This window comes from Streptomyces sp. NPDC005752, assembly GCF_040630715.1.
Classification (GTDB): domain Bacteria; phylum Actinomycetota; class Actinomycetes; order Streptomycetales; family Streptomycetaceae; genus Streptomyces.
On sequence record NZ_JBEXYB010000001.1, the window covers coordinates 1 to 55829 of the forward strand.

Sequence of the window (55829 nt, forward strand, 5' to 3'; positions counted from 1 at the left end):
GACATCCAGTTCACACCGGCCTGGCCGTACATGGCGCTGAGGCCGTGCTGCGCGACGGGGAGGACGAACTTGGGGCGTGCGGCCAGGGCCCCTCGTCACACACCTGGGCGGGCCGGGCGCCGGTCCGTTCCCGACGCGGACCGGGCAGCGGGAGTCAGGCGCCGAGTGCCTGCTTCACCTGCGCCAGGCTGGGGTTCGTCATGACGACATCGGAGCCGCCCTGGGCGGGAACCACCAGAACCGTCGGGACTGTCTGATTACCGCCGTTCGCCTTCTCGACGAAAGCTGCCGATTCCGGGTCGTGCTCGATGTTGACCTCGGTGTACGCGATGCCTTCGCGGTCCATCTGGCCCTTGAGCCGGCGGCAGTAGCCGCACCACGTGGTGCTGTACATCGTCACAGTGCCCGGCATGTCCTCGGTGCTCCCTTGTCTCGTCCGTCTCGCTGGATGCGGGGCCGCGCGTACGCTCCCGCATGGAGGGAACGCACGGGACGCGACCACCATTCCCCTCGCACCGGGCTGTACGGCGAACGTCACCGGCCGCGCGCCGCACCAGTACGACGAACGACATCCCCTGTGGACAACCGCCGCGGCCGCCCCTCACGACCTGGCAGCATGGCAGGGTGACAGCAGCAACGCATTCCACCCTCTTCCCACAGGTCCCCGACTCCGCGGACGCCGTGCTCGACGGGCTCGACCCGGAGCAGCGCGAGGTCGCGCTCGCCCTCAACGGACCGGTGTGCGTGCTGGCCGGAGCCGGTACGGGCAAGACGCGGGCGCTCACGCACCGTATCGCCTACGGGGTGCGTGCCGGGATCCTCCAGCCGACCACGGTGCTCGCCGTCACCTTCACCAACCGGGCTGCCGGGGAGATGCGGGGCCGGCTTCGCCAGCTCGGAGCGACTGGTGTCCAGGCCCGGACCTTCCACTCCGCGGCTCTGCGTCAGCTCCAGTACTTCTGGCCGAAAGCGGTCGGTGGTGAGCTTCCGCGGCTTGTGGAGCGCAAGGTCCAGCTGGTCGCCGAGGCCGCGGCCCGCTGCGGGATCCGGCTCGACCGCAACGAGCTGCGTGACGCCACCAGTGAGATCGAGTGGGCCAAGGTCACCCAGACCGTGCCCGCGGACTATCCCGCCGCGGTCGCCAAGACCCAGCGGGACGCCCCGCGCGACCCGGCCGAGCTCTCGCAGGTCTACGCGATGTACGAGCAGCTCAAGCGCGACCGGTCGGTGATCGACTTCGAGGACGTACTGCTGCTCACCGTCGGCATCCTCCAGGACCGGCACGACATCGCCGATCATGTGCGCCGTCAGTACCAGCACTTCGTCGTCGACGAGTACCAGGACGTGAGCCCGCTCCAGCAGCGGCTCCTCGACCTCTGGCTCGGTGACCGTGACGATCTCTGCGTCGTCGGCGACGCCGGCCAGACGATCTACTCCTTCACCGGTGCCACCCCCGACCATCTGCTGAACTTCCGCACGCGCCATCCGGACGCGACGCTGGTCAAGCTGGTGCGGGACTACCGCTCCACGCCCCAGGTCGTCCACCTGGCCAACGGTCTGCTGAGTCAGGCCAGCGGCAAGGCGGCCGAACACCGGCTGGAGCTGGTCTCGCAGCGGGCCAAGGGCCCCGAACCCGTCTACACGGAGTACGCCGACGAGCCCGCGGAGGCGGAGGGCACCGCACGCCGCATCCGTGACCTGATCGCAGCCGGGGTCCCGGCCGGTGAGATCGCCGTGCTGTACCGGGTCAACTCCCAGTCCGAGGTCTACGAGCAGGCTCTCGCCGACGCGGGTGTGCCTTACCAGCTGCGCGGCGCCGAGCGTTTCTTCGACCGCCCCGAGGTGCGCGAGGCCGGCGTCGCCCTGCGGGGCGCCGCCCGCGCGGGAGGCAACGACTCGCTGCTCGACGGCGCTGACGACCTTCCCGCCGAGGTGCGGGCGGTCCTGTCCACGAAGGGCTGGACCTCCAAGCCACCGGCCGGATCAGGAGCCGTGCGGGACCGCTGGGAGTCCCTCGCCGCGCTGGTGCGCCTGGCGGAGGACTTCGAACAGGCCCGGCCGGGAGCCACGCTCTCCGATCTCGTGGCCGAGCTGGACGAGCGCGCCGCGGCCCAGCACGCACCCACGGTGCAGGGCGTGACCCTGGCGTCGCTGCACTCGGCGAAGGGCCTGGAGTGGGACGCCGCGTTCCTCGTCGGGCTCACCGAGGGCATGATGCCGATCGCCTACGCCAAGACGGACGAACAGGTCGAGGAGGAACGCCGCCTGCTGTACGTCGGAGTCACCCGGGCCCGTTTCCACCTCTCGCTGTCCTGGGCGCTGTCCCGGTCGCCGGGGGGCCGCGGGAACCGCCGGGCGACCCGCTTCCTCAACGGGCTGCGGCCCGGCTCGGCCGCGCTCGGCGCGCGGGGCGGGGCCGGAGGAGGCGGCGGCATCGACCGCGGCTCACGCGCGGGTACGGGCGGCACCGGCACGCAGACCCCGGCGAGGGCGGGCAGAAGGGGTCTGGCGCGCTGCCGGGTCTGCGGCAAGTCACTCACCGAGGCCGGTGAGATGAAACTGATGCGCTGCGAGGACTGCCCCTCGGACATGGACGAGGGGCTGTACGAGCGGCTGCGCGAGTGGCGCGCGGACCGGGCGAAGGAGATCAGCCAGCCCGCTTACTGCGTCTTCACCGACAAGACGCTGATGGCGATCGCGGAGGCCGCGCCGGACAGCGAGGGCGAGCTCGTCGTCATCGCCGGCGTCGGCAACCGGAAGCTGACGAGGTTCGGGGCCGACGTGCTGGCCATCTGCGCAGGCCGGACGGTGGGTCAGGAGCTGGGGGAGGACGACGGCGAGGTGTGAGGAAAACTCGTCGAAAAAATAGTTTGCGCCCACAGCAGCAATCACCATAGGTTCTTAACCACGGGAACAGCGACTTCTCTGAAGCCCTGACTCCGTGCTGTACTTATCCGAATACCGCAGGACCGGCCCCGGCCGGTCCCCTGAGACGCCGAGAGGAGGCGATTGTCGTGATCAGCATCATCAACACCATCGAACTGACCGATCCGTCGGTCGTCTCCACCTGCTCGCTCGGCCTCACCCGCTCTTCGGCGCTCTCGCTTCGTGGCATCGGTGTGTCCGGCGTCTCCGCCGTCAGCCCGCTGTCCAACACCGGTCTGCCCGTGCGGGAGCGCAATGAGCGACCGACCGAGGCACCGGAAGCAGTCGTAGTGAAGGGACAGGCCTCGGCCTATGCCTTTGCGGCAGCCGCAGCCGGTGCCGGAGCCAAGAAGCAGACGCAGCACCACACGATGTGGGCCTTCCGTGGGCCTGAACCCTGGAGTGATCCAGCCTGAGTCGAATCAGGCCGGCGCCTTCAGGGCCGCGGAACCCCACTCGGGATCCGCGGCCCTTTTGTTTTGTCCGAACGGATGAGACGAGACGAAGGAGCCTCGGGGACAGCAAGACCTGGTACCAGCCGCCAACCGGCCCACAGGCCGGCACGACCAGACGAGGACAACGCCACCGTGCAACTCGAGACGCACGCCCCGTCCGTACCGCCTTCCGACACGATCTCCCCGCCCGGCCTCACGGAGGACTCCACCTTGATTCCGCTCACCGCGCTCACCGCGCTCGACGACGCCATCGAGAACCTCGGCGTACCCGTCCCCTGCCGCTCCTACGACCCTGAGGTCTTCTTCGCCGAGTCGCCGGCGGACGTCGAGTACGCCAAGTCCCTCTGCCGGACCTGCCCGCTGATGGCGGCCTGCCTCGCAGGCGCCAAGGAGCGTCGCGAGCCGTGGGGTGTCTGGGGTGGCGAGCTCTTCGTCCAGGGCGTGGTCGTCGCCCGCAAGCGTCCGCGTGGCCGTCCGCGCAAGAACCCGGTCGCGGCGTGACCGCCGGCCTGGGGGTCATGACCCCCACACGGATGAAGCGCGTCGGAACCATCGACCGTCCCCAGACCCATGACCCGCGAAATCAGGCACCAATGATCACCGCCACGAGTGAGCCCGTCGGCTCCGCGACCCCGGACGTCACCATCATCGGCGCGAACGACTCGCGCCAGAACAGGACCCGCGAAATGCAACTCATCCCAGAAGCCCTGGCCCGTGCGCATATGCACGAGCGTCTGAGGGAAGCCGAGGACGGACGTCGGGGTGCGCGCCTGATGTCCGCCCGGCGGATGCAGCGCCGGGCGGAGCGCGCGTCGATGCGCGCCCGGCGCGCGCTCGCCATGGCCGTCATGCACTGACAGTTCAACCAGCAGTACGGCACACCACGGCTGCCGGGCCACCGCTCGGCCCTCAGGCAGCCACCCTCCCCTTTCAGCGGGGCCGGCCGAACAGAGGCCGGCCCCGCAGTGCGTTGCGGCGCGCGCCGCCCGGCCCATGGCGTTATCGTCGGCAGGTGGACGAGGAGACTCATCACCCCGCGGAGACGTTCACCGACCATGTGGTGTGTGCCCGCTGCGGCACCACCGCGAAATCGGACGTCCCGCCTCCGACGTGGCTCTGCTCCGTGGAGAACGGCAGGCGCCAGTACTTCTGCGACGACTGCGCCCGCGCCCATATCCGTGCCGTCGAGAGCCGTCTCGACTCCGCCTGGTGGTGACCCGACGCGCAGGGCCGGAGGCCTGGGGAGTGTGCGCGTGACCGGACGAGGTGGGTGAGCATCACACCTCGACCGCCGTGCCCTCCTCGGCGCTGTCCTCCTCGTCCGGTTCGCAGTCCGGGAGGAATCCCGGCAGCCAGGACTCCAGTTCGTCCCGCAACCGGACCGTCGCGCCCAGCTGGCACAGCACCCCGATCGTGCTCAGCGTCACCCGATGTATCAGCAGGTACGACGGGGGCAGATTCAGCTGCTTGCCCAACTGGTGTGCGGGAGAGCGAGGATCGGCGATCCGCGCTGCCTGGCTGCGCAGCCAGGAGCGGGTGAAGGTGAACTCGTCCGCCTGTGCCGGCTCGATGATGGGGAGCAGATACTCGAGGACGGCGTCCGGTTCGAGATCGATCGACTCCTTGACGAAACCGTCCTCCCGCAGCATGGCGTAGACGCCGTCCGCGTCCCCGTCCAGCGTCATCCGCAGGGCGTCGCCGATGGTCTGGGGCAGACCGCCCGGCAGGCGGTCCACCGTGCCGAAGTCCATCACCCCCAGACGCCACCGGCCCAGATCGTGGTCCAGTCCGTCCACGTCCCCGGCGGTCGCATCCGGCGGAGGGAGCAGCCGGAAGTTCCCCGGATGGGGGTCCGCGTGCAGCAGGCCGGTGCGCGCGGGGCCCGAGAAGAGGAAGCGCGACAGGAGCTGGCCGGCCCGGTCCCGCTGTTCCGTGGTGCCGTCGGCGATCACCTCCGACAGCGGAACTCCCTCCATCCACTCCGTCACCAGCACCTGATCGGACTGATGCACCACTGCCGGGATCACGACATCCGGATCGTCGGCGAACTCCACCGCGTGCTCCTGCTGGGCCCGGGCCTCGAGCTCGTAGTCCAGCTCCTCGGACACCCGGTCGCGCAGTTCCGTGATGAGCGGCTTGATGTCCATTCCGGGAACCAGCGGCCCGAGCAGCCGTGCGAAGCGGCTGAGTTGAGTGAGATCCGACAGCAAGGCCTCACCTGCGCCCGGGTACTGCACCTTCACGGCGACGTGCCGTCCGTCGTGCCACACGGCGCGGTGGACCTGTCCGATCGAGGCCGCGGCAGAGGGCTGGTCCTCGAACTCGGCGAACAGGTCCCGCCAGTCCTCGCCGAGCCGCTCCGCGAGCACCCCGTGAACCGTGCGGGTCGGCATGGGCGGTGCCGCCTCCTGCAGTTTCGTCAGCGCCGCCCGATAGGGGCCCGCGACATCCTCGGGCAACGCGGATTCGAAAACGGACAGAGCCTGTCCGAGCTTCATGGCGCCGCCCTTCAGCTCACCGAGCACCTTGAAGAGCTGATCCGCCGTGCGCTGCTGGACCTCGCGTGCCACTATCTCGGCGGACTTCCCGCCGATCCGCTTGCCGAGACCCCATGTGGCACGCCCGGCGAACCCGAGCGGCAGAGCGGCCAGCTTCGCGGTACGGGTGACCGCCTTCCGGGGAAGATCAGACATGTGCCCCTCCAGTTCGCAGACTGCCGTGCCGCGTGAGTATTCGGCTCCGCTCCGTCGGCGGCGGTCACCCGGCCATTGTGTCCTGCGCGGCGCCGGCCGCGGGCGTGAGCTCCACCTCAGTGTGCCCGGCGGCACCGCACACGCAGTCGAGATGTGGCTCCAGCCTCTGCGACCGCCAGTCAAGGAGGGGCATGGCGGCCTCCCACCGCGCCCCGGTGCTGCCCGGGAGCTCTCCGTCGAGGAAGGACAGGGCGTGGGCCGCGGCGAGGCCGGCCACCGCGCCGGCCAGGCCCAGGTCGCAGGCCTGCACGCAGGTGCGCCGTCCTGACCTCCACTGAGCGAGCATCCTCGGCCACTGGGGGTCGGCCTCCGCACGGTGCAGTGCGAGGCAGCCCGCGCAGCCGGTGCCACCGGGCAGCACCAGCGGCCCGACGACTCCGGTGGCCTCGATCACCCCGGCGTAGAGATGGGGGGTGCCAGAACCGATCCACGGCGCGGCCGTGTCCGGATCGGGTGCGTAGACGGAGAGACCGTCCCTGGGTGCCACCACGATCAGGGACAGCGCGGGTTCACCGCACACCGGAGCCGCCCCTGTCCTGTCTGTCCCGCCCGACGGTGGAGGCCCGCCGACCGCCGACCGGCGCACCAGCTGCCGGGCGGCGGTGTCGCGGCGCTCTCCGACCGAGGAGACCGGCAGCCCGCCCGGCGAGACGTCCCAGGGCTCGGTGCGGCCCCCGTCGAGCACGTCGACATGACCCACCCCCGACCCGGACAGCACTGCGGCGATGGCCGCTCCGACCCTGCCCGCGCCGCGGACCTGCACCCGCATCGCGCGCCGGGCCGCGAGTCTGCGCAGCCCGCCGCCGGGCGCCGGATGGACCACGGAGAGGGCCGCAGCGTCGGGACGCTGGCGCTCCAGGGTCTCGGCCCGTCGGCGTAAGGCGTCGGCCTCGGGGCCACCCGCGTCCGGATCATCCAGCAGACCGGCCTCCGTAAGACGGGATACGAGAATGTCCACGTGACGGTCCGACAGATCCAGGGCCCTGGCCTCTTCGCGGAGCAGTGGAAGTCCGCGTGTTCCGTCGAGCAGTTCCAGAAAGCTTCCGGTGGCGATATCCATCGGCCCCAGCGTTACCGCGTGCGCGGGTGTCACACCGAATTGCACGGTGTTCCGTCCACGCCAGGCCCGGCGCAGTGCGGGCTTCAGCATCGGGTGCATGACTTCTCCCAGCTCGGTGTCGGCATCCGTTGCCAGAATGCAACGTGAGGGGCGAGGCGTGCCGAAAGTTATCCACAGGCTGGGGTGTTAGTCGTTCAAATGGTGGGGGACGGGAAGTGGATCAACGTCGAACCGTCGGGGAGGCGGGACTTCCCGCACCGTCGGCAGGTAACGTCGTGCCGTGCCCGCCGACTCCTCTCCCGGTCTCGCCGGAGAGACCCACGCGCGCAGCGCCGGCCGTCGGCAGCGCAGCGCAGCCACCCCCCAGCCCCGCGCCTCGGTGTCGAGCGCCGTGGAGGTCCGCAGGAGCACCCGGCGCAGCAGAACGGTCTCCGCCTACCGGGAGGGCGACCGCACCGTCGTGCTCATCCCGGCGCGGATGTCGGAGGCCGAGGAGCAGCGCTGGGTCGGCGTGATGCTCGACAAGCTCGCCGCACAGGAGAGCAAGCGCGTCATCGGTGACAGCGAGCTCACCGGCCGCGCCGAACGGCTGTCCGGCCAGTATCTCGGGGGGCGGGCACGCCCTGTCTCCGTGCGATGGGTGACCAACCAGAACACCCGCTGGGGCTCCTGCACGCCTGCCGAGGGCAGCATCCGGCTCTCGCACCGGCTGCAGGGCATGCCGGAGTACGTCGTCGACTACGTGCTCCTCCACGAGCTGGCACACCTGCTGGTTCCGGGCCACGGGCCGCGCTTCTGGCGGCTCCTGGAGGCGTACCCCCGGACCGAGCGTGCGCGAGGCTATCTCGAAGGTGTCGTGGCGGCCGACCGGCTCCCGCACCTGCCTGCCGCCCGCGAGGAGTGACGTCGCCGATTCTGTACCGGGTCTGTACCGACTTGGCTCATTGTCGCGGTTTGCGGTTAGCCTGACGCGACGCATTCACCTTCGGGATGGGGGACGGTCGTTACGCATGGCCAGGGAATTTCAACGCGGCCACAAGGCCAAGATCAGTGATCTCACGTCAGGGACGGATCTGTACGTAGGCGTGCAGATCGCGGGCTCCGGCCTGACGTTCGACATCAGCTGCTTCGGTCTCGATGCCAACGAGCAGCTCTCCGACGACCGGTATTTCATCTTCTTCAATCAGCCGAAATCGCCTGAGGAGTCCATTCAGCTTCTCGGCGCCCAGGCCGGCGACACCGAGTCGTTCCGCGTCACACTCGACCGCATTCCGGCGAACATCCACAAGCTGTCGTTCACAGCGACTCTCGACGGCGCCGGTCAGATGTCGCAGGTCGGCCCGGGATACATCCGCATCGTCGCGGGCGGCGAGGAAGTGGTGAAGTACGCCTTCACCGGTTCGGAGTTCACCACCGAGCGCGCGGTCATGCTCGGCGACTTCTATCTGAAGGACGTCTGGCGGTTCGCCGCGGTCGGCCAGGGCTTCGACGGCGGCCTCGACGCGCTGCTGAAGAACTTCGGCGGGGAGGTAGCGGAGGAGGAAGCTCCCGCCGCGCCGCCCCAGGGCGCCGCTCCCTCGTTCGCGCCCCCCGCCCAGTCCTCGGCGCCTCCTGCCTTCGGTGCTCCCGCCGCCCCCCAGGCGCCGCAGCCCGCACCGGCATTCGGCGCTCCGGGGGCGCCGGCCCCCGCGCCGCAGCAGCAGCCGATGCATGCCGCGCCGACCATCTCGGCACCGGTGGTCCCACCGGCACCCGCTCCGTACGGGCAGCCCCAGCAGCCCCAGCAGCCGCAGTTCGGGCAGGTGCCCGGGCAGGGCGCGCCTCCCGCCGCACAGCCCTACGGCCAGCAGCCCCCGGCCGCGCCGCCGTTCGGACAGCACGCCCAGGCGCCGTTCGGACAGCAGCCCCCGGGGATGCAGCCGGGGATGCCGCACGGGGTGCCCCAGGGTGTTCCCGCGGGTGGCGCGGGCCTGCAGGCAGCCCTGCAGCCCTACAAGGAAGCGGCCACCGGGCAGCGCTGGACCTCGCAGAACCAGCAGCTCATTCGTGTCGACCTCACGATGGGCGGAACACCGGTGCTGGCCCGGCAGGGCAGCATGGTCATGTACCAGGGCAAGGTGGACTTCGGATACAAGGGTGCAGGTTTCGCGGGCCGCATGGTCGGTAACGCCACGGGCCAGGAGATGCAGCTGATGCGCTGTACCGGCCGTGGCCAGGTCTTCCTCGCAGAGGAAGGGGCGCATCTGCACCCCATCGAACTGCAGGGCGACGGCATCTGTGTCTCCGCGGAGAGCGTCCTCGCCTTCGACGAGTCCCTGCAGTACGAGGTCCGCCGGATCGAGGGCCACGGCATTCCCGGCGGCGCCCTGTTCACCATGCAGTTCCAGGGCACCGGAACCATCGTCGTCAAGACCCACGGGGTCCCGGTCGTCCTGCCGGTCACACCGACCACCTTCGCCGACTGCAACGCCGTGGTGGCCTGGTCGTCCGCCTCCCAGGTGATCATCTCCAGCCAGGTCCGGCTGCGCCGCAACGCGTACCCGGGACACAGCGGGGAGACCGTGAACCTCCAGTTCCGGGGGGCACCCGGAAACTTCATCGTCGTCCAGCCCTACGAGGTCTGAGGGAGCCCGTCATGAATCAACAGCTCGCGGGCTTCGCCCCGACCCCGGTCACGGCCCGCATGGAGAACCACGGCCGCGCGATGCTCAAGGTCGCCATGGCCACCGGCCAGGACCTCTACGCGCGCACCGGCTCGATGGTGGCCTACGAGGGCTTCATCCAGTACGAACCCAACCCGCCGGCCGTCCGCCAGATCGCGTCCCAGTGGATCACCGGTGAGGGCGCGCCCCTGATGAAGTGCGCCGGCGACGGACTGCTCTACCTCGCCGACTACGGCGCGGACGTGGTCGTCATCAACCTCGACAACGACTCCCTCTCGGTCAACGGCACCAACCTCCTGGCCTTCGACGGCCACCTCACCTGGGGTGTGGAGCGGGTCAAGGGTCTGGCCAAGTTCGCCGGCCAGGGCCTGTGGAACGTCGGCATCCAGGGCACGGGCTGGGTCGCCATCACCTCGCGCGGCACGCCGATCGTCGTCGACTGCGGCCGCGGCGACGACGAGACGTACGTCGACCCCGACGCGCTCGTCGCGTGGTCCCCGAACCTCAAGGTGAAGGGCAAGCGCAGCTTCAAGGCGAGCTCCCTCATAGGGCGGGGCAGCGGAGAGGCATATCAGATGGCCTTCTCGGGGCAGGGCATCGTCGTCGTCCAGCCGAGCGAGGACAGCACCGACCGCCTCCGGGTCCGGAACTGAGCGGGGGAGAAACAGATCATGCAGAGTCCGCTTTTCGGTCACACCGAGCAGCAGTCCCAGGACCGCTACACCGTCCAGAATCCTCAGCTCCTGCGGGTCGCGCTGACCGGCCACGACGACGTCCTCGCCCGGAAGGGCGCCATGGTCGCCTACCAGGGCCTCATGGAGTTCGACGGCGAGTACCAGTCGCAGGGCCAGCGCCGCGCCCGCAGGAACACGGGCGAGGGCCTCGACCTCATGCGCTGCTCGGGGCAGGGCACCGTCTACCTGGCCAACCTCGCGCAGTACATCCATATGGTCGATGTCGATCACGAGGGCATGACGGTCGACAGCGCCTACGTCCTCGCGCTGGACTCCTCGCTGCACACCGAGGTCATCGCGGTGGACAGCCAGTACGGGATCTCCGGCACGGGCAAGTACCAGCTGAACATCTCCGGGAACGGCAAGGTCGCGCTGATGACCTCCGGCCAGCCGCTGATGATGCAGGTCACCCCTGACAAGTACGTCAACGCCGACGCCGACGCGATCGTCGCCTGGTCGAGCGGGCTGAGGGTGCAGATGCAGGCCCAGACCCACTCCACGGGCGTCGCCCGGCGTCGCGGCAACACGGGGGAGGGCTGGGAGCTCAGCTTCCTGGGCCAGGGATTCGCCCTCGTCCAGCCGAGCGAGGTGCTCCCGCCGCAGAACGCCCAGATCGGCCAGGGTGCCGCGGCCCAGTTCGGTGTGGGTCAGCACGGCGCGCGCAGCCAGAACCAGAACAACGCCTGGAACTGAGCCGGCCCGCTCCGACGGAGCCCGACAGGCTGAGGGGCGGTTCCCACGGGGAGCCGCCCCTCACCCTGTGTCTAGAAGCCTCTGCCCAGCCGTACGCGGGTGCTCTCCAGCAGCCGCACCACCGAGGCGTCCGCCATCCCCGCCACCTCGTCGTAGGGGAACCAGCGCAGATCGAGGGACTCGTCGCTGATCTGCGCCACCGCTCCCGGCGTCGCCGTCGCGGCGTACTGCACATCGAGATGCCAGTGGCAGGGCGCCGGGATGGGATGCCGGTCCAGCCGCACGGGCCCGCCGGGCAGCAGCCTGAGCCCGGCGATGCCCGACTCCTCCGTGGCCTCACGCAGAGCCGCCGCCGCGAGGGCCGTGTCCTGGGGCTCGCAGTGCCCGCCCATCTGCAGCCACATGCGCAGCTTCCTGTGCAGCGTCAGCAGGACCCTGCCCTGTTCCGGGTCGATCACCAGGGCGCTGGCCGTCAGATGCCCGGCCCCGCACGCCTTCCACATCCCGTCGGGGTGACCGGAGAGATGATCCAGATACGCCTGTCGCAGCTCCGTCTGCTGTGTGTCGTCACCGACGTAGCCCTTGAGTACGCCTACCGCGTCGTCGTGCAGGCTCACCGGCCGGTGTCGTCCTTGCCGTCGCTCCTCGGGTCGTCCCCGGGCTCCTCTTCGCCCAGGTCCTCGGCGGCGGGCTTCTGCGGGCCCTTCGCCGCTTCACCGAGCATCTTGTCCAGCTCGGAGAAGTCCAGCTGCTCGTGGTGGACGAAGCCGTCCGGGTCGTCCAGGTCCTGGGCCGTCGGCAGCATGTCCGGGTGCTCCCACAGGTCGTCCCGGCCGTCCACACCCCGGGCGTCCGTGAGAGACGCCCACAGCCGGGACGCGTCGCGAAGCCGGCGCGGGCGCAGCTGGAGACCGATCAGCGTGGCGAACGTCTGCTCGGCGGGACCGCCCGAGGCCCGGCGCCTGCGCATCGTCTCGCGCAACGCGTCCGCCGAGGTCAGCCTGGACTTCGCGGCTTCGTGCACCACCGCGTCCACCCACCCCTCGACGAGGGCGAGGGCGGTCTCGAGGCGGGCCAGCGAAGCCTTCTGCTCCGGGGTGTCCTCCGGCTGGAACATGCCCTGCTGAAGAGCGTCCTGCAGCTGCTCGGGCTGCGAGGGGTCGAACTGACCGACGACGTCCTCGAGCTTGCTGGTGTCGACCTTGATGCCGCGCGCGTACGCCTCGACCGCACCGAACAGATGCGAGCGCAGCCACGGGACGTGGGCGAAGAGCCGCTGGTGGGCCGCCTCCCGCAGTGCCAGGTACAGGCGCACCTCGTCCTGCGGCACGCTCAGGTCCTTGCCGAACCGCTCGACGTTCAGCGGAAGCAGCGCGGCCTTGCCGGCCGGCGCGAGCGGGAGCCCGATGTCCGTCGAACCGACGACCTCACCGGCGAGCACGCCCACGGCCTGCCCGATCTGCTGGCCGAACATGGCGCCGCCCATGGACCGCATCATGCCGATCAGCGGGCCGGCCATGGCCTGCATCTCCTCCGGCAGGACGTCACCCATGGCCAGGCCGACGCGCTCTGCCACCGGGTCCACCAGCTGCTGCCACGCGGGCAGCGAAGCCTCGACCCATTCCGCGCGGCTCCACGCCACCGTCGAGACGGAACCCGAGGGCAGCGACGTCACGCCGTCCAGCCAGAGGTCGGCGAGACGCAGTGCCTCGTCGACGGAGGCACGCTCCGCGGGGCCGACGCTCGCGTCCTTGCTGCCGTCGGTGGTGCCCTGCGACACCGTCTGGCGGGCGATCTGCTTGGCCATGTCCCAGTTGACCGGACCGCCCTCGTAGCTCAGCATCTGGCCGAGCTGCTGGAAGGCGGCACCCAGGTCGTTCGGGTTCATCGAGCCGAACATCGCGGCGAACGGGTTGTCCCCTCCCGCGCCGAAGCCGAACGGGTTCGCCGGCCCGCCCGCGCCCTGCCCACCACCGGTGGGGTCCTTCTTCTTGCCTTCGTCGCCGTCTTCCGGCTCCTCCGGCGGAAGGCCGAATCCGAATGGGGTGTCACTCACGGGTTTCCTCGGCTCGTAGGGCCGCCGGCTCGAACCGACGGCGACTGCCCGACATCACCATCCAGCGTAGACACCAAAGACCGCTCGGGGCCCTCAGTGCTCCGCCGGCTCCCGGCCTGCGGCAGGATGGACGCCACCTGGTACGCACGCGTCATACGGGTACGTACTGAAGACAACCGCTGGAGACGCCCGGTGAGTTCCCCAGATCCGCAGGTTCGCGCAGCGCGAAACCTGGCCGACCCCTCGCCCGAAAGCAAGCCCACGAAAAATTCCTCCCGAAGCCGCGGCCCCGTCGTCGCGGTCACCGGTGCCGCGTCCGGTGTCGGCGAGCTGCTCACCGCCCACCTCGCCGCATCCGACGCGATCAAGCAGGTCATCGCCATCGACGAGCGCCGCGGGGAGGTCTCCGAGGCGACGTGGCACATCCTGGATGTACGGGACCCCGCCATCGCCGAGAAACTCCGCGGCGCGGACGTCGTCGTGCACATGGCGCTCGACCTCGACCTGGAGACCGACGCCGCCGCGCGTACCGCGTACAACGTGCGCGGTACGCAGACCGTGCTGACGGCGGCGGCGGCCGTAGGGGTCCACCGGGTCGTGCTGTGCACCTCGGCGATGGTCTACGGCGCCCACGCCGACAACGACATCCCCCTCTCCGAGGACGCGGAGCTGAGGGCCACGGCGGAGGCCACCGGGGTCGGTGACCTCCTGGAGGTCGAACGGCTGGGGCGCCGCGCGCCCCGGGCCCACCCGGGACTCAACGTCACGGTGGTGCGGCCCACCGTCCTCGTCGGCGGTACGGACACGGCGCTCACCCGGTACTTCGAGTCGCCCAGGCTGCTCGTCGTCGCCGGCTCACGCCCTGCCTGGCAGTTCTGCCACGTCGACGACCTGGTGACCGCCCTGGAGTACGCGGCCCTGGAGAAGATCGAGGGGGAGTTCGCGGTCGGCTGCGACGGCTGGCTCGAACAGGAGGAGGTGGAGGAACTCTCCGGAGTGCGCCGCATGGAGCTTCCGTCCGCCGTCGCCCTCGGCGCCGCTGCCCGGCTGCACCGGATCGGCCTCACGCCCTCACCGGCGGGCGATCTCGCCTACACCATGCACCCCTGGGTGGTCAGTGTGAGCCGGCTCCACGACGCGGGATGGCGTCCCCGCTGGACGAACGAGGAGGTCCTGGCAGCGCTCCTGGAAGAGGTGGAGGGACGCCACACGGTCGCCGGCCGGCGGCTCGGCCGGAAGGACGCCACCGCGGCGGGGGCCGCCGGGGCGACCGTCGCACTGCTCGGCACGGCGGCTCTCGTCCGACGGGCCCGGAAGGCGCGCCGACGCTTCTGAGGGGGCCGACACGCTCCACGGCCCGGTCACCCGCCTGTAGGAGGCTCCAAGCGGTCCGCCGTGGCACCGGTCGAAAAGGCTGTTCCGGGAAGCCGGTGCCGTGCGGCACGATGGTCCCATGGCACACACCCCCGACCATCCCGGCGAGCAGACGGCCCAGGACCCCATCCGGCTCCTGGACATCCGTGACACACCGCTCTCCGTCGACGAGATCTTCCGCGCGGTCGGGGACGACGCCGCGGGAGGGATGGCGCTCTTCGTCGGCACGGTGCGCAATCACGACGGAGGGCAGGACGTCGGAGCCCTCGGCTACTCCTGCCATCCGACGGCGGGGGACGAGCTCCGCAGGGTGGCCGAGAAGGTGGTGGCGGAGTTCCCGGTACGTGCGCTTGCCGCCGTCCACCGGGTGGGTGAACTGGGTGTCGGCGATCTTGCGGTGGTCGTCGCCGTGTCCTGCGCCCATCGGGGTGAGGCGTTCGAAGCCTGCCGCAAGCTGATCGACGACCTCAAGCACGAGGTCCCGATCTGGAAGCACCAGCGTTTCTCCGACGGCACGGAGGAGTGGGTCGGCGCCTGCTGAGCGCAAACCGCCCCGGGGGGCATCAGCCCCGATTTGCGTAACCGCACCCCTGCCGTGAGCGTTGGTCCTGCAGGTGGTTAATCTTCTGATCGTCAGTTGCGGTCGCTCATGGGGCAGGGAGGTCGTGATGGCAGCACTCGCTTGGCTTTTGATTCCGCTCATAGCCGCACTCGGCGCGGCGATATGGGGAGGGTGGGCAGCCCGCAATCGAACGACCGGCGATGTCACCGAACTCGCCGGCTACGCCAGGTTCCGTGAGGCGATGGAGAAGGCGCACTCCGGTTCCGAGGCCGTCTGAGACCCCGCAGCCGTACGCGGTTGCCAATTCCGCGCCGCACCCGCATCACCGGCGACGTCGCCCTCGCGGTGAGTGAATCCGCGACCCCGCACCGGCCCCGCGACCCTCGTGGCGCCTCCCGGCCGTCCGCCCCGTGCGGACCGGCCCCGACGGTGCACTGACAGGCCGTTCCCGTACTGTCGTTCCATGCCACGCCGCACCGCGACGATGCTCGCCTCCACCCTCGTTCTGATCGCGCTGCTCTGCGCAGGCGTGCTGATCCGCGTGCCTTACTCGGAGATGTCCCCGGGCCCGACCGTGAACACGCTCGGCGATGCCCGTGGCGAGCCGGTTCTGCACATCAGCGGCCACAAGACGTATCCGACGTCCGGGAACCTCAACATGACGACGGTCCGTGTCACCGGCGCGGACTACGACATGAACATCGTCGAGGCCGTCTACGGCTGGCTGGCCCATGACAGCGTGATCGTCCCCCACGACACCCTCTATCCGGACGGCAAGACGGAGGAGCAGTCGACGCAGGAGAACGCGGAGGAGTTCAGCCAGTCCCAGGAGAGCGCCAAGGTCGCCGCCCTGGAGGAGCTGAAGATCCCCGTGACCTCCCGCGTGGTGGTCTCCACCGTCGTCAAGGACAGCGCAGCCGAGGGTGTACTGCACGCGGGCGACGTGATCAGGGCCGTGGACGGTACGGCGGTCGACCAGCCGGGAGACGTGGCGAAACTCGTCACGAAGCACGAGCCGGGTGAGGACGTCGTCTTCACCATCGTTCCCGCCAAGACCGCGGCGGCCGCCGAGAAGGCAGGAAAGGAGCCCAAGGGCTCCCGCGATGTCACCCTCACCACGCGGAAGGCACCCGCGGACCCCTCGGCTCCCTCGGCGGAGGACCGGGCGATCGTCGGGATCCAGGCAGGGACGGACCACACTTTCCCGTTCGAGATCGACATCAAGCTGGCCGACGTCGGCGGCCCGAGCGCCGGACTGATGTTCTCGCTCGGCATCATCGACAAACTGACGCCCGGAAAGCTCACGGGCGGTGAATTCATCGCCGGCACCGGCACCATCGACGACGAGGGCAAGGTCGGTCCCATCGGCGGGATCAACATGAAGCTCGTCGGCGCCCGTGACGCGGGTGCCCGGTACTTCCTGACCCCGGACGACAACTGCGCCGCCGCGGCATCCGACACGCCGGGGGGCCTCACCCTCGTGAGGGTGAAGACCCTGGACGACGCCAAGAAGTCCCTGGACAAGATCCGCGCGGGGGACGCGGCCGGCCTGCCGAGCTGCTCGACGGGCTGAGGCCGGCCCCCGCCCCGGAGATCAGGACTCGAACGTGGCCGCGAGTGCCTCGGCCAGTCCCGGGACCAGCCCCGCACCGGTCAGGACCTCGGTCGGGGAGTCCTTCTCCCGCAGCCGCACGGCGGAGTCCCGCGCCCCGTCCCGCAGCACCGCCACGGTCATGCGCACCTCCTGGCGGTCGGGGTGCCCGGCGACCCATTCGGTCAGCTGGGCGTCGGTCAGACCGTCCGGCACGGACGTCTCCGCGGACGGCGGCAGCATCATGCGCTCCACCGTCATGGCGCAGCCGACGACCGCGTCGGGCCAGGCGATCGTGGCGAGGAACTCGTCCAGCGCGGTGCCGGCGGGGAGCTCCTCCTGCTCGACCGGGGTGAGCGTGGCGGTCGTGGAAGCGGAGTCGTCGAGGCCGAGCTGGGCGGCGAGGCCCGGCTCGTGGGCGCGCAGCCTGGCGGTGTCGACCAGGGCGAAGAGCCTGGCCGGCTGGTCCCAGCCGAGGCTCGCGGCGTAGGTGTCGATTTCGAGTACGGCGACGGTCAGTGGGCTCGCGGCCATCGGAGGGCCTGAGGGGGAAACATTGGGCATGCCCAACATCCTGCCTCCTTCTGCCCCGGTAACGGGAACTAGGTAAAGCCTCAGTAAGTTGCATAGGTGGGCTCTACGATCGCTGGGCCTGCTTCACACGACCGCGAACTTCGAGGTGCGCACGTTGGCTTTCCAGATGCCGGACCGCGGCGGAGGCCCGACCGGGCCACGGATCAGAGTCGGCCGCCCGTCCCGGCGCGTCCGTACCCTGCTCATGACTCTGGGGGTCCTGGCGGTTCTCGCCATGGCCTTCGTCATGTTCGCCGGGTTCTGGACGGACTGGCTCTGGTACAGGTCGGTCGCGTATTCGTCTGTATTCACCACCACTTTGTGGACCAAGATCGGTCTGTTCCTCGTCTTCGGACTGCTGATGGCCGTCGCCATCGGTGTGAACGTCTGGCTCGCGCACCGGCTCCGGCCGCCGCTGAGCGCGATGTCCCTGGAGCAGCAGAGCCTGGACCGCTACCGGATGAGCATCGCCCCGTACAAGAAGTGGGTGCTGCTCGCCGTCACCGCACTCGTCGGGCTGATCGCCGGGGCCTCCGCGTCCAGCCAGTGGCGCACGTGGCTCATGTACGTCAACGGCGTGCCGTTCGGCCAGAAGGACCCCCAGTTCAAGCTGGACGTCTCCTTCTACGCCTTCGACCTGCCGTGGTACCGCTTCATGCTCGGCTTCGGGTTCGCCGCAGTGGTGCTGTCGCTGATCGCGGCGGCGCTGACCCACTACCTCTACGGCGGACTCCGGGTCACCAGCCCGGGCGCGCGGGCCACGGGTGCGGCCACCGGTCATCTCTCCGTGCTGCTCGGTGTCTTCGTCACGCTGAAGGCAGTGGCGTACTGGCTCGACCGCTACGGCCTGGCCGTGAAGTCCAGTGACTTCAAGGCCACGGACAACTGGACCGGCCTGCGGTACGTCGACGCCAACGCCTACCTGCCGGCGAAGACGATCCTGTTCTGCATCGCCGTCATCTGCGCCGTGCTCTTCTTCGCGACCCTCTGGCGCCGCACCTGGCAGCTGCCGGTGATCGGCTTCGGCCTGATGGTGCTGTCGGCGATCCTGATCGGCGGCCTCTACCCGGCGATCGTGCAGAAGTTCCAGGTCCAGCCCAACGAGCAGGCCAAGGAAGCGCCGTTCATCCGGAAGAACATCGACGCGACCCGTGATGCCTACGACATCGACGACGCGCAGGTGGACGACTACTCCGGCAAGGGCACGACGACCGACGAGGCCAAGCTGCGCGCCTCCGCAGGCGAGGCCGCCAGCTACCGGGTGATGGACCCGAACGTCGTCTCGCCGGCCTTCCAGCAACTACAGCAGAAGAGGAACTACTACCAGTTCCCGGAGACGCTGGACGTCGACCGCTACAAGGGTGAGGACGGCAAGGAGCAGGACACCGTCATCGGCCTGCGCGAGCTCAACCTCGACGGCCTCCCCAAGCGGAACTGGATCAACGACCACTTCACGTACACCCACGGCTACGGCGCCATCGCGGCCCGCGGCACCACGACGGGTACCAACCCGACGGGTTCCCCGGACTTCACGGAGTCGGGTCTGCCGACCACCGGCGAGCTGGGGGAGTACGAGCAGCGGATCTACTACGGCGAGAAGACCGAGCAGTACTCCATCGTCGGCGGGCCCCAGAAGGAGCTCGACTACGAGGAGGACGGCGAGAAGACCACCAGCTACAAGGGCAAGAGCGGGGTCAGTCTCTCCAACGCCTTCAACCGCGCCGCCTACGCGGTGTCGTTCAGCGAGCCGCAGATACTGTATTCCGGGGCCATCGGGGACGGTTCGCGCATCCTGTACAACCGGACGCCCAAGGAACGCGTCGAGGCGGTCGCCCCCTGGCTGACCATCGACGGTGACGCCTATCCGGCCGTGGTCGGCAAGCGGATCCAGTGGGTCGTCGACGCCTACACCACGACCAACGGCTACCCGTACGCCTCGCGTACGACCCTGGGTGACACCACGGCCGACTCGCTGACCACCAACCAGCGCGCGGTCGTCGCCCAGCAGAACCAGGTCAACTACATCCGTAACTCGGTGAAGGCCACCGTCGACGCGTACACCGGAAAGGTCACGCTCTACGAGTGGGACACCAAGGACCCGGTGCTCAAGACCTGGCGCAAGGCCTTCCCCGGAACCGTGAAGTCCCGGGGCGACATCCCGCAGGACCTGATGGACCACCTGCGCTACCCGCAGGACCTGTTCAAGGTCCAGCGCGAGCTGCTCACGCGCTACCACGTCCAGGACCCCGCGCAGTTCTACAGCGGAAGTGACGCCTGGCAGGTGCCGGACGACCCCACCAACAAGGAGCCCGGGGCCGTTCCGCCGTACTACCTGAGCATGAAGATGCCGGGTCAGGACGCGCAGAAGTTCTCGCTGACCACGACGTTCACCCCGAGAGGGCGTCCCAACCTGGGGGCGTTCATGGCGGTTGACGCCGACGCGGCCAGCAAGGACTACGGCACGATAAGACTGCTGAGAGTCACCACCACCGTGAAGGGCCCCGGCCAGGTACAGAGTGAGCTCAACGGCAACGACGACGTCGCCGAGTTCGTGAGGAACCTGAAGGGCACCGACTCGGACATCGAGTACGGCAACCTGCTGACGGTGCCGCTCGACGGAGGCTTCCTCTACATCGAACCCGTCTACACACGCGGTGGCACGCAGAACTATCCGCTGCTGCGCAAGGTGGCCGCCTCGTACGGGTCGGAGATCGTCTTCGAGAACAGTCTCGGGGAGGCGCTCAACGCGGTCTTCGGGGTCGAGGGTTCCGATACGCCCACGGAGCCGACCGAGCCGCCGGGTGACACCACGGAGCCGCCGGCCACCGGGGACGCCGCTCTGAAGGCGGCCATCGCGGATGCCCAGGAGGCCTACACGGCGGGCGAGGAGGCCCTCAAGAAGCAGGACTGGGAGGCCTACGGCAAGGCCCAGACCGACCTTCAGGACGCTCTCGAACGGGCTGCGGCCGCGCAGCCCAAGCCCGGCAGCGCCTCGGACACCGGCGGTGAGGGCGCCTCGGGTACCGAGAACGCCACGAAGCCGGAGGACGGTGACCAGGGCAGCTGAGAAAGTTCCACCCCGCGTCGTGGTACGGTTTGAACACAACGACGCGGGGTGGAGCAGCTCGGTAGCTCGCTGGGCTCATAACCCAGAGGTCGCAGGTTCAAATCCTGTCCCCGCTACTGAAAGGTGAAGGCCCGGATCCTTATGGATCCGGGCCTTCGTCGTGTCGTGAGACGGTTTTCAACTGGTCGGAGTGAAGTGCGTTTCGCGGGGCACGAGTTGAACTCAGTCGTGTTTCACTTGTCTCTCTGTGGGCATGTCGATAAAACGCTGAAGTGACCTCACTGGCCGCGATATACCAGGTGTACGCGGGTTGCGGGTGGTGCGACGATGGTATTTATGGGGGACAGGGCAACTCTGTTGAAGACAGGGCGGTTTGTGCAGCGAAACGGCCGGATGACGGAAAACATGGCAGATGCGGCATTCGCCGTTGCCCTGGCCGAGACAGCTGATACCGCCGACGACGGCTGCGAGGCCGCCGTCCTGACCGTGGACACCACCGACACCGCCGATGGCTTCCGGACCACCGGGGGGGCGGGAGCCACCGGGAGTGCGGACACCACCGACACCACGGACACCGCAGACGAGACCGAGGCGCGCCACCGGCGTGCTGCGGAAGCCGGAGACACCGCGTCGATGAGCGTTCTGGGCGCTCTCCTGCTGCGGCGCGGCGACCTGGACGGTGCCGAGGCGTATCTGCGCGCGGCCACCGCCGAGGGCGACCGGGCGGCGGCCAACAACCTCGGCGTGCTCCTCCATCAGAAGGGATACGCGGACGAGGCGGCCGGATGGTGGCGTATCGCCGCTGTCGCCGGGTCCGCGGCCGCCGCGCACGCACTTGGGCGCCACTTCAGGGAGCGCGGGGACGAGCCGGGTGCCGAGTACTGGCTCCGCCAGTCCGCGGAGCAGGGGCACGCTCTGGGCGCGTACGCGCTGGCCGACCTGCTGGAGCACCGCGGGGACACGGGCGCCGAGCGCTGGCTGCGCGCCGCCGCAGAGCAGGGACACCGGGAGGCCGCGTACCGCCTCGCGCGGACGATCGAGCGCAATGCCGTCGGCGACGCACATGACGCCTTCGGGCTCGGCCGCGTCGAGGGCGAAGTCCGCCGGGGGCTGGACGCCGGTACGCCGGCGAAGCCGGACAGTCCCGTCGCGGGTCCCGATTCCGAGCGGGTCGGCGAGGCCGAGCAGTGGTACCGCCAGGCGGCGGCACGCGGGCACCGCCGCGCGGCCCTGCACCTCGGGGCCATCCTCGAACAGCGCGGCGAGCTGAAGGACGCCGGCCGCTGGTATCTCACCGCAGCCAAGGACGGTGAGCCCCGGGCGGCCTGTGCCCTCGGTTTCCTGCTGCGCGACGCGGGTGACGAGGAGAGCGCGGCCGTGTGGTGGCTGCGTGCCGCCCAGGACGGCGACGGCAACGCCGCCAACGCGCTGGGCGCACTGCACGCCGCCAGGGGTGAACAGCAGACCGCGGAGCGCTGGTACCGCGCCGCCATGGACGCGGGTGACGTCAACGGCGCGTACAACCTCGGCCTGCTGTGCGCCGCCCAGGACCGGATACCGCAGGCCGAGCAGTGGTACCGCCGGGCCGCCTACGCCGGTCACCGTGAGGCGGCGAACGCGCTGGCCGTTCTGCTGCTCCAGGCCGGGGACGCGACCGGGGCGGAGCCCTGGTTCTCCAAGGCCGCGGAGGCGGGCAGCGTGGACGCGGCCTTCAACCTCGGCATCCTGCACGCCGGGCGGGACGAGGACCGCACCGCGATCGGCTGGTATCAGCGTGCGGCCGCGGCCGGGCACACCGATGCCGCGCTGCAGGTCGGCATGGCTCTGCTGCGGGACGGCGACGAGCGGGAGGCCGAGCGCCACCTGCGGTGCGCCGCGGGCGGCGGCAGCGCGGAGGCCGCCTTCCGGCTGGCGGGTGTCCTCGACCGGCGCCAGCCGGCGCCGGGCCCTCCCGCACTGGGAGAGCCGATGCCCGAGCGGACCGAGTGCGAGGAATGGTACGAGAGGGCGGCCGAGCAGGGGCACCGCCGCGCCCAGGTCAGGGCCGGGATGCTCGCGGCCGCACGCGGTGACATGGCGAGTGCCGCGCGCTGGTACCGCGAGGCCGCCGAGTCCGGCAGTCGCAACGGGGCCTTCAACCTCGGTCTGCTGCTCGCCCGTGAGGGCAGCGAGCGCGAGGCGGCCCTGTGGTGGAGCCGCGCGGCCAACGACGGGCACGGCAGGGCGGCCCTGCGCCTCGCGCTGCTCGCCGCCCGGCGGGGCGAGCTCACCGAGGGGCAGCGCTGGTGCGCGCGCGCCGTCGAGCTCGGTCCGGCAGAGGTGACCGAGCGGGCCGCGCGACTGCTGGAGGCGCTGCAGCAGGAGCTCACCGCGTGACGACGGCAAGGTCGGTCGTCCATGGCCCCGCACGGGTGTCCCACGAATGAATTTGCTCCGGTCGGTGGGAGTACCGTACTGTTGCACTCACAACGACGCGGGGTGGAGCAGCTCGGTAGCTCGCTGGGCTCATAACCCAGAGGTCGCAGGTTCAAATCCTGTCCCCGCTACTGAAAGACCGAGGCCCGGAACCTTCCAAGGTTCCGGGCCTCGGTCGTATGCCCGTGCAAAGACCGGCGGCCGCCTGGAGGAGGCCGGTCCGGCGGTGCCCCTCCGTCAGGCGGTGGCGGAACAGTTCGGGCAGATGCCGCGGTAGGTCACCTCGACGTCCGAGACGGTGAAGCCGAAGCGCTCGTCGTCCGGCAGGTCCGCCAGCGGATTGCCGGACGGGTGCACGTCCCGGATCGCTCCGCAGCGGCCGCACACCAGGTGGTGGTGGGGGCGATGGGCGTTCGGGTCGTACCGCTTCGCCCGGCGGTCGGTGGAGACCTCGATGACCTCCCCGAGGGACACCATCTCGCCCAGCGTGTTGTACACGGTGGCACGGGAGATCTCGGGCAACCGGTCGACGGCCCTCGCGTGGACCTCGTCCGCCGTCAGGTGCACATGGTCCCCCTCGAGAACCTCGGCCACCACGCGCCGCTGTGCCGTCATGCGCCAGCCACGTCCACGAAGTCGTTCCAGGAGGTCACTCATGGGGCCCAGCCTAACAGTGGAGAGGCCGAGTCCCGAGTGGGTGTGACTTTAGATGGCTGCTTGACTTAGACAAAGTCCATTGTAGGATCGGTGGCATATCGGCCAAGGACAGGCTGCGGCCGAGGACGGGCTGCACAGAGAACGACGCTGTGCAGGACATGACGCAGGAGGCGCGCGTGACACAGGGACCGCTCACCACGGAGGCCGGCGCTCCGGTAGCCGACAACCAGAACAGCGAGACCGCTGGCCCGGGTGGACCGGTTCTCGTTCAGGACCAGGCGCTTCTCGAGAAGCTCGCCCACTTCAACCGCGAGCGCATCCCGGAGCGCGTCGTGCACGCCCGTGGTGCCGGCGCCTACGGCACCTTCACGCTGACCCGGGACGTCTCGCAGTGGACCCGGGCGAAGTTCCTCTCGGAGGTCGGCAAGGAGACCGAGACCTTCCTGCGCTTCTCCACCGTGGCGGGCAACCTCGGCTCCGCCGACGCCGCGCGCGACCCTCGCGGCTGGGCGCTGAAGTTCTACACCGAGGAGGGCAACTACGACCTCGTGGGCAACAACACCCCGGTGTTCTTCATCAGGGACGCCATCAAGTTCCCCGACTTCATCCACACCCAGAAGCGCGACCCGTACACCGGTTCGCAGGAGGCGGACAACGTCTGGGACTTCTGGGGTCTGTCGCCCGAGTCCACGCACCAGGTGACCTGGCTGTTCGGCGACCGTGGCATCCCGGCCTCGTACCGCCACATGAACGGATACGGCTCGCACACCTTCCAGTGGAACAACGAGGCGGGTGAGGTCTTCTGGGTCAAGTACCACTTCAAGACCGACCAGGGCATCAGGAACCTCACCACCGAGGAGGCCGTCCGGCTCTCCGGCGTGGACCCGGACAGCCACCAGCGCGACCTGCGTGAGTCCATCGAGCGTGGGGAGTTCCCGAGCTGGACCGTGCAGGTGCAGATCATGCCGGCGGCCGAGGCGGCCACGTACCGCTTCAACCCGTTCGACCTCACCAAGGTGTGGCCGCACGAGGACTACCCGCCCATCGAGATCGGCAAGCTGGAGCTCAACCGCAACCCGGAGAACGTCTTCGCCGAGGTCGAGCAGTCGATCTTCAGCCCGGCGCACTTCGTGCCCGGCATCGGCCCGTCCCCGGACAAGATGCTCCAGGGCCGCCTCTTCGCGTACGGCGACGCCCACCGCTACCGCGTCGGCATCAACGCCGACCACCTGCCGGTGAACCGCCCGCACGCCACCGAGGCGCGCACCAACAGCCGGGACGGCTACCTGTACGACGGCCGTCACAAGGGCGCGAAGAACTACGAGCCGAACAGCTTCGGCGGCCCGGCCCAGACGGACCGGCCGCTCTGGGAGCCCGTTCCCGTCACGGGTGGCACGGGTAACCACGAGGCGCCGCGCCACACCGAGGACGACGACTTCGTCCAGGCCGGCAACCTCTACCGGTTGCTGTCCGAGGACGAGAAGGCCCGGCTGATCGACAACCTCGCCGGTTTCATCTCCCAGGTCTCCCGCGACGACATCGCCGAGCGGGCGGTCGCCAACTTCCGTCAGGCCGACGGAGACTTCGGCAAGCGGCTGGAAGCCGCGGTCCAGGCCCTGCGCGGCCGGTAGCCCTTGCTGTCGGCGGCGGGCCGGATTCCCCGGGGTGTCCCCGGCGGGTCCGGCCCGCCGCCGTGCGCGGGGCCGAACACGCCGGGGAAGAGCGGACCGGGATCAGAGGGTCAGGTCTGCGGCCTGTCTCCTGGCCGGCGCCCAGCACCTGATGATGTCGCGCACCGAGACGATGCCGACCGGACCGTCGCCGTCCAGCACGATCAGATGGCGGAAGCCGCCGTGCGTCATGGCCGCCGCGGCCTCCTCGAGGGTCCAGGAGGGGGAGGCGAAGACCACGTCGGTGGTGGTGTGGGTGGAGGCGGTCTCGACATCGGGGTCCAGTCCGGTGCCGACCGCGTCGAGGATGTCGCGCTCGGTGATGATGCCCAGGCCGCAGGTGTCCGGGTCGTGGACGACAGCCGCCCCGATGCGACGGGCCGACATCAGCCGCGCCGCCTGTCGGAGTGTGTGGGCCGGGCCGATGGTGAGGACCAGGGTGCTCATGGCGTCACGGACAAGCATGTAGGGAGCCGCCTCCTTCGGGAAGTGAGCTGCGGGGTCGCCTTCGTGAGGCGATTCACAAGTTCACAAGTGGGGGGACTCCCAGAGTCGCACCCAGGAGGGGAGTCAACAAGGGGGAGGGCGCCCGCCGTCGGCGGGCACCCTCAGCCGGTCAGCACCCGGACCGGGTCACTCGTAGCGCTGGTTGAGATAACCGAGCAGCTCGTGGTGCAGCAGCCCGTTGGACGCCGCCGCGTTGCCGCCGCCCGGGCCGGAGACCCCGTCCAGGCTGGTGAACCGGCCGCCGGCCTCCTGGACGATGATCGCGTTCGCCGCCATGTCCCACAGGGACAGCTCCGGCTCCGCACAGATGTCCACCGAGCCCTCGGCGACCATCATGTACGGCCAGAAGTCCCCGTATCCCCGGGTGCGCCAGCAGGCCCGCGTAAGGTCCATGAAGCCGTCGAGCCGGCCCTGTTCCTCCCAGCCGGTCATCGAGGCGTACGCGAACGACGAGTCCGAGATCCGCTCGACCTTCGACACGTGCAGCCGCGACGCGGAGGTCAGGCTGCGGCCGGAGAAGGCGCCGGCGCCCTTGGCCGCCCACCAGCGACGGCTCAACGCGGGTGCCGACACCACGCCGACCACCGGCTGGAACCCGTTCTCGCCCGCTTCCATCAACGAGATCAGCGTCGCCCAGACGGGGACGCCCCGTACGTAGTTCTTGGTGCCGTCGATCGGATCGATGACCCAGCGCCGCGGGCCCGTGCCCTCGATGCCGTACTCCTCGCCCAGGATCGCGTCACGCGGGCGCGCCCGGTGCAGGTGCCCGCGGATCAGCTCCTCCGCGTGTTTGTCGGCCTCGCTCACCGGCGTCATGTCCGGCTTGGTCTCGACCTTGAGGTCCAGAGCCTTGAACCGGTCCATCGTCGCCGCGTCGGCGGCGTCCGCCAGTACGTGGGCGAGGCGCAGATCATCGTGGTAATCGGGCATGCCGTCACAGTATCCACAGCCACCCGCCCGGGCTACACGGCCCCGCGGGGGCGGCTTCGGGCCGGCCCGGGGCTCACTGCGCGGAACCGGACAGCTGCAGACCGATCACACCGACGATCACCAGCGAGATCGACGCCAGCTTGAGCGTCGAGACCACGTCGTCCAGGAAGACCATCCCGTAGATGGCGGTACCCGCCGCACCGATGCCCGTCCACACCGCGTACGCCGGGCCGACGTCGAGCTTCTTCAGAGCCAGCGTGAGCAGACCGAAGCTGCCGAGTGCGAACGCGCAGAACGCGACCGTCGGCCAGAGTCGCGTGAATCCGTGCGAGAGCTTCAGACACACGGCGAAGCCGGTCTCGAGCAGTCCAGCGACCACGACCAGCAACCACGCCATCGTCAAGTGCCTCCCACGTAGGTGACGCTTCGTCTCGCTTGCGCGATTATGCCCTTACCAGCCGTGGGAGACCGCAAACGTGCGCGAGTCGGACAGTCCGGCGTCCGTCGCCGTGGCGCGCCTCAGTCGCCCTCGCGCCGTTCCCGGGTGGCGAGCAGCCGTCGCAGGGAGTCGAGCCGCGCCGGATCCGCGTGCCCCTCCGTGACCCACGCGTCCAGGGCGCACTCCGGCTCCTGGCCGTCATGCGTGCAGCCGCGAGGGCAGTTCTCCGTGCCCGGATGGAGATCGGGGAAGGCGTTGATGACCCGCGAGGGGTCGACGTGGTGCAGCCCGAACGACCGCACGCCCGGAGTGTCGACGACCCAGCCCCGGCCGTCGGGCAGCGGCAGCGCGAGTGCTGACGTGGTCGTGTGCCGGCCGCGCCCCGTGACGGCGTTGACCACCCCGGTCGTGCGCCGCCGGTCCTTCGGCACCAAGGCGTTGACCAGCGTCGTCTTGCCGACCCCGGAGTGCCCGACGAACGCGGTCACCCGGTCGTCGAGCAGCTCCCGCACCCGGTCCGCGGCGTCGCCGTTCTCCAGCTCCTCACGGCTCGTCACGACGTAGGGGACGCCCAGCGGGGTGTACGCCTCCAACAGCTTGTCCGCCGAGGCCAGGTCCGACTTGGTCAGCACCAGGAGAGGGGTGAGCCCGCCGTCGTACGCCGCCACCAGGCAGCGGTCGATCATGCGCGGGCGGGGTTCGGGGTCGGCGAGCGCGGTGACGATGGCCAGTTGGTCGGCGTTGGCGACGACCACCCGCTCGAAGGGATCGTCGTCGTCCGCGGTCCGGCGGAGGACCGACGTACGCGCACCGATCCGCACGATGCGGGCCAGGGTGTCCTTGTCGCCCGAGAGGTCACCGACGAGGGAGACCCGGTCGCCCACCACGGCGGCCTTGCGGCCCAGCTCGCGGGCCTTCATGGCCGTCACCGTACGGTCGTCGACGAGGCAGGTCAGCCTGCCACGGTCGACGGTGAGGACCATGCCGTCCTGGGCGTCCTCGTGCTTGGGGCGGGTGTGGGTGCGGGGCCGGTTGCCCTTGGGGTTGGGGCGGACGCGGATGTCGTCCTCGTCGGGGTTCTTCCCGTAGCGGCGCATGCCCTCAGACCCCGCGGCTTCCCGCGGAGGCGCCGAGCGCTCCGGGCGAGACGCCGACGGCGCCGGAGGGTTCCCCGAGCATGCCGGTCCACATGTCCGGGAAGTCCGGCAGGGTCTTGGCCGTCGTGCCGACGTTCTCGATCTCCACCCCGGCGACGGCGAGGCCGATGATCGCGCCCGCGGTGGCCATCCGGTGGTCGTCGTACGTGTGGAAGGTGCCGCCGTGCAGCGGGCGGGGTGTGATCCGCAGGCCGTCGGCGGTCTCCGTGACGTCACCGCCGAGACCGTTGATCTCCTTGGTGAGCGCCGCGAGCCTGTCCGTCTCGTGCAGCCGGAGGTGGGCGACGCCGCGCAGGGTGGACGGGGAGTCCGCGAGGGCGGCGAGGGCGGCGATGCCCGGCGTCAGCTCACCGACCTCGCTCAGGTCGACGTCGATGCCGTGGACCGAACCCGTGCCCGTGAAGGTGAGACCGCGTTCGGTCAGCTCGCACGCGCCACCCATCGCGGTGAAGATCTCGCGCAGCGCGTCACCCGGCTGGGTGGTCCGCAGCGGCCAGTCGGGGACCGTGACCCGGCCGCCCGTCACCAGCGCGGCGGCCAAGAACGGCTGGGCGTTGGACAGGTCGGGCTCGACGGTCAGGTCGCGGCCCAGCAGCGCGGAGGGGGAGACCCGCCAGACGTCTCGCTCGCCGCCCGTCTCCGGCTCGTCGACCTGGGCGCCGACCGAGCGCAGCATGTCGACGGTCATCCGGATGTGCGGCATGGAGGGCAGGGCCGAGCCGGTGTGGCGCACCTCCACGCCCTGGTTGAACCGGGGCCCGGAGAGCAGCAGGGCGGAGACGAACTGGGAGGACGAGGACGCGTCGATGGACACCGGGCCGCCGTCCAGCGCGCCCGCGCCGTGCACCGTCAGCGGCAGGGTCCCGCGGCCGTCGTCGTCGATCCGGGCACCCAGGGACTTCAGCGCGCCGATCACGCCGTGCAGCGGGCGTTCGTAGGACCGCGGGTCGCCGTCGAAGTGGACGGGGCCGTCCGCGAGGCAGGCCACGGGGGGCAGGAAGCGCATCACCGTTCCCGCGTTGCCCACGTCCACCCGGGCAGGGCCGTGCAGACCGGCGGGGATGACCCGCCATGCCTCACCCGAGCCGTCCGGGCCCACACCCTCCTCGATGCCGACGCCCATCGCGCGGAGCGCCTGGGCCATCAGCAGGGTGTCGCGGGAACGCAGCGGACGGCGCAGCCAGCCGGGCTCCGAGGACAGCGAGGCGAGGACGAGCGCGCGGTTGGTGACCGACTTGGATCCGGGCACGGTGACGGTCGCGTCGACGGCCCCGGTCGCTCGGGGGGCGGGCCAGGGGGCGGGGCGCACGGAACTTTCGGTCATGCCCCTCACTTTAGTGGCTCACAGCAAACCCAGATCCTGAACAAAAGAGCCGAAACCGGGGCGTAATTCAAGGGTGATAGAGGCAGGCGGTCGCACGTGGCCGATCAGGCGCCCTCACCGTCCCGGGGGCACGTCTCTCACAGTCCGAGGAGCCAGCGTCCGCCGCCGATCAGCGAGCAGAGCGACACCGCGTGGAAGAGGAAGAGCCAGATCGCGGCAGGCGCGTGCGTCAGCCGGGCGAGCTGGTCGGCGTCCGAGTCCGGGGCGCCCCCGTGCCTGCGCTTGGACTGGAGCTCGAACGCCGGGCGCACGCCCCCGAGCAGCAGGAACCAGACCACGGTGTACGCGAACGCCGACTGGACGTCGGCCGAGGTCAGCCAGGACACCAGCAGGAAGGCCGCCCCCGTGAGGATGACCGTCAGCGCCCCGTACAGGTTGCGGATCATCACCAGCATCACCGCCAGGAGCGCGGTCGCCAGCCACAGCAGCAGCGTGATCCTGCCGTTGGTCAGCAGCCAGGCGCCCCCCAGACCGAGCAGCGGCGGTGCCGTGTATCCGGCCGCCGCGGTGAGGATCATGCCGATGCCGGTGGGCTTGCCGCGGCTGACGGTCAGGCCGCTGGTGTCCGAGTGCAGACGGATACCGGAGAGCTGCCGCCCGGTGAGGAGGGCGACAAGTCCGTGTCCGCCCTCGTGCGCGATGGTGATCGCGTTACGGGAGAGGCGCCATATGAGGTTCGGCACCACAGCGACGAGTGCCGCCGTGGCCGTGACGACCACCAGCCACTGCTCGGGGGCGGGCTGGGTTCCGAAGACGCGATCCCACAGATCGCCCAGTTCGGTGCTGTCCATGGTGCGGGCGGCTCCTTGAGGTGCTTGAGGGGATCGGGTCCCACTCGGCCGGCGGGTCGTGGCAGTCTGGCACTTATGTGCGGACGGTATGCAGCGAGTCGGCGGCCGGAGGACCTGACCGGACTCTTCGGCGTGGAGAAGTGGGAACCCACGGAGACCCTGGAGCCCGACTGGAACGTCGCGCCGACCAAGAACGTCTACGCGGTTCTGGACCGTCCTGTGAAGGACGCGGACGACCAGCGTCCGGTTCGCCAGCTGCGCGCCCTGAAATGGGGACTCGTGCCGTCCTGGTCGAAGTCGCCGGAGGGCGGGGCCCGCATGATCAACGCCCGCGCGGAGACCGTCCACGAGAAGCCGTCCTTCCGCCGTCCCTTCGTGTCGAGGCGCTGCATCCTGCCCGCCGACGGTTACTACGAGTGGGTCACCGGCGCCGACGAACGGCAGCTGGAGGAGAAGGGCAAGAAGAAGCGGCCCCGCAAACAGCCGTACTTCGTGACGCCCGCGGACGGCTCGGTCTTCGCCATGGCCGGCCTGTACGAGTTCTGGCGCGACCGGACGCTGCCCGACGACCACCCGCAGGCTTGGTGGGTGACCTGCTCGGTGATCACCACCGAGGCGGAGACGGCCCCGCTCGCCGTGGCCCCCGCGGAAGGGCCCGCCTCGCTCTCCGACATCCATCCCCGGATGCCGCTGATGCTGACCCCGGACCGCTGGGACGACTGGCTCGACCCGTCGCGCACGGGTGTCGACGAGCTCAGGGCGCTGTTGGAACCGCCGCCGGGCGGGCTGATGCGGGCCTATCCGGTGGCGACGGCCGTCAGTAACGTCCGCAACAACGGCCCGGAACTCCTGGAGGAGCTGGCCGCGCCGGAGGTGAGCACGCTCTTCTGACCGGCAGTATGGGCGCTGTGAGCCGTACTGCAGGGACAGCACAGACGACCGAGAGCATCGGCACGGACGCCGGCGAGGCCAGGATCACCTGGCTCCCGGCGAAGGGAGCCCGTCTGGTGCTCGCCGTCAGCCACGGCGCGGGGGGCGGTATCGAGGCACGTGACCTGCGGGCCCTGGCCGCCGTGCTGCCGGGCCGCCGGGTGACCGTGGCCCTGGTCGAGCAGCCGTGGCGGGTGGCCGGCAGGAAGCTGGCACCTGCGCCCCGGACCCTGGACACCGGCTGGCGGGGCCTGTGGCCCGCGCTGACGGTCCCCGGGCTTCCCGTCGTCGCGGGCGGCCGCAGTGCGGGGGCCCGGGTGGCCTGCCGTACGGCGGCCGAGCTGGGCGCCCGCGCGGTGCTCGCCCTGAGCTTCCCGCTGCATCCGCCGGGCAAGCCGGAGAAGTCCCGGGCGGACGAGCTCCTCGGCACGGGTGTCCCCGCCCTCGTGGTGCAGGGCGGGCGCGACCCGTTCGGGCGGCCGGAGGAGTTCCCCGCGGGGGAGCACGAGCTGGCCGAGGTGCCGTACGCGGATCACGGCTTCGCCGTGCCGAAGAAGGCACCGCTGACCCAGGATCAGGCGATGGAGGTCCTCACGGGCGCGGTGGGCGTGTGGCTGGACGGGCTCTCCTGACCGCGTAGCGCTCCTCACACTCCCGCCACCCGTGCGAGCCGGGGGAATGCGCCGTGAGGGGCGGCTGTTGTGGCTGGTGTCGGTACAACTACGTCATACGTGGAGAGGGAGTCCGTCGCATGGGTTCGACCATCTGCCCGAGCCGCTCGAATGCCGCAGAACTCGAGTGGACGGTGCTTCACGCGGCCAAGAGCACTCCGGTGCGGGCCCCGGGCGAAGCCGATCGGCAGCCCGCGAAGAAGCAAGGTCGACTATTCTCCGAGGCGAGCGGGTCCGGTCTCGGTTCCGCCACATCGTTGGAGGAGGTGGGTCCGGTCACTGGGACCGACACAGGGACCGACGACGGCCGTGCGCAGGAGACGACCGCCGAGCGCAACGCGCGCTTCGAGCGGGACGCCCTGGGATATCTCGACCAGATGTACTCCGCGGCGCTGCGCATGACACGCAACCCGGCGGACGCCGAGGACCTGGTCCAGGAGACCTACGCGAAGGCGTACGGCTCCTTCCACCAGTTCCGTGAGGGCACGAACCTCAAGGCGTGGATGTACCGCATCCTCACCAATACCTTCATCAACTCGTACCGCAAGAAGCAGCGCGAACCCCAGCGGAGCGCCGCGGAGGAGATCGAGGACTGGCAGCTGGCGCGTGCGGAGTCGCACATGTCGACCGGTCTGCGCTCGGCGGAGTCCCAGGCACTCGACCACCTGCCGGACTCCGACGTGAAGTCCGCGCTGCAGTCGATCCCGGAGGAGTTCCGCATCGCCGTGTATCTCGCCGATGTAGAGGGCTTTGCCTACAAGGAGATCGCGGACATCATGGGGACACCCATCGGTACGGTGATGTCCCGGCTGCACCGGGGACGCCGCCAGCTGCGCGGCATGCTGGAGGACTACGCGCGTGAGCGCGGGCTCGTCCCGGCCGGAGCCGGTGAGTCGGACGAAACGAAAGGCTCGGCCTCATGAGCTGCGGAGAGCCGCACGAGACGGACTGCTCAGAGGTTCTCGATCATCTCTACGAGTTCCTCGACCATGAGATGCCCGAGGGCGACTGCACCAAGTTCGAGGTGCATTTCGAGGAGTGCTCCCCGTGCCTGGAGAAGTACGGCCTGGAGCAGGCCGTGAAGAAGCTGGTCAAGCGCTGCTGCGGACAGGACGACGTGCCCTCCGACCTGCGCTCGAAGGTGATGGGACGGATCGACCTGATCCGTTCGGGGCAGGCCGTGCCCGAGCAGGACGTGGCCATGGGCGGCGCTGACCGTCCGGCCGCCGCTGAGTGACCGCAGACGCCCCGGCCGCGGCGGGGTGACCGCCGCTCGTCCGGCTGCGGCGGGGTGACGCCCGGACCTCCCTCCGGCCGGCGCCCGACCCCCTCGATGTCACCCGAATGTGCTAATCCGGCTCGTTCGGTCCCTGACCGCTCCCCCGCTCGCTAGCGTGGCGCCTCCATCGACCAGGCGGGGGCGGGCGGTACGGGTGAGGGGCACACCGGGGGCGGCACGCGTCCACATCCTGTGCACGGCGGTCTGCGCCGCGGTCTGCGCCGTTCCCGCGCTGTCTCCCGGGGCCGGCACCCCCTGGGGCACCCTGGGCCTCCTGGCCGCGCTCTCCACCGCCTGTGAACTCCCCGGCCGCTGCCGGTACTTCGGCAGGGCCGTGCCGGTCGGTGCCGGATCGTTCTTCCCCGTGCTGCTGACCGCGGCCTTCCTGCTGCCGCCGTCCGCGGCCGTCCTCGTCGCCGTACCCGGCGCACTCGCTGGGCGGGTGGACCGGCCGCCCGTCACCGCCCGCCGCCTCTGGCGGGCCGCCCAGCTGGCCCTGACCGTCGGTGCGGCCTCATGGACCTACGGGCTCCTGGGAGGGCCGGCCACGCTCGGGGGTGCCTCCGGGGGCACTGTTCCCGATCTTCCGTACGCCCTGGTCCCGGCCTGCGCCACCGCGCTCGTCTTCAGCCTCGTGCTGGCCGCGCTGGACGGCGGCATCCGCGTCACGGCCGAGCGGGTGGCGGTCAGGCACGCCTGGCGCGGGCTGCCGGCCCGCTCCGTGGGACCGCATCTGGTGCACGCGCTCGCGGGACTGATGATGGCCGTCCTGTGGCGCAGTACCTACGGACCGCTGTCCGCGCTGGTCGTCCTGCTGCCGATGTACATCTCCTGCTGGGTCTTCGCCCAGTACCACCGCCGGAACGCGGCGCACCGCGCCACCATCAGGGCGCTCGTCCAGGCCGTCGACATCAAGGACGGGTACACCCGTGGACACAGCGAGCGGGTGGGCCGTGCCTCCGAGCTGATCGCACGTGAACTCGGCATGGAGGAGAGCCGGATGGAAGCTCTCCGCTTCGCCGGCATCCTGCACGACGTCGGCAAGCTGGGCGTCCCGACGCGGATCCTGCGCAAGGACGGGCCCCTCACCCCCGAGGAGCGCCGGGTCATCGAACTGCATCCGGAGTACGGCCACGAGATCGTCCGCGGTATCGGCTTCCTGGACGAGGCGCGCGCGGCGATCCTGCACCACCACGAGCGGCTCGACGGCAGCGGCTATCCGTACGGCCTCGCCGGTGACGGGATCCCCGAGTTCGCCCGGGTCGTCGCCGTCGCGGACGCCTTCGACGCGATGACTTCGACGCGCTCCTACCGCCGCGGACGGCCCGTTCCCGCCGCCGTGGAGGAGCTGCGGCGCTGCGCAGGAAGCCAGTTCGACCCGCGGATGGTGCGAGCGCTGGCGCGCGCCCTCGACCGCCACGGCTGGTCCGCCGCGGCCAACACGGTCACCTCGGACGAGGAGCGACCGGGCCTGCCGGCGCAGCGGGCGGGGTCCCGGCCGCCCGCCACCGGGTCCCCGGGCCGGCCGGGGCAGCCGCGGTGACCGCCCTCCGGACGCCGCCGGCCGCCCTCGCGGTGCGCGGGGCCGCGCTCGTCCTCGCTGCCGTCGCGCTCGCGTACACCCTGTGGCACGGCGTCGTCGAGCCCGGGCACGCCCTGGCCTTCGGGTTGCTGGTGACCGTGGGCGAGCTGTCCCGTTGGGGCGCCCAGCCCGGCGAGCGGGAGCCCGCGCCGCTGGGGGCGGCCGGCGCACTCGCGTACGCGCTGCTCGGGCGCAGCGCCGGACAGGACACGTCGCACGGAGTCCTCCAGGTGGTCACCGTCGTGGTCGCGGCCCAGCTGCTCGCCTCCGTGCCGCACCTGGCACGCGGCAGCGCTCCCGGGCCCGACCAGGCGGCCCGCCGCGTGCTGGCCGTGGCCTTCGCCGCCGTGTGCTTCCAGCCTCTGCATCATGCGGGCAGGCCGGGCCGCTGGTTCGGGGAGGGGCCCTACTTCGCCCTCTTCCTGCTCTTGCTGCTGGTGCTCACAGCTCTCTGCGACGCCGTACTCGCCGCCCTGACGGCCGACACCTCCCGTCCGTTCGGGCCGCGGCTCCGCGACGAGCTCCGCGCGCTCGGCGGCATCGGCTCGGCGGTCGGCGCGACCGGTGCCGTGATGGCGCTGGGGGTCGCCGTCGCCGGACTGTGGGCCCTGCCCGTCCTGTGCGTCCCGCTGCTGCTCACCCAGGTGTCGTTCCGCCGGTACGCCGCCGTCCGTACGACCTACCGGCAGACCATCGCGTCGCTGGCCCGCTCCACGGAGATCGCCGGCTACACCCCGCACGGGCACGCCCGCAGGGTGGCGGAGCTCTCCACGGCCGTCGGGCGGGAGCTGGGGCTCGCCGGTCCCGAGCTGACCGTGCTGGAGTACGCGGCCCTGATGCACGACATCGGCCAGCTCTCGCTCGTCGACCCGGTGGCCAACGGGGCCACCGCCGTCCTGCCGGTCGCCGAGCAGCGCCGTATCGCCCTGCTCGGCGGGGCGGTGGTCCGGCAGACCGGGGTGGATCCCGCGGTCGCCGTGGTGGTGGAGCAGCAGGCCGATCCGTACCGGGACCAGCAGACCGCCGCCAGGATCGTCCGTACGGTCAACGCGTACGACGACCTGTGCGGGGAAGGCGTGAAGGGGCCCCTGAGGGCTCTGGAGCAGCTCAGGCTCGGCACCGGCGGCGACTACCAGCCACAGGTGGTGGAGGCGCTGGCCAGAGTCCTGGCGCGGGGCGGTCTCACCCCGGTCGGGGCTGGGTAACCCATGGGTAATGAGCGGGCGTCCGGCCGGGCATGGTTGGATGCGAAGAGAGCGGAAAACGAGGGTGTCCAGTCGGGACAGGCGGGAATCGTGAGGATCTTCGGGAAGGTACGGCATCGGCCGTCCGCCTCTTGGCGGCAGGCCACGGACCGCGCGTTCACGCTGATCGGCGACGGCCGGTACGAGGACGCGGGGGCCCTGCTGACGCGCGCTGCGGACCTGGAGCCCTGGCTCTCCGAGTCCTGGTTCAATCTCGCGCTGCTGCACAAGTTCCGGCACGACTGGGAGCAGGCGAGGGCCGCGGGCCTGCGCGCCGTGGCCCTGCTCGACCGTGGGTCCGGTGCTCCGGACTGGTGGAACGTCGGGATCGCCGCGACCGCGCTGCAGGACTGGCCGCTGGCGCGCCGGGCCTGGCAGGCCTACGGGCTGAGGGTGCCGGGCACCGGTCAGCACGGTGCCGCGGCGAACAGCGAGCCCACCGGTATGGAGCTGGGCAGCGCGGCCGTGCGGCTCTCGCCCGAGGGCGAGGCGGAGGTCGTGTGGGGCCGTCGGCTCGATCCGGCACGGCTGGAGGTGCTGTCGATCCCGCTGCCGTCCTCGGGGCGGCGCTGGGGCGAGGTCGTCCTGCACGACGGGGTGCCGAACGGCGAGAGGGTCACGGCGGCGGGGCCGTCGTACCCGGTCTTCGACGAGATCGAGCTGTGGGCACCCTCGCCGGTCCCCACCTGGGTGGTGCTCCTGGAGGCCGCCACCGAGTCGGACCGGGACGCGCTGGAGCAGCTGGCCTCCGACGCAGGCTTCGCCGCCGAGGACTGGTCGTCCTCCGTGCGGCTGCTGTGCCGCGCCTGTTCGGAGAGCCGGATGGAGAGCGACGAGGGTGATGGCGAGCACCTGGACCCGCACGACCACAGCGAGCCCGGCCATCCCGGACCCCTCGGGCACCGCACCGCCGGTGACCTGTGGGTACCGGAGCGTGAGTGCGGCATAGCGGCTCCTGCCGGGCTGGTGCGCGGTCTGCTGGACGGCTGGGTGGCGGACAGCCCGGACAGCCGTGAGTGGCGGGATCTGGAAGAAGTCTGCTGAGCGGTGCCCGTAGGCTGTACGGGCACCGATTCCGGTGCGGGTACTCACGGGTTCAGGTTTGCAGGAAGGCGTACGGCGGACATGTCGCAGCAGGAGACGGACGAGCAGACCGGTGTGGACGACGAGGGCTTTCTCGTGGACACCGAGGACTGCGAGGCGCGCGAAACCGCGCACCGGGAGCGCGGCACCTCCCGCCCGGTCACGGTGGTCGGCAATCCGGTGCTGCACAAGGAGTGCAGGGACGTCACCGAGTTCGACGACGAGCTCGCGCAGCTGATCGACGACATGTTCGCCAGCCAGCGGACGGCGCAGGGTGTGGGCCTGGCCGCCAACCAGATCGGTGTGGACCGCAAGGTCTTCGTCTACGACTGCCCGGACGACGACGGGGTGCGGCACGTCGGTGCGATCTGCAACCCGGTGCTGGAGGATCTCGCGCCGGAGCGTCGCAACCTCGACGACTCCAACGAGGGCTGCCTCTCCGTGCCCACGGCGTACGCCTCGCTCGCACGCCCCGACTACGCGGTCGTACGCGGCCAGGACGCCCGAGGCAACGCGGTGAAGGTGCGAGGCAGCGGCTACTTCGCGCGCTGCCTCCAGCACGAGACGGACCACCTGTACGGCTACCTGTACATCGACCGGCTCTCGAAGCGGGACCGCAAGGACGCGCTGAGGCAGATGGCGGAGGGCACGCCCCGCTACGAGACCGTCCCGAACGACTGACGTAGGTACGCACGGAGAGGGGCCCCGCCGCCGGCGGGGCCCCTCTCCTGTGCCCCGGCGCCGCGGACGATCGGCGGGGCCTGACCAACCGGCTTTCCACGCCGCGCAGTTGACGCGCGTCGACCCGTCCGACAGGCTCGTCCCCACGCCTCACCTCTACGCCTCACCGTGCAGGGAGATCCCATGCTCAGACGTACCGCACATCTGTTGCTCGGCCTTGTCATGACCATGGCCTTCGCCATCGGCGGTGCCGTGGTCACCGCCGGTACCGCCCAGGCCGACGGCTGCTACACCTGGACCCGCACCCTGTCGCCCGGAGCCACGGGCAACGACGTCACGCAGCTCCAGATCCGGGTGGCCGGCTACCCGGGATACAATTCGGTGCTGGCCGTCGACGGCTCCTACGGCCCCGCCACCACGGCCGCGGTCAAGCGCTTCCAGTCCGCCTACGGACTCGCCGCGGACGGCGTCGCCGGCCCGGCCACCCAGGCCAAGCTGTACGCGCTCCAGGACGACGACTGCACACCGATCCACTTCACCTATCCCGAGCTCAACAAGTGCAACAGCACCTGGGCGGGCGGAGCGGTCGCCGCGGGCACGGCCAAGGCCAACGCGCTGAGCAGCATGTGGAAGCTGGAGGCCCTGAGGCACGCGCTGGGTGACCAGTCCATCCGGGTCACCAGCGGCTTCCGGTCCACCTCCTGCAACTCGGCGGTCGGCGGAGCGACGAACAGCCGCCATCTGTACGGCGACGCCGTCGACCTCGGCGCCGGACCGCACTCGTTGTGCACGATCGCCAAGCAGGCGCGCAACCACGGCTTCAACGGCATCCTCGGCCCGGGTTACGCCGGCCACAGTGACCACATCCACGTCAACCAGGGGCCGAACCACTTCTGGTCGGCCTCCGGCTGCGGGATCTGACGGCGCTCCGGGGGCCGTCAGATCAGGCCGCCTCGGTCATGTCGGCCGGCCCCCGGAAGGTGCGGCGGTACGCGTTCGGTGTCGTGCCCAGCGAACGTACGAACTGATGGCGCAGTGCCGCCGCGTTCCCGAACCCGGTCTGTCCGGCGATCGTGTCCACGGTCTCGTCCGAGGTCTCCAGCAGGTGCTGCGCCAGCAGCACCCTCTGCCGGAGCAGCCAGCGGTACGGGGTGGTGCCGGTCTCCTGCTGGAAACGGCGGGCGAAGGTCCGGGGCGACATGTGGGTCTGGGTGGCCAGTTGCTCCACGGTCATCTCCTCGTCGAGATGGCGTTCCATCCAGGCGAGGGTCTCGCCGACCGTGTCGCACCGGGTGCGGGGCAGCGGGCGCTTGATGTACTGCGCCTGCCCGCCGTCCCGGTGCGGGGGGACCACCATGCGGCGTGCGAGGGCGTTCGCGACGGCGGGCCCGTGAGCCTGGCGGACCAGGTGCAGGGCGGCGTCGATGCCCGCGGCCGTACCCGCGGAGGTGATGACCGGCCCCTCGTCCACGTAGAGCACGTCCGGTTCCACGTGGGCCTCGGGGAAGCGGCGGGCCAGCTCGTCGGAGTGCCGCCAGTGAGTGGTGCAGCGGCGGCCGTCCAGCAGCCCGGCGGCGCCGAGCACGAAGGCGCCGGCGCAGACGCTCAGCACCCGCGCGCCGCGGTCCACGGCCCGGCGCAGGGCGTCGAGGACCTCCTCGGGGTACTCCCGGTCGATGAAGTGGCTCCCGCCGGGTACGGCGATGAGATCGGCCTCCTCCAGGCGCTCCAGCCCGTAGGGGGTGCTGATGGAGAAACCGGCGTGCGTCTGGAGCACCGGCCCTTCGGCCGACACGACCGCGAAGTCGTGGACAGGCAACCCGTCCTCGGACCGGTCGAGCCCGAACACCTCGCATATGACGCCGAGTTCGAAGGGATGGATCTCGTCGAGCAGCAGGGCGGCGATATTCTTCAGCATGACGTCAGTGTGGCAGCAATTCGATGGTGTGTGACAGTCCTGCCACTGACGAAATCCTGGCGCACGGACGACAGTAGAGCCATGAACACATTCCTGAGCTACCTGGCCATAGCCGCCCTTTTCGCCCTCGTCCTGCTGCCCGCACTCGTCGGCCTCGCCCGGGAGCGCCGCATCGACCGCGAGCTGCGGGACGCGCGACGGGGCAGGGGGGAGACGCCCCCGCGGACGGCGGGCGCCGCGCAGCCGGTCACGGCGACACGGCGCCCGTACATCAGGTCCTGGGCACGGATCTAGAAGTCGTCGTCGAAACCGACGGACCCCTCCACCGCCACCTGGTAGGCGGAGGGACGGCGCTCGAAGAAGTTCGTCAGCTCCTGCACCCCCTGGAGCTCCATGAACGAGAACGGGTTCTCGGAACCGTAGAGCGCGGGGAAGCCGAGCCGGGTGAGCCGCTGGTCGGCGACGCACTCCAGGTACTGGCGCATGGACTCGGTGTTCATCCCCGGCAGGCCCTCGCCGCACAGATCCCGGCCGAACTGCAGCTCCGCCTCGACGGCCTCCCGCAGCATGTCGGTGACCTGCTGCTGGAGCTCGTCGTCGAAGAGCTCGGGCTCCTCCTTGCGGACGGTGTCCACGACCTCGAAGGCGAAGTTCATGTGCATCGTCTCGTCACGGAACACCCAGTTGGTGCCCGTCGCGAGACCGTGCAGCAACCCGCGCGAGCGGAACCAGTAGACGTACGCGAAGGCGCCGTAGAAGAAGAGTCCCTCGATGCACGCGGCGAAGCAGATCAGGTTGAGCAGGAAGCGCCGGCGGTCGGCCTTCGTCTCCAGCCGGTCGATCTTCTCGACCGAGTCCATCCACCGGAAGCAGAACTGCGCCTTCTCACGGATCGACGGGATCTCCTCGACCGCGTCGAAGGCCGCGGCACGGTCCTCCGGGTCCGGCAGGTAGGTGTCGAGCAGCGTCAGATAGAACTGGACGTGCACGGCCTCCTCGAACAGCTGACGCGACAGGTAGAGGCGCGCCTCGGGCGAGTTGATGTGCTTGTAGAGCGTCAGCACCAGGTTGTTGGAGACGATCGAGTCACCCGTCGCGAAGAACGCGACCAGCCGGCCGATCATGTGCTGCTCACCGGGCGAGAGCTTGGCGAGGTCGGACACGTCGGAGTGGAGGTCGACCTCCTCCACCGTCCAGGTGTTCTTGATCGCGTCCCGGTAGCGCTCGTAGAAGTCCGGGTACCGCATGGGACGCAGGGTCAGTTCGAAGCCCGGGTCGAGCAGGTTCTTGACGTCGGTCGAGCTCATTACTGGCAGGCCTCGCAGGACTCGGGGTTTTCGAGGGAACAGGCGAGGGCCTCCGCGTCGGGAGCCGACGCCTGCTGTACGGGAACGGGGGCGGCGGCCGACGCCGCGCCGGAGGCCGCGCGGGCGATCCGGGTCGCCGGGCGCGAGCGGAGGTAGTACGTCGTCTTCAGCCCCTTCTTCCAGGCGTACGCGTACATCGAGGAGAGCTTGCCGATCGTCGGCGTCTCCAGGAACAGGTTCAGCGACTGGCTCTGGTCGAGGAACGGCGTACGGGCCGCCGCCATGTCGATCAGGCCGCGCTGCGGGATCTCCCACGCCGTGCGGTACAGCGCCCGTACGTCCTCGGGGATCCAGGCGAAACCCTGCACGGAGCCGCTCGCCTCGCGCAGCGCCTCACGGGTCCGCGCGTCCCAGACGCCGAGCTTCTTCAGCTCGTCCACCAGGTAGGCGTTGACCTGGAGGAACTCACCGCTGAGCGTCTCGCGCTTGAAGAGGTTGGAGACCTGCGGCTCGATGCACTCGTACACCCCGGCGATCGACGCGATCGTCGCCGTCGGCGCGATGGCGAGCAGCAGGGAGTTGCGCATCCCGCTCTTCGCCACCCGGGCGCGCAGCGCCTCCCAGCGCTGTGGCCAGTGCGGCTCGGTGTCGTAGTGGTCCGGGTGCAGCACACCCCGGGCGACGCGGGTCTCGGACCAGGCGGGGAGCGGGCCGGACCTCTCGGCGAGGTCGCAGGACGCCTCGTAGGCGGCCAGCATGATGCGCTCGGAGATCTTCGTGGAGAGGGCGCGGGCCTCGGGGGAGTCGAAGGGCAGCCGCAGCTGGAAGAAGACGTCCTGGAGTCCCATCGCGCCCAGGCCCACCGGCCGCCAGCGGGCGTTGGAGCGGCCGGCCTGCTCGGTCGGGTAGAAGTTGATGTCCACGACCCGGTCCAGGAAGGTCACGGCGGTGCGGACGGTGGCGTCCAGCCGTTCCCAGTCGATGGTGCCGTCGGCGACGAACGCGCCGAGGTTGACCGAACCGAGGTTGCAGACGGCCGTCTCGCCGTCGTCGGTGACTTCGAGGATCTCGGTGCAGAGATTCGAGGAGTGCACGACCCGGCCCGGCTCGGCGGTCTGGTTCGCCGTGCGGTTGGAGGCGTCCTTGAACGTCATCCAGCCCTGGCCGGTCTGCGCGAGGGTGCGCATCATGCGGCCGTACAGCTCACGGGCCGGCATCGTCCTGCGGGCCAGCCCCTTCGCCTCGGCCGCGCGGTACGCCGCGTCGAACTCGTCGCCCCACAGGTCCACCAACTCGGGGGTGTCGGCGGGGGAGAACAGCGACCAGTCCGTGTCCGCGTCGACACGGCGCATGAACTCGTCCGGGATCCAGTGCGCCAGGTTGAGGTTGTGCGTACGCCGCTGGTCCTCGCCGGTGTTGTCGCGCAGCTCGAGGAATTCCTCGATGTCCGCGTGCCAGGTCTCCAGGTAGACGGCGGCGGCGCCCTTGCGCCGGCCTCCCTGGTTGACCGCGGCGACCGAGGCGTCGAGCGTCTTGAGGAACGGCACGATGCCGTTGGAGTGCCCGTTGGTGCCCCGGATGAGTGAACCCCGGGCTCGGACACGGGAGTACGAGAGACCGATGCCGCCCGCGTGCTTGGAGAGACGCGCCACCTGGTGGTAGCGGTCGTAGATCGAGTCGAGCTCGTCCAGCGGCGAGTCCAGCAGATAGCACGAGGACATCTGCGGGTGGCGGGTGCCGGAGTTGAAGAGGGTGGGGGAGGAGGGCAGGTAGTCCAGCCGGTTCATCAGGCCGTACAGCGCGGCCACTTCCTCCAGGGCCCGCTCGGAGGTGTCCTCGGCGAGGCCGGCGGCGACGCGCAGCATGAAGTGCTGCGGGGTCTCGATCACGTGGCGGGTGAGCGGGTGGCGCAGCAGGTACCGGCTGTGCAGCGTGCGCAGTCCGAAGTAGCCGAAGCGGTCGTCGGCGCCGTCGGCGAGCGCCCGGTCCACCAGGGCGTCGAGAGCGGCGGCGTGGAGCGTGACGAACTCGGCCGTGCGGTCCGCGACCAGACCCTCGCGATGCCCGACGGCGACCGACGACGAGAAGGAGACAGCGCCCTGGCCGGCGGCCTCGTCCGCTACGGCCCGGGTGAGCAGCCGCGCGGCGAGCCGGGAGTAGGCCGGGTCCTCGGAGATCAGCCCGGCGGCGGCCTCGGTGGCCAGCGACCGCAGCTCCGCCTCGTCCGACCGGGCGTTGCGGCCGCGCAGCGCGGCGGCGGCGACCCGCCCGGGGTCGGTGTCGGGCAGATCGGCCGTGAGGCCGGTCAGGGTCCGCAGCAGTGCGGTCCCGGGCGCGTCGGGCGTGCGGCCTTCGAGTTCCGTGGCTGAAACCGGGTCGGCTGGCGCGATGGTCACTGGGGCTATCCCTCGCTCGGCTCGGGGCCTGCGGGAGCGGGGCAGCCGGGCACGGAGGGCACCCGGGGAGGGGCGGCGCGGCGCACGGCGTCCACCGGCCCTCCGCGGGGCCCGGACGTCTCTGCGTCCGGTTCGGTCGAGCCGGACGCGCTGTCGACAGGTCTTCGGACTATCGCGGTGCACAGAAACACACCGGTCACACCGTTGCGGGACAGTTCCGGATTCGCACCGGATTCCCCTGCGGCGACAGCGAGGTCGAGCATACATGTGGGGGCTGCTGATTGAGGCAGCCCCCACATGTAGTGTCGTGGCGGGTCAGAGCTCCAGGCGGAATGTCAGGAGTACGAAGCCGGGCAGCGGACTCCAGTCCCGCTCCGGGGACCGTGCGAAGCCCAGCCGCCGGTAGATCCCATGGGCGGCCGCCATGGACGACTGCGTCGACAGCACGATTCCGGACAGCCCTCCGCGAGCCCGTGCCCGGTCGATGCAGGCCCGTACGAGCGCCTCACCCACGCCCCGGCCACGGGCCTCCGGCGAGACGGCCAGCATCCTGAACTCCGCCTCGTCCTCACCTGCGATGTCCGCCCACGGGCTGCCCGGCTCGACGTAGGTGACACCACCCAGCAGCCGGCCGTCGTCGTCCAGCGCGACCAGCACCTCGGCATCGGCCGCACGCCGCTCGACGGCGCGGAGCTGCTCCAGGTAGGGGTCGCCGGCGCCGAAGTCCAGCAGACCGTCTCCGAGATACGCCTGAGCGGTGATCTCGCCGAGTTCCTCGAACTGAGCCCGCCGGGCCGGCCTGATCGATACGTCCATGGGCCGCAGTCTGCCGCAGAGGGGGAGCGTGACGCCCCCCGTTTACGGCCGACCGCGGTCTCGCGGGCCGTACCCGGTACGACGCCGTCCCGGCAGGTGGACCCTGCCGGGACGGACGGATGTCATGCCGGACGACTGCCGAGGGGGTCAGTGACCGCCCGGCGCGCCCGCAGTGGCCGGCGGGAGCTCGGCCTTGACGCCCGGGTCGCCCACGTCCGCGGTGTAGTCGGACGGCGAGGTCTCGTCCACACCCGCCGGGGCCTTCAGCGCGTTGAGGACGAAGGTCAGTACGACCACGACGACGATGTTCAGCACGATCGCGGTGAGGCCGATGTAGCCGATCTCGCCGATGCCCGGGATCTCCTTCGAGGAACCGCCGAAGTGCTTCTGGGTCGGGCTGGCGACGCCGTACGCGGCCGCCGTGCCGTAGAGCATGCCGACCGCCCAGCCCGCGAGCAGGGCCCAGCGGTGGAACCAACGGGTGAACAGGCCGCCCACCAGGGCCGGCATCGTCTGCAGGATCCAGATACCGCCCAGCAGCTGGAAGTTGATCGCGACCGTCTTGTCCATGGTGAGGACGAAGGCGAGCGCGCCGACCTTGACCAGCAGCGAGACCAGCTTGGAGACCTTGGTCTCCTGGGCCGGGGTCGCGTCGGGCTTGATGAAGTCCTTGTAGATGTTGCGGGTGAAGAGGTTCGCCGCGGCGATCGACATGATCGCGGCCGGCACCAGGGCGCCGATCCCGATCGCGGCGAAGGCCACGCCCGCGAACCAGTCGGGGAACATGGTCTCGAACAGCTGGGGGATCGCGAGCTGGCCGTTGTCCACCTTGATCCCGGCGGCGATCGCCATGAATCCGAGCAGGGCCAGCAGACCCAGCATCAGCGAGTACAGCGGCAGGATCGTGGTGTTGCGCCGGATCACCTCACGGCTGCGGCTGGAGAGCGTCGCCGTGATGGAGTGCGGGTACATGAAGAGGGCCAGGGCCGAGCCCAGAGCCAGCGTGGCGTAGCCCCACTGGCCCATGTCGCCGGGCACCAGCGCGCCGCGCGGCTGGCCCGTCGCCTCGTTGGTCTGCGCGTACGCCTCGCCGGCCTTGGAGAAGATCTCGCCGAAGCCACCGAGCTTGATCGGGATGTAGATGATCGCCACGGCGATGACCAGATAGATCAGGCCGTCCTTGACGAACGCGATGAGCGCGGGCGCGCGCAGTCCCGAGGAGTAGGTGTACGCGGCGAGGACCGCGAAGGCGATCAGCAGCGGCAGGTCCTTGATGAACCAGTGCGTGGTCTCGCCGCCTCCGACGCCCATGACGTCCAGCACGGCCTGGATGCCGACCAGCTGGAGCGCGATGTACGGCATCGTCGCGAGGATGCCGGTGAGGGCGACCGCCAGCGAGAGCCCCTTCGAGCCGAAGCGGCCCCGGACGAAGTCCGAGGTGGTGACGTAGCCGTGCTTGTGCGACACGGACCACAGACGCGGCAGGAAGGTGAAGATCAGCGGATAGACAAGGATCGTGTACGGGACGGCGAAGAAGCCGGCCGCGCCCGCCGCGTAGATCGCCGCGGGCACCGCGACGAAGGTGTACGCCGTGTAGAGGTCGCCGCCCAGCAGGAACCAGGTGACCCAGGTGCCGAACGACCGTCCGCCCAGGCCCCATTCGTCGAGGCTGGCCTCGTTCTCGGCCTTCCGCCAGCGCGAGGCCATGAATCCGATGACCGTGACGGCCAGGAAGAAGAAGATGAATACGGCGAGTGCGACGCCGTTCACGCCGTCCTTCATGCTGACGTACCCCCCTTGCGGGCGCGCTGGTCACGCTGCCACAACACGTACGCGATCATGGTCAGAGCGGTCGAGATGAGCACCCAGAGCATCTGGTACCAGTAGAAGAACGGGATGCCGATGAAGGTCGGTTCGACCTTCGCGTACGAACTGACCCAGAGCAGCGCCACGAACGGGGCGATCAGACATAGTGCGATGACCACCCTGGCGGGTGTTACCGTCGGTGGTTTCGCACCGGTTTCTTCTTGCATGTGGCGACTCCGTCCCCTCGCTGATCACCTGTGTAATGCGCAGGAAATCTAAGCGAGAGTTCAGGCCACCGTCACCCCTGTCCGCATTGCGGTCCTGCAACGGTCCGGTGTCGCCCGGAATGACTGATCCCCCCGCGTGTGCAGGGGGATCGGACGTTCCGTGGACCGGACCGGCCTCAGTCCGTGGGGCGCTTCAGACGGGCCACGAACTTGTACCGGTCGCCCCGGTACACCGAGCGCACCCACTCCACCGGCTCGCCGTCCCCGTCGATCGAGTGGCGGGACAGCATGAGCATCGGAAGGCCGACGTCCGTGCCGAGCAGACCCGCCTCGCGCGGGGTGGCGAGCGAGGTCTCGATGGTCTCCTCGGCCTCGGCGAGCCGGACGTCGTACACCTCGGCCAGCGCGGTGTAGAGCGAGGTGTACTTCACCAGTGAACGGCGCAGCGCGGGGAAGCGCTTGGCCGAGAGGTGCGTGGTCTCGATGGCCATCGGTTCGCCGCTGGCGAGCCTGAGCCGTTCGATCCGCAGGACCCGCCCTCCCGTCGTGATGTCGAGCAGTCCGGCGAGCGTGTCGTCCGCCGTGACGTAGCCGATGTCCAGGAGCTGGGACGTGGGTTCCAGACCCTGGGCGCGCATGTCCTCGGTGTACGAGGTGAGTTGCAGCGCCTGGGAGACCTTCGGCTTGGCGACGAACGTGCCCTTGCCCTGGATGCGTTCCAGCCGGCCTTCGACCACGAGCTCCTGGAGGGCCTGGCGCACGGTGGTGCGTGAGGTGTCGAACTCCGCCGCCAGGGTCCGCTCGGGCGGCACCGGGGTGCCCGGAGGCATGGTGTCCGTCATGTCCAGGAGATGGCGCTTGAGCCGGTAGTACTTGGGGACGCGCGCGGTACGCGCACCCGCACCGGTCTCGCTCGTGCTGCTGCCCCCGTCGGCACCCATGGCCCGCCTTCCCGACTGCTGCGTTGCTGCCGTCACCGGCTCCTCCGTCTGTCGCGGCTCACATGGTGGCACGGCCTCGTCACGGGTCGTCGCCCTCCCTCAGGTGTCGGTCCGATAACGGACGCGAGTGCACTTCTTATACACCCTTGACACCCCTAAAGGTCTAGGCCAAGCTCCCGGTACTGGTCTAAACCATTAAAGACCAGGTCCCAGACCCACAGGTAGCGCCAGGCGTACGTCTTCGCGGTGGGCGGGGGGTTGCTGGTATCCCTGAGGAGGGTGTGGCATGAAGCGCAAGCTCATTGCGGCAGTAGGCGTCGCAGCGATGATGACCGGAATCGCGGCGTGTGGTGGGGACAGTAACGACAACGCCTCGAAGGACCCGAAGGACCGTACCGAAAGTCTGACGGTCTGGCTCATGGTCGACGCGCAGAGCACCTGGCCGGAACTGGTCAAGGACGTCAACGCGCAGTTCAAGAAGAAGTACCCCAAGGTCAAGGTGAACGTCCAGTACCAGCAGTGGGCGGACAAGGCCAAGAAGCTCGACACGTCCCTCGGCGGCGACAAGTTCCCGGACGTCGTGGAGCTCGGCAACACCGAGACGATGCAGTACATCCTCAACGGTGCCCTGGCCGAGATCGACCCCAAGAAGTACGACAACTCGGACACCTGGATCAAGGGTCTGAAGGACACCTGCGCCTTCGAGGGCAAGCAGTTCTGTGTGCCCTACTACGCGGGTGCCCGTGTCGCGGTCTACAACAAGGACATGCTGAAGAAGGGCACCGGCAGCGACGCCCTTCCGCAGACCGAGGACGAGATGCTCGCCGCGCTCGACAAGGTGTCGGCCGAGTACGGCAAGAAGGACAAGCGCTTCTCGTCCCTCTACCTGCCGGGCCGCTACTGGTACGCGGCCATGTCCTACGTCGCGGCCTACGGCGGCTCCATCGCCGAGTACGACGAGGGCGCGAAGGAGTGGAAGGGCAACCTCTCCGCCCCCGAGTCCCAGAAGGGCATCGAGCACTTCGTCGACCTGGTCAAGAAGTACAACAAGGCCGACCAGACCAAGGACGAGCAGGACCACGCCAACGTGATGGCCAACGAGAAGGCGGCCCTGATCTACGGCAACGGCTGGGAGGCCGGCTCCGTCGTCGACGGCGCCAACAACGGCAACCCGAAGCTCGAGGGCAAGATCGGCACGGCCGGTATGCCCGGCCCCGACGGCAAGGCCCTCCCGTCCTTCATCGGCGGTTCGGACCTCGCGGTGACCGCCAAGTCCAAGGTCACCGACCTGGGCGAGGAGTGGATCTCGATGTTCACCAGCGAGAAGTCGCAGGAGGTGCTCACCTCCAAGAACATCCTCCCGAACAACGAGAAGCAGCTCGAGCCGCTGAAGTCGAAGCCTGAGACGGCCGCCGTCGCCAACGCCGTGCCGGACGCCTGGTTCACGCCGATCGCGCCGGGCTGGACCTCGATCGAGAAGGAGGAGGTCCTGGAGAACATGCTCCTGGAGATCCTCAAGGGCGCCTCGGTCGCCGACTCCGCCAAGAAGGCCGACGACAAGATCAACGAGCTCATCAACAAGTAGTCCCCGGGCCTTCGGCTCTCCAGGCGGGGGCCCGGCGAACACCGGGCCCCCGCCTCCCTTTTCTCAGGTAGAAACGCCGTGATCCCCGGGTGCAGATCCCAGGGATCCCGATGGAAGGTCAGTCACGTGACTGCTGCCGACACCAAGGCCGCCGGTCCACCGGTCCCCGTACCGCGTGTCCCGGAGAAGACCGGGCCCTCGCCGTCCGAGCAGGAAGCCGCCGGGCCGAGCCCGAAGAGGCGGCGGAAGAAGGGTGAACTCCTCCCCTACTTCCTGATCCTGCCGGCGATCCTGGCCATCGCCGCCGTCTACGTCTACCCGCTGATCAAGACCGTGATCATGTCCTTCCAGGACCTGGGGCGGGCGGCACTCTGGGGCAACGGCGAGACTCCGTGGGTCGGCTTCGAGCAGTTCACCAACATCCTCGGTGACTCCGAGTTCTGGTCGGTCGTCGGCAGGACCGTCGTCTTCATGGCCATCTGTGTCGTGCTGACCATGGGCATCGGCCTGCTGATCGCCCTGATGATGCTGAGGGTCTCCACCTGGGTGAGGCTCGTCCTCACGGTGGCTCTGATCGCGGCCTGGTCCATGCCGCTGATGGTCGCCGCCTCGGTCTTCCGCTGGCTCTCCGACTCCGACTACGGCCTGATCAACACCGTGCTCGCCGACATCACGGGCAACGAGGACAAGTGGCTCGGCCACAACTGGTTCCTCGACCCCCTGCAGGGCTTCGGCATCATCACGCTCCTGGTCGTCTGGGGAGCCATCCCGTTCGTCGTGATCACGATGTACGCGGCCCTCACCCAGGTCCCCAAGGAACTGGAGGAGGCGGCATCCCTCGACGGTGCCACCGCGTTCGGCGTCTTCCGCTTCGTGACCTGGCCGGTCATCAAGCCGGTCTTCACCATGGTCGCCACGCTATCGGTCATCTGGGACTTCAACGTGTTCGGCCAGATCTGGCTGCTGCGCGGCAACAAGCCCGAACCCGACTACGAGACCCTCGGTCTCTACTCCTTCTCCAAGGCGTTCGAGTCCACCTCCTTCAGCCAGGGCAGCGCGATCGCACTGATCACCGTCCTGATGCTCTCCGCCGTCGCCGTGTACTACCTGCGCCAGCTGATCAAGACGGGAGAGGTCGAATGAGCGCCTCCACACCCACGAACGCGCCGGCCCAGGTCCTGAGGCCCGACCGCAAGAGGAACCGTCTCGGCTACAACATCCTGGCGCTGGTCACGGCCGGGCTCATGGCCTTCCCGGTCTACTGGCTGATCGTCAGCTCGCTGCGTCCCAACCACGAGATCCGGTCCTACGACCAGACCCTGTGGCCGTCCTCCTTCACCTTCGACAACTTCGCGCGCGCGGTGAAGCAGGACAACTTCGCCACGGCGATCCAGTCGAGCCTCATCGTGTCGGTCACCGCGGTGGTCGGCGGCATGATCATCGCGACGCTCGCCGCGCTCGCCATCGGGCGCTTCCGCTTCTTCGGGCGGAAGGCGCTGATGATGATCATGATCCTGGTCCAGATGCTGCCGCCTACCGCGATGCTGATCCCGATCTACCTCCAGCTGAACGCCCTGGGCGGCGTCGACGAGTACTGGGGTCTCATCGTCGTCTACCTGGTCTCCACGCTGCCGTTCGCGACCATCATGATCCGCGGGTTCGTGATCAACATCCCCGTGGAGCTGGAGGAGTCCGCGATGGTGGACGGCTGCACGCGCATGGGGGCCTTCCGCCGGGTCATCTTCCCGCTGCTCGCCCCGGGTCTCGCGGCCGCGTCCATCTTCGCCCTGGTCAACGCGTGGAACGAGTACCTCTTCGCGTACATCCTGATCAACGACAACTCCAAGTACACGCTCAACGTGTGGCTGATGACCTTCACGACGGAACGCGGTACGGACTACGGCGCGCTGATGGCCGCCTCCACGCTCATCTCCATCCCGGTCGTCATCTTCTTCATGATCATTCAGGGGAAGATGGCCACGGGGCTCACCTCCGGCGCCGTGAAGGGATAACGCAGCCCCATGACCACCTTCGTCTCCACCACGGACACCGTCACCCGCGACGCGCTCGCCGTCCTCCAGCCGGGCTTCACCGGCACGAGCGCCCCGGACTGGCTCCTGCGCAGGGTCGGCGAAGGCCTGGCCTCCGTCGGACTGTTCGGCCGCAACATCCGGTCGCCCGAGCAGCTCGCCGAACTCACCGCCCGGCTGCGGGCCGAACGGGACGACGTACTCGTCGCGATCGACGAGGAGGGCGGCGACGTCACCAGGCTCGAGGTCCGCAACGGCTCGTCCTTCCCGGGCAACTTCGCTCTGGGTGCCGTCGACGACGTGGACCTCACCAGGGCCGTCGCCCAGGAGCTCGGCCGCCGGCTCGCAGAGTGCGGGGTCAACCTCAACTGGGCCCCGTCCGCGGACGTCAACTCCAACCCGGACAACCCGGTCATCGGCGTACGCTCGTTCGGCGCCGAGACCGGGCTCGTCGCCCGGCACACCGCCGCCTACGTCGAGGGCCTCCAGGCCGCCGGTGTCGCCGCCTGCACCAAGCACTTCCCCGGGCACGGCGACACGGCGGTGGACTCCCACCACTCGCTGCCCCGCATCGACGTGGACCTGGACACCCTGCACAAGCGTGAGCTGGTGCCTTTCCGCGCGGCCATCGCGGCGGGTTCCAAATCAGTGATGAGCGCCCATATCCTGCTTCCCGCACTCGACCCGACGCGGCCGGCGACCCTGAGCCCGCAGATCCTCACCGGTCTGCTGCGCGGGGAACTCGGCTACGACGGGTTGATCGTCACCGACGGCATGGAGATGGACGCCATCGCCGGTACGTACGGCATCGAGCGCGGATCGGTCCTCGCCATCGCCGCGGGTGCCGACGCCATCTGCGTCGGCGGCGGCCTGGCCGACGAGGACACCGTGCTGCGGTTGCGCGACGCGCTGGTGGCGGCGGTGCGCGGCGGTGAACTGCCCGAGGAGCGGCTGGCCGACGCCGCCGCACGTGTGCGGGCCCTCGCGTCCTGGACGCAGAGGGTCAGGGGGGCTGCCTCGGAGCCGGGCGCGGACATGCAGGAGGGGACCGCGCCCGGCGCCGGAGCCGGCGTCGGGCTGGTCGCGGCCCGACGGGCCGTGACGGTCACGGGCACCGCCGAGCCGCTGCGGGAGCCCGCGTACGTCGCCGCGTTCACCCCGGTCGCCAACATCGCGGTCGGCGACGAGACGCCGTGGGGCGTAGCGGCAGAGCTGGCCCGGACGCTGCCGGGCACCGAGACGGGCACCTACGGCAGCGGGACCGCGTCACCGGCCGGCGAGGTGCTGAGGGCTGCGGGGGAGCGGCGGATCGTCGCCGTCGTCCGCGACGTCCACCGGCACGCGTGGATGAGCGAGGCGCTGGACGCCCTGGTGGCCGCGCGTCCCGACACGGTCGTGGTCGAGATGGGTCTGCCCGTGGCGCCGCCCCGGGGCGCGCTGCACATCGCCACGCACGGCGCGGCACGGGTGTGCGGGGTCGCGGCCGCGGAGGCGATCACGGGCATGGTCTCCTGAGAGGCCCGGGACGCGTGAGGGCCGGGTCACCGTGCGGGTGACCCGGCCCTCACGCGTCGTGGACTCCTACAGGCCCTGCCACTGCGGCTTCGCCGCGTACGTCGCGCGGAAGTAGTCCGCCAGCTTCAGCTTCGACGCCGCCGCCTCGTCGACCACCACCGTCGCGTGCGGGTGCAGCTGCAGCGCCGACGCCGGCACGACCGAGGCGACGGGGCCCTCGACGGTCAGCGCCACCGCGTCGGCCTTGCCCGCGCCGGTGGCCAGCAGGACAGGGTGGCGGGACTCCAGGATCGTGCCGATGCCCTGGGTGATGACGTGGTGCGGCACCTGCTCGATGTCGTCGTCGAAGAAGCGCGCGTTGTCGACCCGCGTCTGCTCGGTCAGCGTCTTGATGCGGGTACGGGAGGCGAGCGAGGAGCACGGCTCGTTGAAGCCGATGTGTCCGTCGGTGCCGATGCCGAGCAACTGGAGGTCGACGCCGCCCGCCTCGGCGAGCGCCTTGTCGTAGGCGTCGCAGGCCGCCTGCACGTCCGTGGCGCTGCCGTCCGGGCCCATGAAGGACTTCTCGGACAGGCCGAGCGGCTCGATGACCTCGCGCAGCACGACCGAGCGGTACGACTCGGGGTGGCCGGCGGGCAGCCCGACGTACTCGTCGAGCTGGCAGATGCGGGCACGCGATGCGTCCACGGCGCCGGAGCGGACCTTGGCCGTCAGCGCCTGGTAGATGGGCAGCGGGGTCGAGCCGGTGGCAACGCCGAGCAGAGCGTCGGGCTTGCGGCTCAGCAGGGCGGCGATGGCCTCCGCGATGAGTTCGCCGCCTGCCGTGGCGTCCGGGACGATGACAACTTCCACGCTGTGCCTGCCGATCTGGAGAGTGGCGTCATGTGGTATAGACCAATCTTGGACCCCAATCTAGCAGAACGGTGCGGCACGGAGGTGAACCGTCCACGCGTATGCCACTGCTTGTCGCCCTGTCGGCGGACGGTTCCGTCCGCGAGGTGAACGCCCCCGGAAACACCCGCGGGCCGCGGCGCCGGGACGGGACCCTCAGCCCGTCCGGCACCGCAGCCCGGAGCTACCTGGCCGGCGGTGTGCGGTGCCTCCGGCCACTGGAGGCACCGGCGCAGTCAGGGCAGAGAGCGCCGGATACCTCGGTCCGCCCTCCTGTGCGGGGAGAGCGGAGGTCTGTCGCGCAGGGGAGGCATCGTGCCTGTCCTACCCCTACGTGGTGCATTGTGGACTAGACCAATAGCCGGTGTCTATCCGTCGGCGCGGACATTCTCCGGTCCGGGTCCTTCCCTCACAGTGTCACGCATCCACGGGCCGATCGGTTCGGAAGCTCTTCGTCTCCACGGGTACGCTCGCACCTGTGCCCTCCATGAACGACCTTGTCCGCCAGCACACAGCCCTGAGTGACACCGACCTCGAGTGGCTCCATCTGCTGGTCTCGGAGTGGCAGCTGCTCTCCGACCTGTCCTTCGCCGACCTCGTCCTGTGGGTGCCCACCCGCGACGGGACCCGCTACGTGTCCGTGGCCCAGATGCGGCCGAACACCGGTCCCACGTCCTACCAGGACGACATGGTCGGCCACCTCGTGCCCCGCGGCCGCCGGCCGCTGCTGGACGCCGCCCTGGACGAGGGCCGCATCGTGCGTGAAGGCGACCCGGAGTGGCGGGAGGAAGTACCCGTCAGGGTCGAGTCGATCCCCGTACGGAGGGAGGGCCGGATCCTCGGCGTCATCGCCCGGAACACCAACCTCCTCACCGTGCGCACTCCGTCCCGGCTGGAGCTCACCTACCTCCAGTCCGCCTCCGACCTCGCCCAGATGATCGCAGCCGGATCCTTTCCGTTCCCCGGCCAGCAGGTCGACATGGACGCGTCGCCGCGCGTCGGTGACGGGCTGATCCGGCTCGACGCCGACGGCGTCGTGCAGTACGCGAGCCCCAACGGCCTCTCCGCCTACCACCGGCTCGGCCTGGCCTCGGACCTCGTCGGCCACAACCTCGGCGAGACCACCGCGGAACTCGCACCGTCACGCGGGCCGGTGGACGAGGCCCTGGTCAAGGTGGCGAGCGGCTACGCGCCCCGGGAGTTCGAGGTCGAGGGCGCCGGCGGGGTCATCCAGCTGCGCGCCATCCCGCTCAAGCCCAAGGGGGTGCGCATCGGTTCGCTGGTGCTGCTCCGCGACGTCACGGAACTCCGGCGGCGCGAGCGGGAATTGATCACGAAGGACGCCACCATCCGGGAGATCCACCACCGGGTCAAGAACAACCTCCAGACGGTGGCTGCCCTGTTGCGGCTCCAGGCGCGCCGGATGGACTCGGAGCGTGGCCGTGAGGCGCTCAACGAGGCGGTGCGGCGCGTCGGTTCGATCGCCATCGTGCATGAGACGCTGTCCCAGAATCTGGACGAGCGCGTCGAGTTCGACGAGATCGCCGACCGGGTGATCGCGATGGTCGCCGAGATCTCGCCGGGCAAGGTCACGTGCCGCCGCACGGGACGCTTCGGAATCCTCGATGCGGAGGTGGCCACTCCGCTCTCCATGGTGCTCACCGAGGTGCTGCAGAACGCACTGGAGCACGCGTTCACCGTGGCGGAGCAGGGCACGGTGGAGGTGTCCGCGGTGCGCGGCGGCTCTCCGGCCGAGGGCCGGCTGCTGATCACCGTGACGGACGACGGTCGTGGGCTGCCCGAGGGGTTCGACCCCCAGCGCGCGGGCAATCTGGGACTGCAGATCGTGCGGACGCTGGTCGAGGGCGAGCTGGGCGGAACGTTCGGCATGGTTCCGGCGCCGGTGCGCGGCACGCAGGTGGTGCTCGACATCCCGGTGCAGAACGACAAGTAGTCAGGCCGGGCGGCGGTCGCCGCCACACAGCAGTGGGCCCGGACCGTGGTAACGGTCCGGGCCCACTGCGTGGTGCTCACGATGCGATGCGCTTCGGGGGTACTGCGCGCTGCGACTCGAAGGCGGGGCTGTGCGTACGCTCTGTACGCGCCGCCTGGCTGAGGCTCGTCGTGCGGGGGGCGTCGGTCAGGCGCTGGCGTTACGCGCCCGGTTGCGAGCGGCGCGGCGCTTCATTGCGCGGCGCTCGTCCTCGCTGAGGCCACCCCAGACGCCGGAGTCCTGGCCGGACTCGAGCGCCCACTGCAGGCACTGCTCCATGACGGGGCAGCGACGGCAGACGGCCTTGGCTTCCTCGATCTGCAGCAGCGCAGGACCGGTGTTGCCGATGGGGAAGAACAGCTCCGGGTCTTCCTCACGACAAACGGCGTTGTGACGCCAGTCCATGGCTGCTACCTCTCCTTGGTATTACATGCTGATGCTTGTGAATGTGAACGCTTTCACGAATCCCCCCGCGAGC

At 70.0% G+C, this 55829-nt stretch carries 53 protein-coding genes, 2 tRNA genes and 1 riboswitch; of the genes, 33 read left to right on the plus strand and 22 right to left on the minus strand.

The features are described from left to right. Positions 1-154: 154 nt before the first annotated feature. Complete coding sequence (locus ABZ441_RS00005) at positions 155-412, minus strand: mycoredoxin (RefSeq protein ID WP_205018709.1); 258 nt, start codon at positions 410-412, stop codon at positions 155-157. 212 nt (positions 413-624) lie between these two features. Here ABZ441_RS00005 and ABZ441_RS00010 point away from each other — a divergent pair, with 212 nt between their 5' ends. The 5 genes from ABZ441_RS00010 to ABZ441_RS00030 all read left to right on the plus strand — a co-directional run bounded on the left by ABZ441_RS00010 (position 625) and on the right by ABZ441_RS00030 (position 4596). Further along, on the plus strand, positions 625-2847 hold the full coding sequence (locus ABZ441_RS00010) for an ATP-dependent DNA helicase UvrD2 (RefSeq protein ID WP_358965981.1): 2223 nt from the start codon (positions 625-627) through the stop codon (positions 2845-2847). 167 nt (positions 2848-3014) lie between these two features. Then, positions 3015-3341 (plus strand): hypothetical protein, encoded by a 327-nt coding sequence (locus tag ABZ441_RS00015; protein ID WP_358965984.1) that lies wholly within the window; start codon positions 3015-3017, stop codon positions 3339-3341. A 171-nt stretch (positions 3342-3512) separates the two neighbouring features. Further along, on the plus strand, positions 3513-3881 hold the full coding sequence (locus ABZ441_RS00020; RefSeq protein ID WP_205018712.1) for a WhiB family transcriptional regulator: 369 nt from the start codon (positions 3513-3515) through the stop codon (positions 3879-3881). Between the two features lie 32 nt (positions 3882-3913). Beyond that, a complete protein-coding gene (locus ABZ441_RS00025) occupies positions 3914-4237 on the plus strand; it encodes a hypothetical protein (RefSeq protein ID WP_358966740.1) in 324 nt (107 codons plus the stop codon). Between the two features lie 155 nt (positions 4238-4392). Further along, a complete protein-coding gene (locus ABZ441_RS00030) occupies positions 4393-4596 on the plus strand; it encodes a hypothetical protein (RefSeq protein ID WP_358965987.1) in 204 nt (67 codons plus the stop codon). Positions 4597-4657: 61 nt separating this feature from the next. Here ABZ441_RS00030 and ABZ441_RS00035 read toward each other — a convergent pair whose 3' ends face one another. Both ABZ441_RS00035 and ABZ441_RS00040 read right to left on the minus strand, forming a co-directional pair. Next, positions 4658-6073: an AarF/ABC1/UbiB kinase family protein gene (locus ABZ441_RS00035; protein ID WP_358965990.1), complete on the minus strand. Its 1416-nt coding sequence runs from the start codon at positions 6071-6073 to the stop codon at positions 4658-4660. Between the two features lie 64 nt (positions 6074-6137). Beyond that, positions 6138-7292, minus strand: coding sequence for a ThiF family adenylyltransferase (locus ABZ441_RS00040; protein ID WP_358965993.1), 1155 nt, complete (start codon positions 7290-7292; stop codon positions 6138-6140). 181 nt (positions 7293-7473) lie between these two features. Here ABZ441_RS00040 and ABZ441_RS00045 point away from each other — a divergent pair, with 181 nt between their 5' ends. The 4 genes from ABZ441_RS00045 (at position 7474) to ABZ441_RS00060 (ending at position 11283) form a co-directional block, all read left to right on the plus strand. Further along, a complete protein-coding gene (locus ABZ441_RS00045) occupies positions 7474-8097 on the plus strand; it encodes a M48 family metallopeptidase (RefSeq protein WP_358965996.1) in 624 nt (207 codons plus the stop codon). 106 nt (positions 8098-8203) lie between these two features. After that, a complete protein-coding gene (locus ABZ441_RS00050; protein WP_358965998.1) occupies positions 8204-9817 on the plus strand; it encodes a TerD family protein in 1614 nt (537 codons plus the stop codon). 11 nt (positions 9818-9828) lie between these two features. Next, entirely contained in the window at positions 9829-10509 is a 681-nt protein-coding gene (locus ABZ441_RS00055; RefSeq protein WP_205018718.1) for an AIM24 family protein, read from the plus strand. A gap of 18 nt (positions 10510-10527) precedes the next feature. Next, positions 10528-11283, plus strand: coding sequence for an AIM24 family protein (locus tag ABZ441_RS00060; protein WP_358966001.1), 756 nt, complete (start codon positions 10528-10530; stop codon positions 11281-11283). Between the two features lie 71 nt (positions 11284-11354). On the opposite strand, the gene ABZ441_RS00065 is transcribed toward ABZ441_RS00060, so the two are convergent. Both ABZ441_RS00065 and ABZ441_RS00070 read right to left on the minus strand, forming a co-directional pair. After that, a complete protein-coding gene (locus ABZ441_RS00065) occupies positions 11355-11900 on the minus strand; it encodes an NUDIX hydrolase (RefSeq protein WP_358966004.1) in 546 nt (181 codons plus the stop codon). Further along, complete coding sequence (locus ABZ441_RS00070) at positions 11897-13339, minus strand: zinc-dependent metalloprotease (protein ID WP_358966007.1); 1443 nt, start codon at positions 13337-13339, stop codon at positions 11897-11899. The genes ABZ441_RS00065 and ABZ441_RS00070 overlap by 4 nt, the downstream gene beginning before the upstream one ends. Positions 13340-13531: 192 nt before the next feature. Here ABZ441_RS00070 and ABZ441_RS00075 point away from each other — a divergent pair, with 192 nt between their 5' ends. From ABZ441_RS00075 to ABZ441_RS00090, 4 genes are all read left to right on the plus strand, one after another. Then, on the plus strand, positions 13532-14674 hold the full coding sequence (locus tag ABZ441_RS00075; RefSeq protein ID WP_358966010.1) for an SDR family oxidoreductase: 1143 nt from the start codon (positions 13532-13534) through the stop codon (positions 14672-14674). A 118-nt stretch (positions 14675-14792) separates the two neighbouring features. Further along, on the plus strand, positions 14793-15254 hold the full coding sequence (locus tag ABZ441_RS00080) for a molybdenum cofactor biosynthesis protein MoaE (RefSeq protein WP_358966013.1): 462 nt from the start codon (positions 14793-14795) through the stop codon (positions 15252-15254). 127 nt (positions 15255-15381) lie between these two features. Continuing rightward, positions 15382-15552 carry a hypothetical protein gene (locus ABZ441_RS00085; protein WP_205018724.1) on the plus strand — a complete coding sequence of 57 codons (171 nt, stop codon included), beginning with the start codon at positions 15382-15384 and terminating at the stop codon, positions 15550-15552. 186 nt (positions 15553-15738) lie between these two features. Beyond that, positions 15739-16848, plus strand: a complete 1110-nt coding sequence (locus tag ABZ441_RS00090) for a PDZ domain-containing protein (RefSeq protein ID WP_358966017.1) — start codon at positions 15739-15741, stop codon at positions 16846-16848. A gap of 21 nt (positions 16849-16869) precedes the next feature. Here the strand turns inward: ABZ441_RS00090 and ABZ441_RS00095 are convergent, their stop codons facing one another. After that, positions 16870-17439 (minus strand): PPA1309 family protein, encoded by a 570-nt coding sequence (locus tag ABZ441_RS00095; RefSeq protein WP_358966020.1) that lies wholly within the window; start codon positions 17437-17439, stop codon positions 16870-16872. Between the two features lie 127 nt (positions 17440-17566). Between ABZ441_RS00095 and ABZ441_RS00100 the strand changes: the two genes are divergently transcribed. The 4 genes from ABZ441_RS00100 (at position 17567) to ABZ441_RS00115 (ending at position 23052) form a co-directional block, all read left to right on the plus strand. Next, complete coding sequence (locus tag ABZ441_RS00100) at positions 17567-20506, plus strand: UPF0182 family protein (protein ID WP_358966743.1); 2940 nt, start codon at positions 17567-17569, stop codon at positions 20504-20506. Positions 20507-20548: 42 nt separating this feature from the next. Further along, positions 20549-20622, plus strand: a tRNA-Met gene (locus ABZ441_RS00105). Positions 20623-20833: 211 nt separating this feature from the next. Beyond that, complete coding sequence (locus tag ABZ441_RS00110) at positions 20834-22882, plus strand: tetratricopeptide repeat protein (RefSeq protein WP_358966023.1); 2049 nt, start codon at positions 20834-20836, stop codon at positions 22880-22882. 96 nt (positions 22883-22978) lie between these two features. After that, positions 22979-23052, plus strand: a tRNA-Met gene (locus ABZ441_RS00115). A gap of 106 nt (positions 23053-23158) precedes the next feature. Here ABZ441_RS00115 and ABZ441_RS00120 read toward each other — a convergent pair. Beyond that, positions 23159-23578 (minus strand): Fur family transcriptional regulator, encoded by a 420-nt coding sequence (locus ABZ441_RS00120; protein WP_358966025.1) that lies wholly within the window; start codon positions 23576-23578, stop codon positions 23159-23161. 158 nt (positions 23579-23736) lie between these two features. Here ABZ441_RS00120 and ABZ441_RS00125 point away from each other — a divergent pair, with 158 nt between their 5' ends. Continuing rightward, positions 23737-25209, plus strand: coding sequence for a catalase (locus tag ABZ441_RS00125; protein WP_358966028.1), 1473 nt, complete (start codon positions 23737-23739; stop codon positions 25207-25209). Positions 25210-25311: 102 nt separating this feature from the next. Here ABZ441_RS00125 and ABZ441_RS00130 read toward each other — a convergent pair whose 3' ends face one another. From ABZ441_RS00130 to ABZ441_RS00155, 6 genes are all read right to left on the minus strand, one after another. Continuing rightward, positions 25312-25713: a CBS domain-containing protein gene (locus ABZ441_RS00130; RefSeq protein WP_358966030.1), complete on the minus strand. Its 402-nt coding sequence runs from the start codon at positions 25711-25713 to the stop codon at positions 25312-25314. A gap of 168 nt (positions 25714-25881) precedes the next feature. Then, a complete protein-coding gene (gene hisN / locus ABZ441_RS00135) occupies positions 25882-26685 on the minus strand; it encodes a histidinol-phosphatase (RefSeq protein WP_205022257.1) in 804 nt (267 codons plus the stop codon). A 73-nt stretch (positions 26686-26758) separates the two neighbouring features. Then, the gene (locus ABZ441_RS00140; protein ID WP_356888146.1) at positions 26759-27082 is read right to left on the minus strand and encodes a multidrug efflux SMR transporter; all 324 of its coding nucleotides are present in this window, start codon (positions 27080-27082) and stop codon (positions 26759-26761) included. Positions 27083-27204: 122 nt separating this feature from the next. Next, positions 27205-28221, minus strand: a complete 1017-nt coding sequence (rsgA, locus tag ABZ441_RS00145) for a ribosome small subunit-dependent GTPase A (protein WP_358966034.1) — start codon at positions 28219-28221, stop codon at positions 27205-27207. 4 nt (positions 28222-28225) lie between these two features. Beyond that, positions 28226-29605 carry a 3-phosphoshikimate 1-carboxyvinyltransferase gene (aroA, locus tag ABZ441_RS00150; RefSeq protein WP_358966037.1) on the minus strand — a complete coding sequence of 460 codons (1380 nt, stop codon included), beginning with the start codon at positions 29603-29605 and terminating at the stop codon, positions 28226-28228. Positions 29606-29742: 137 nt separating this feature from the next. Further along, a complete protein-coding gene (locus tag ABZ441_RS00155; RefSeq protein WP_358966040.1) occupies positions 29743-30456 on the minus strand; it encodes a M50 family metallopeptidase in 714 nt (237 codons plus the stop codon). A gap of 75 nt (positions 30457-30531) precedes the next feature. On the opposite strand from ABZ441_RS00155, the gene ABZ441_RS00160 reads away from it, so the two are divergent. From ABZ441_RS00160 to ABZ441_RS00200, 9 genes are all read left to right on the plus strand, one after another. Then, positions 30532-31347 carry an SOS response-associated peptidase gene (locus ABZ441_RS00160; RefSeq protein ID WP_358966043.1) on the plus strand — a complete coding sequence of 272 codons (816 nt, stop codon included), beginning with the start codon at positions 30532-30534 and terminating at the stop codon, positions 31345-31347. An 8-nt stretch (positions 31348-31355) separates the two neighbouring features. Continuing rightward, entirely contained in the window at positions 31356-32018 is a 663-nt protein-coding gene (locus ABZ441_RS00165; protein ID WP_358966046.1) for an alpha/beta family hydrolase, read from the plus strand. A gap of 305 nt (positions 32019-32323) precedes the next feature. Then, positions 32324-32980 (plus strand): sigma-70 family RNA polymerase sigma factor, encoded by a 657-nt coding sequence (locus ABZ441_RS00170; protein WP_030123667.1) that lies wholly within the window; start codon positions 32324-32326, stop codon positions 32978-32980. Continuing rightward, positions 32977-33294 (plus strand): mycothiol system anti-sigma-R factor, encoded by a 318-nt coding sequence (gene rsrA / locus ABZ441_RS00175; RefSeq protein ID WP_053930450.1) that lies wholly within the window; start codon positions 32977-32979, stop codon positions 33292-33294. Before ABZ441_RS00170 ends, rsrA begins: the two co-directional genes overlap by 4 nt. 196 nt (positions 33295-33490) lie before the next feature. Beyond that, positions 33491-34879 (plus strand): HD domain-containing phosphohydrolase, encoded by a 1389-nt coding sequence (locus ABZ441_RS00180; protein ID WP_358966050.1) that lies wholly within the window; start codon positions 33491-33493, stop codon positions 34877-34879. Next, the gene (locus ABZ441_RS00185; protein WP_358966053.1) at positions 34876-36123 is read left to right on the plus strand and encodes a metal-dependent phosphohydrolase; all 1248 of its coding nucleotides are present in this window, start codon (positions 34876-34878) and stop codon (positions 36121-36123) included. The genes ABZ441_RS00180 and ABZ441_RS00185 overlap by 4 nt, the downstream gene beginning before the upstream one ends. 90 nt (positions 36124-36213) lie before the next feature. After that, positions 36214-37206: a hypothetical protein gene (locus ABZ441_RS00190; RefSeq protein WP_358966055.1), complete on the plus strand. Its 993-nt coding sequence runs from the start codon at positions 36214-36216 to the stop codon at positions 37204-37206. 81 nt (positions 37207-37287) lie between these two features. Further along, the gene (gene def / locus ABZ441_RS00195) at positions 37288-37926 is read left to right on the plus strand and encodes a peptide deformylase (protein ID WP_358966058.1); all 639 of its coding nucleotides are present in this window, start codon (positions 37288-37290) and stop codon (positions 37924-37926) included. A gap of 183 nt (positions 37927-38109) precedes the next feature. After that, positions 38110-38847: a D-Ala-D-Ala carboxypeptidase family metallohydrolase gene (locus tag ABZ441_RS00200; protein WP_358966060.1), complete on the plus strand. Its 738-nt coding sequence runs from the start codon at positions 38110-38112 to the stop codon at positions 38845-38847. 22 nt (positions 38848-38869) lie between these two features. Here the strand turns inward: ABZ441_RS00200 and ABZ441_RS00205 are convergent, their stop codons facing one another. After that, a complete protein-coding gene (locus ABZ441_RS00205) occupies positions 38870-39844 on the minus strand; it encodes a helix-turn-helix domain-containing protein (RefSeq protein WP_358966063.1) in 975 nt (324 codons plus the stop codon). Between the two features lie 81 nt (positions 39845-39925). On the opposite strand from ABZ441_RS00205, the gene ABZ441_RS00210 reads away from it, so the two are divergent. Beyond that, positions 39926-40138: a hypothetical protein gene (locus ABZ441_RS00210; RefSeq protein WP_358966066.1), complete on the plus strand. Its 213-nt coding sequence runs from the start codon at positions 39926-39928 to the stop codon at positions 40136-40138. Here the strand turns inward: ABZ441_RS00210 and ABZ441_RS00215 are convergent. The 6 genes from ABZ441_RS00215 to ABZ441_RS00240 all read right to left on the minus strand — a co-directional run bounded on the left by ABZ441_RS00215 (position 40135) and on the right by ABZ441_RS00240 (position 47337). Then, the gene (locus ABZ441_RS00215; RefSeq protein ID WP_358966069.1) at positions 40135-41151 is read right to left on the minus strand and encodes a ribonucleotide-diphosphate reductase subunit beta; all 1017 of its coding nucleotides are present in this window, start codon (positions 41149-41151) and stop codon (positions 40135-40137) included. The genes ABZ441_RS00210 and ABZ441_RS00215 overlap by 4 nt on opposite strands. Beyond that, on the minus strand, positions 41151-43547 hold the full coding sequence (locus ABZ441_RS00220) for a ribonucleoside-diphosphate reductase subunit alpha (protein WP_358966072.1): 2397 nt from the start codon (positions 43545-43547) through the stop codon (positions 41151-41153). Before ABZ441_RS00220 ends, ABZ441_RS00215 begins: the two co-directional genes overlap by 1 nt. Before the next feature lie 137 nt (positions 43548-43684). Beyond that, positions 43685-43822: riboswitch (cobalamin riboswitch) on the minus strand. A gap of 40 nt (positions 43823-43862) precedes the next feature. Beyond that, on the minus strand, positions 43863-44363 hold the full coding sequence (locus ABZ441_RS00225) for a GNAT family N-acetyltransferase (RefSeq protein ID WP_358966075.1): 501 nt from the start codon (positions 44361-44363) through the stop codon (positions 43863-43865). Positions 44364-44510: 147 nt separating this feature from the next. Further along, positions 44511-46145 (minus strand): monocarboxylate uptake permease MctP, encoded by a 1635-nt coding sequence (gene mctP / locus ABZ441_RS00230; protein ID WP_358966077.1) that lies wholly within the window; start codon positions 46143-46145, stop codon positions 44511-44513. Continuing rightward, positions 46142-46396 carry a DUF3311 domain-containing protein gene (locus tag ABZ441_RS00235; RefSeq protein ID WP_358966080.1) on the minus strand — a complete coding sequence of 85 codons (255 nt, stop codon included), beginning with the start codon at positions 46394-46396 and terminating at the stop codon, positions 46142-46144. The genes mctP and ABZ441_RS00235 overlap by 4 nt, the downstream gene beginning before the upstream one ends. A 176-nt stretch (positions 46397-46572) precedes the next feature. Beyond that, complete coding sequence (locus ABZ441_RS00240; protein WP_358966745.1) at positions 46573-47337, minus strand: GntR family transcriptional regulator; 765 nt, start codon at positions 47335-47337, stop codon at positions 46573-46575. Positions 47338-47623: 286 nt separating this feature from the next. Between ABZ441_RS00240 and ABZ441_RS00245 the strand changes: the two genes are divergently transcribed. From ABZ441_RS00245 to ABZ441_RS00260, 4 genes are all read left to right on the plus strand, one after another. Next, positions 47624-48922 (plus strand): sugar ABC transporter substrate-binding protein, encoded by a 1299-nt coding sequence (locus tag ABZ441_RS00245; RefSeq protein WP_358966083.1) that lies wholly within the window; start codon positions 47624-47626, stop codon positions 48920-48922. 126 nt (positions 48923-49048) lie between these two features. Further along, positions 49049-50065: a sugar ABC transporter permease gene (locus ABZ441_RS00250; RefSeq protein ID WP_358966085.1), complete on the plus strand. Its 1017-nt coding sequence runs from the start codon at positions 49049-49051 to the stop codon at positions 50063-50065. Beyond that, a complete protein-coding gene (locus ABZ441_RS00255) occupies positions 50062-50934 on the plus strand; it encodes a carbohydrate ABC transporter permease (RefSeq protein WP_358966088.1) in 873 nt (290 codons plus the stop codon). Before ABZ441_RS00250 ends, ABZ441_RS00255 begins: the two co-directional genes overlap by 4 nt. A 9-nt stretch (positions 50935-50943) precedes the next feature. Further along, positions 50944-52467 carry a glycoside hydrolase family 3 protein gene (locus ABZ441_RS00260; RefSeq protein ID WP_358966091.1) on the plus strand — a complete coding sequence of 508 codons (1524 nt, stop codon included), beginning with the start codon at positions 50944-50946 and terminating at the stop codon, positions 52465-52467. A 66-nt stretch (positions 52468-52533) separates the two neighbouring features. Here ABZ441_RS00260 and nagB read toward each other — a convergent pair whose 3' ends face one another. After that, positions 52534-53319 carry a glucosamine-6-phosphate deaminase gene (gene nagB, locus ABZ441_RS00265; protein WP_358966094.1) on the minus strand — a complete coding sequence of 262 codons (786 nt, stop codon included), beginning with the start codon at positions 53317-53319 and terminating at the stop codon, positions 52534-52536. Positions 53320-53845: 526 nt separating this feature from the next. On the opposite strand from nagB, the gene ABZ441_RS00270 reads away from it, so the two are divergent. Next, complete coding sequence (locus ABZ441_RS00270) at positions 53846-55312, plus strand: PAS domain-containing sensor histidine kinase (protein WP_358966096.1); 1467 nt, start codon at positions 53846-53848, stop codon at positions 55310-55312. Positions 55313-55498: 186 nt separating this feature from the next. On the opposite strand, the gene ABZ441_RS00275 is transcribed toward ABZ441_RS00270, so the two are convergent. Beyond that, positions 55499-55756, minus strand: a complete 258-nt coding sequence (locus tag ABZ441_RS00275) for a WhiB family transcriptional regulator (RefSeq protein ID WP_003953983.1) — start codon at positions 55754-55756, stop codon at positions 55499-55501. Positions 55757-55829 lie beyond the last annotated feature (73 nt).

Excerpts from the sequence above, each read along its gene's own strand:
- ABZ441_RS00270 (WP_358966096.1), top strand. The coding sequence starts at position 53,846 with ATGAACGACCTTGTCCGCCAGCACACAGCCCTGAGTGACACCGACCTC.
- ABZ441_RS00035 (WP_358965990.1), bottom strand. The coding sequence starts at position 6,073 with ATGTCTGATCTTCCCCGGAAGGCGGTCACCCGTACCGCGAAGCTGGCC.
- ABZ441_RS00025 (WP_358966740.1), top strand. The coding sequence starts at position 3,914 with ATGAAGCGCGTCGGAACCATCGACCGTCCCCAGACCCATGACCCGCGA.
- ABZ441_RS00055 (WP_205018718.1), top strand. The coding sequence starts at position 9,829 with ATGAATCAACAGCTCGCGGGCTTCGCCCCGACCCCGGTCACGGCCCGC.
- ABZ441_RS00155 (WP_358966040.1), bottom strand. The coding sequence starts at position 30,456 with ATGGACAGCACCGAACTGGGCGATCTGTGGGATCGCGTCTTCGGAACC.
- ABZ441_RS00095 (WP_358966020.1), bottom strand. The coding sequence starts at position 17,439 with ATGTTGGGCATGCCCAATGTTTCCCCCTCAGGCCCTCCGATGGCCGCG.
- ABZ441_RS00225 (WP_358966075.1), bottom strand. The coding sequence starts at position 44,363 with ATGGACGTATCGATCAGGCCGGCCCGGCGGGCTCAGTTCGAGGAACTC.
- def (WP_358966058.1), top strand. The coding sequence starts at position 37,288 with ATGTCGCAGCAGGAGACGGACGAGCAGACCGGTGTGGACGACGAGGGC.
- ABZ441_RS00245 (WP_358966083.1), top strand. The coding sequence starts at position 47,624 with ATGAAGCGCAAGCTCATTGCGGCAGTAGGCGTCGCAGCGATGATGACC.
- rsrA (WP_053930450.1), top strand. The coding sequence starts at position 32,977 with ATGAGCTGCGGAGAGCCGCACGAGACGGACTGCTCAGAGGTTCTCGAT.
- ABZ441_RS00165 (WP_358966046.1), top strand. The coding sequence starts at position 31,356 with ATGGGCGCTGTGAGCCGTACTGCAGGGACAGCACAGACGACCGAGAGC.
- aroA (WP_358966037.1), bottom strand. The coding sequence starts at position 29,605 with ATGACCGAAAGTTCCGTGCGCCCCGCCCCCTGGCCCGCCCCCCGAGCG.
- mctP (WP_358966077.1), bottom strand. The coding sequence starts at position 46,145 with ATGAAGGACGGCGTGAACGGCGTCGCACTCGCCGTATTCATCTTCTTC.
- ABZ441_RS00120 (WP_358966025.1), bottom strand. The coding sequence starts at position 23,578 with ATGAGTGACCTCCTGGAACGACTTCGTGGACGTGGCTGGCGCATGACG.
- ABZ441_RS00050 (WP_358965998.1), top strand. The coding sequence starts at position 8,204 with ATGGCCAGGGAATTTCAACGCGGCCACAAGGCCAAGATCAGTGATCTC.
- ABZ441_RS00085 (WP_205018724.1), top strand. The coding sequence starts at position 15,382 with ATGGCAGCACTCGCTTGGCTTTTGATTCCGCTCATAGCCGCACTCGGC.
- ABZ441_RS00215 (WP_358966069.1), bottom strand. The coding sequence starts at position 41,151 with ATGAGCTCGACCGACGTCAAGAACCTGCTCGACCCGGGCTTCGAACTG.
- ABZ441_RS00240 (WP_358966745.1), bottom strand. The coding sequence starts at position 47,337 with ATGGGTGCCGACGGGGGCAGCAGCACGAGCGAGACCGGTGCGGGTGCG.
- ABZ441_RS00125 (WP_358966028.1), top strand. The coding sequence starts at position 23,737 with ATGACGCAGGAGGCGCGCGTGACACAGGGACCGCTCACCACGGAGGCC.
- ABZ441_RS00275 (WP_003953983.1), bottom strand. The coding sequence starts at position 55,756 with ATGGACTGGCGTCACAACGCCGTTTGTCGTGAGGAAGACCCGGAGCTG.
- hisN (WP_205022257.1), bottom strand. The coding sequence starts at position 26,685 with ATGCCCGATTACCACGATGATCTGCGCCTCGCCCACGTACTGGCGGAC.
- ABZ441_RS00060 (WP_358966001.1), top strand. The coding sequence starts at position 10,528 with ATGCAGAGTCCGCTTTTCGGTCACACCGAGCAGCAGTCCCAGGACCGC.
- ABZ441_RS00100 (WP_358966743.1), top strand. The coding sequence starts at position 17,567 with ATGCCGGACCGCGGCGGAGGCCCGACCGGGCCACGGATCAGAGTCGGC.
- ABZ441_RS00255 (WP_358966088.1), top strand. The coding sequence starts at position 50,062 with ATGAGCGCCTCCACACCCACGAACGCGCCGGCCCAGGTCCTGAGGCCC.
- ABZ441_RS00040 (WP_358965993.1), bottom strand. The coding sequence starts at position 7,292 with ATGCACCCGATGCTGAAGCCCGCACTGCGCCGGGCCTGGCGTGGACGG.
- ABZ441_RS00235 (WP_358966080.1), bottom strand. The coding sequence starts at position 46,396 with ATGCAAGAAGAAACCGGTGCGAAACCACCGACGGTAACACCCGCCAGG.
- ABZ441_RS00140 (WP_356888146.1), bottom strand. The coding sequence starts at position 27,082 with ATGGCGTGGTTGCTGGTCGTGGTCGCTGGACTGCTCGAGACCGGCTTC.
- ABZ441_RS00080 (WP_358966013.1), top strand. The coding sequence starts at position 14,793 with ATGGCACACACCCCCGACCATCCCGGCGAGCAGACGGCCCAGGACCCC.
- ABZ441_RS00210 (WP_358966066.1), top strand. The coding sequence starts at position 39,926 with ATGAACACATTCCTGAGCTACCTGGCCATAGCCGCCCTTTTCGCCCTC.
- ABZ441_RS00130 (WP_358966030.1), bottom strand. The coding sequence starts at position 25,713 with ATGCTTGTCCGTGACGCCATGAGCACCCTGGTCCTCACCATCGGCCCG.
- ABZ441_RS00090 (WP_358966017.1), top strand. The coding sequence starts at position 15,739 with ATGCCACGCCGCACCGCGACGATGCTCGCCTCCACCCTCGTTCTGATC.
- ABZ441_RS00005 (WP_205018709.1), bottom strand. The coding sequence starts at position 412 with ATGCCGGGCACTGTGACGATGTACAGCACCACGTGGTGCGGCTACTGC.
- ABZ441_RS00160 (WP_358966043.1), top strand. The coding sequence starts at position 30,532 with ATGTGCGGACGGTATGCAGCGAGTCGGCGGCCGGAGGACCTGACCGGA.
- ABZ441_RS00200 (WP_358966060.1), top strand. The coding sequence starts at position 38,110 with ATGCTCAGACGTACCGCACATCTGTTGCTCGGCCTTGTCATGACCATG.
- rsgA (WP_358966034.1), bottom strand. The coding sequence starts at position 28,221 with ATGCGCCGCTACGGGAAGAACCCCGACGAGGACGACATCCGCGTCCGC.
- ABZ441_RS00205 (WP_358966063.1), bottom strand. The coding sequence starts at position 39,844 with ATGCTGAAGAATATCGCCGCCCTGCTGCTCGACGAGATCCATCCCTTC.
- ABZ441_RS00110 (WP_358966023.1), top strand. The coding sequence starts at position 20,834 with ATGGTATTTATGGGGGACAGGGCAACTCTGTTGAAGACAGGGCGGTTT.
- ABZ441_RS00260 (WP_358966091.1), top strand. The coding sequence starts at position 50,944 with ATGACCACCTTCGTCTCCACCACGGACACCGTCACCCGCGACGCGCTC.